The 56,945-nt window shown below is 55.1% G+C and carries 57 protein-coding genes, 1 other RNA gene and 1 pseudogene (1 of these 59 cut by a window edge); 30 read left to right on the forward strand and 29 right to left on the reverse strand.

The window, feature by feature from the left end; all coding sequences use genetic code 11:
• Nucleotides 1-155 precede the first annotated feature (155 nt).
• The gene (gene purL / locus F3I21_RS09770; RefSeq protein ID WP_150058776.1) at nt 156-4,046 is read right to left on the reverse strand and encodes a phosphoribosylformylglycinamidine synthase; all 3,891 of its coding nucleotides are present in this window, start codon (nt 4,044-4,046) and stop codon (nt 156-158) included.
• A 270-nt stretch (nt 4,047-4,316) separates the two neighbouring features.
• Between purL and mltF the strand changes: the two genes are divergently transcribed.
• Nucleotides 4,317-5,774 (forward strand): membrane-bound lytic murein transglycosylase MltF, encoded by a 1,458-nt coding sequence (gene mltF / locus F3I21_RS09775; protein ID WP_150058777.1) that lies wholly within the window; start codon nt 4,317-4,319, stop codon nt 5,772-5,774.
• Here mltF and tadA read toward each other — a convergent pair.
• A complete protein-coding gene (gene tadA / locus F3I21_RS09780) occupies nt 5,771-6,265 on the reverse strand; it encodes a tRNA adenosine(34) deaminase TadA (RefSeq protein WP_071813580.1) in 495 nt (164 codons plus the stop codon). The two genes, mltF and tadA, sit on opposite strands and share 4 nt — an antisense overlap.
• Nucleotides 6,266-6,322: 57 nt before the next feature.
• Nucleotides 6,323-6,961, reverse strand: coding sequence for a phosphatidylglycerophosphatase C (gene yfhb / locus F3I21_RS09785; protein WP_010618503.1), 639 nt, complete (start codon nt 6,959-6,961; stop codon nt 6,323-6,325).
• Nucleotides 6,962-7,177: 216 nt separating this feature from the next.
• Between yfhb and F3I21_RS09790 the strand changes: the two genes are divergently transcribed.
• The 5 genes from F3I21_RS09790 to F3I21_RS09810 all read left to right on the forward strand — a co-directional run bounded on the left by F3I21_RS09790 (nt 7,178) and on the right by F3I21_RS09810 (nt 11,457).
• The gene (locus tag F3I21_RS09790) at nt 7,178-8,017 is read left to right on the forward strand and encodes a MurR/RpiR family transcriptional regulator (protein ID WP_021506531.1); all 840 of its coding nucleotides are present in this window, start codon (nt 7,178-7,180) and stop codon (nt 8,015-8,017) included.
• A gap of 182 nt (nt 8,018-8,199) precedes the next feature.
• Nucleotides 8,200-8,562, forward strand: coding sequence for a GtrA family protein (locus F3I21_RS09795; RefSeq protein WP_058781808.1), 363 nt, complete (start codon nt 8,200-8,202; stop codon nt 8,560-8,562).
• The gene (locus tag F3I21_RS09800) at nt 8,559-9,470 is read left to right on the forward strand and encodes a glycosyltransferase family 2 protein (protein ID WP_021506529.1); all 912 of its coding nucleotides are present in this window, start codon (nt 8,559-8,561) and stop codon (nt 9,468-9,470) included. The genes F3I21_RS09795 and F3I21_RS09800 overlap by 4 nt, the downstream gene beginning before the upstream one ends.
• Nucleotides 9,467-10,888 (forward strand): glucosyltransferase domain-containing protein, encoded by a 1,422-nt coding sequence (locus F3I21_RS09805; RefSeq protein WP_223815652.1) that lies wholly within the window; start codon nt 9,467-9,469, stop codon nt 10,886-10,888. Before F3I21_RS09800 ends, F3I21_RS09805 begins: the two co-directional genes overlap by 4 nt.
• A gap of 320 nt (nt 10,889-11,208) precedes the next feature.
• Nucleotides 11,209-11,457 (forward strand): YfhL family 4Fe-4S dicluster ferredoxin, encoded by a 249-nt coding sequence (locus tag F3I21_RS09810; protein WP_010617759.1) that lies wholly within the window; start codon nt 11,209-11,211, stop codon nt 11,455-11,457.
• Here F3I21_RS09810 and acpS read toward each other — a convergent pair.
• From acpS to rpoE, 11 genes are all read right to left on the reverse strand, one after another.
• Nucleotides 11,454-11,834, reverse strand: a complete 381-nt coding sequence (acpS, locus tag F3I21_RS09815) for a holo-ACP synthase (protein WP_010617758.1) — start codon at nt 11,832-11,834, stop codon at nt 11,454-11,456. The genes F3I21_RS09810 and acpS overlap by 4 nt on opposite strands.
• Nucleotides 11,834-12,565, reverse strand: a complete 732-nt coding sequence (gene pdxJ / locus F3I21_RS09820; RefSeq protein ID WP_132464690.1) for a pyridoxine 5'-phosphate synthase — start codon at nt 12,563-12,565, stop codon at nt 11,834-11,836. The genes acpS and pdxJ overlap by 1 nt, the downstream gene beginning before the upstream one ends.
• A gap of 60 nt (nt 12,566-12,625) precedes the next feature.
• Entirely contained in the window at nt 12,626-13,363 is a 738-nt protein-coding gene (gene recO / locus F3I21_RS09825) for a DNA repair protein RecO (protein ID WP_058775641.1), read from the reverse strand.
• 3 nt (nt 13,364-13,366) lie between these two features.
• A complete protein-coding gene (gene era, locus F3I21_RS09830; RefSeq protein ID WP_058758278.1) occupies nt 13,367-14,269 on the reverse strand; it encodes a GTPase Era in 903 nt (300 codons plus the stop codon).
• A 48-nt stretch (nt 14,270-14,317) separates the two neighbouring features.
• Nucleotides 14,318-14,998, reverse strand: a complete 681-nt coding sequence (gene rnc / locus F3I21_RS09835) for a ribonuclease III (RefSeq protein ID WP_021506523.1) — start codon at nt 14,996-14,998, stop codon at nt 14,318-14,320.
• Between the two features lie 118 nt (nt 14,999-15,116).
• Nucleotides 15,117-16,088: a signal peptidase I gene (gene lepB, locus F3I21_RS09840; protein WP_150058778.1), complete on the reverse strand. Its 972-nt coding sequence runs from the start codon at nt 16,086-16,088 to the stop codon at nt 15,117-15,119.
• A gap of 9 nt (nt 16,089-16,097) precedes the next feature.
• On the reverse strand, nt 16,098-17,897 hold the full coding sequence (gene lepA, locus F3I21_RS09845) for a translation elongation factor 4 (RefSeq protein WP_031279376.1): 1,800 nt from the start codon (nt 17,895-17,897) through the stop codon (nt 16,098-16,100).
• 218 nt (nt 17,898-18,115) lie between these two features.
• Nucleotides 18,116-18,580, reverse strand: coding sequence for a SoxR-reducing system protein RseC (gene rseC, locus F3I21_RS09850; protein WP_150058779.1), 465 nt, complete (start codon nt 18,578-18,580; stop codon nt 18,116-18,118).
• Nucleotides 18,577-19,533, reverse strand: coding sequence for a sigma-E factor regulatory protein RseB (gene rseB / locus F3I21_RS09855; RefSeq protein ID WP_150058780.1), 957 nt, complete (start codon nt 19,531-19,533; stop codon nt 18,577-18,579). Before rseB ends, rseC begins: the two co-directional genes overlap by 4 nt.
• A complete protein-coding gene (gene rseA / locus F3I21_RS09860; protein WP_021506518.1) occupies nt 19,533-20,189 on the reverse strand; it encodes an anti-sigma-E factor RseA in 657 nt (218 codons plus the stop codon). Before rseA ends, rseB begins: the two co-directional genes overlap by 1 nt.
• 27 nt (nt 20,190-20,216) lie before the next feature.
• Complete coding sequence (gene rpoE, locus F3I21_RS09865) at nt 20,217-20,795, reverse strand: RNA polymerase sigma factor RpoE (protein ID WP_010617748.1); 579 nt, start codon at nt 20,793-20,795, stop codon at nt 20,217-20,219.
• Between the two features lie 442 nt (nt 20,796-21,237).
• Here rpoE and nadB point away from each other — a divergent pair, with 442 nt between their 5' ends.
• Nucleotides 21,238-22,845 (forward strand): L-aspartate oxidase, encoded by a 1,608-nt coding sequence (nadB, locus tag F3I21_RS09870; RefSeq protein ID WP_150058805.1) that lies wholly within the window; start codon nt 21,238-21,240, stop codon nt 22,843-22,845.
• Here nadB and F3I21_RS09875 read toward each other — a convergent pair.
• Nucleotides 22,842-23,591, reverse strand: coding sequence for a tRNA1(Val) (adenine(37)-N6)-methyltransferase (locus F3I21_RS09875; protein WP_058770868.1), 750 nt, complete (start codon nt 23,589-23,591; stop codon nt 22,842-22,844). The two genes, nadB and F3I21_RS09875, sit on opposite strands and share 4 nt — an antisense overlap.
• Before the next feature lie 137 nt (nt 23,592-23,728).
• Here F3I21_RS09875 and srmB point away from each other — a divergent pair, with 137 nt between their 5' ends.
• On the forward strand, nt 23,729-25,057 hold the full coding sequence (gene srmB / locus F3I21_RS09880; protein WP_150058781.1) for an ATP-dependent RNA helicase SrmB: 1,329 nt from the start codon (nt 23,729-23,731) through the stop codon (nt 25,055-25,057).
• A gap of 186 nt (nt 25,058-25,243) precedes the next feature.
• Here the strand turns inward: srmB and grcA are convergent, their stop codons facing one another.
• Nucleotides 25,244-25,627, reverse strand: coding sequence for an autonomous glycyl radical cofactor GrcA (grcA, locus tag F3I21_RS09885; RefSeq protein WP_021506514.1), 384 nt, complete (start codon nt 25,625-25,627; stop codon nt 25,244-25,246).
• Between the two features lie 263 nt (nt 25,628-25,890).
• Here grcA and ung point away from each other — a divergent pair, with 263 nt between their 5' ends.
• Nucleotides 25,891-26,568, forward strand: a complete 678-nt coding sequence (gene ung / locus F3I21_RS09890; protein WP_127834787.1) for a uracil-DNA glycosylase — start codon at nt 25,891-25,893, stop codon at nt 26,566-26,568.
• A 45-nt stretch (nt 26,569-26,613) separates the two neighbouring features.
• On the opposite strand, the gene grpE is transcribed toward ung, so the two are convergent.
• Nucleotides 26,614-27,192 (reverse strand): nucleotide exchange factor GrpE, encoded by a 579-nt coding sequence (gene grpE / locus F3I21_RS09895; protein WP_031279366.1) that lies wholly within the window; start codon nt 27,190-27,192, stop codon nt 26,614-26,616.
• Between the two features lie 122 nt (nt 27,193-27,314).
• On the opposite strand from grpE, the gene nadK reads away from it, so the two are divergent.
• The 3 genes from nadK (at nt 27,315) to bamE (ending at nt 30,472) form a co-directional block, all read left to right on the forward strand.
• The gene (gene nadK, locus F3I21_RS09900) at nt 27,315-28,193 is read left to right on the forward strand and encodes an NAD(+) kinase (protein WP_058758272.1); all 879 of its coding nucleotides are present in this window, start codon (nt 27,315-27,317) and stop codon (nt 28,191-28,193) included.
• 85 nt (nt 28,194-28,278) lie between these two features.
• The gene (recN, locus tag F3I21_RS09905; protein WP_150058782.1) at nt 28,279-29,940 is read left to right on the forward strand and encodes a DNA repair protein RecN; all 1,662 of its coding nucleotides are present in this window, start codon (nt 28,279-28,281) and stop codon (nt 29,938-29,940) included.
• Nucleotides 29,941-30,124: 184 nt separating this feature from the next.
• A complete protein-coding gene (bamE, locus tag F3I21_RS09910; RefSeq protein WP_021506509.1) occupies nt 30,125-30,472 on the forward strand; it encodes an outer membrane protein assembly factor BamE in 348 nt (115 codons plus the stop codon).
• A gap of 50 nt (nt 30,473-30,522) precedes the next feature.
• Here the strand turns inward: bamE and F3I21_RS09915 are convergent, their stop codons facing one another.
• Together F3I21_RS09915 and F3I21_RS09920 are read right to left on the reverse strand one after the other, a co-directional pair.
• Nucleotides 30,523-30,813, reverse strand: a complete 291-nt coding sequence (locus F3I21_RS09915) for an RnfH family protein (protein ID WP_021506508.1) — start codon at nt 30,811-30,813, stop codon at nt 30,523-30,525.
• The gene (locus F3I21_RS09920) at nt 30,806-31,240 is read right to left on the reverse strand and encodes a type II toxin-antitoxin system RatA family toxin (RefSeq protein ID WP_021506507.1); all 435 of its coding nucleotides are present in this window, start codon (nt 31,238-31,240) and stop codon (nt 30,806-30,808) included. Before F3I21_RS09920 ends, F3I21_RS09915 begins: the two co-directional genes overlap by 8 nt.
• Before the next feature lie 159 nt (nt 31,241-31,399).
• Here F3I21_RS09920 and smpB point away from each other — a divergent pair, with 159 nt between their 5' ends.
• From smpB to F3I21_RS09950, 6 genes and pseudogenes are all read left to right on the forward strand, one after another.
• Nucleotides 31,400-31,882 (forward strand): SsrA-binding protein SmpB, encoded by a 483-nt coding sequence (smpB, locus tag F3I21_RS09925; RefSeq protein WP_021506506.1) that lies wholly within the window; start codon nt 31,400-31,402, stop codon nt 31,880-31,882.
• 44 nt (nt 31,883-31,926) lie between these two features.
• Nucleotides 31,927-32,291: a transfer-messenger RNA gene (gene ssrA / locus F3I21_RS09930) on the forward strand.
• 189 nt (nt 32,292-32,480) lie between these two features.
• Nucleotides 32,481-33,560, forward strand: a pseudogene (locus tag F3I21_RS09935) (integrase arm-type DNA-binding domain-containing protein); the annotation flags it as partial.
• 115 nt (nt 33,561-33,675) lie between these two features.
• On the forward strand, nt 33,676-34,785 hold the full coding sequence (locus F3I21_RS09940; RefSeq protein WP_150058783.1) for a hypothetical protein: 1,110 nt from the start codon (nt 33,676-33,678) through the stop codon (nt 34,783-34,785).
• The gene (locus tag F3I21_RS09945; protein ID WP_150058784.1) at nt 34,764-35,606 is read left to right on the forward strand and encodes a hypothetical protein; all 843 of its coding nucleotides are present in this window, start codon (nt 34,764-34,766) and stop codon (nt 35,604-35,606) included. The genes F3I21_RS09940 and F3I21_RS09945 overlap by 22 nt, the downstream gene beginning before the upstream one ends.
• A 599-nt stretch (nt 35,607-36,205) precedes the next feature.
• Nucleotides 36,206-36,910: a hypothetical protein gene (locus tag F3I21_RS09950; RefSeq protein ID WP_150058785.1), complete on the forward strand. Its 705-nt coding sequence runs from the start codon at nt 36,206-36,208 to the stop codon at nt 36,908-36,910.
• 562 nt (nt 36,911-37,472) lie between these two features.
• Here F3I21_RS09950 and F3I21_RS09955 read toward each other — a convergent pair.
• From F3I21_RS09955 to F3I21_RS09970, 4 genes are all read right to left on the reverse strand, one after another.
• Nucleotides 37,473-37,772 carry a DUF1493 family protein gene (locus tag F3I21_RS09955; protein ID WP_150058786.1) on the reverse strand — a complete coding sequence of 100 codons (300 nt, stop codon included), beginning with the start codon at nt 37,770-37,772 and terminating at the stop codon, nt 37,473-37,475.
• Nucleotides 37,766-38,224, reverse strand: coding sequence for an STM2901 family protein (locus F3I21_RS09960; protein ID WP_058758258.1), 459 nt, complete (start codon nt 38,222-38,224; stop codon nt 37,766-37,768). The genes F3I21_RS09955 and F3I21_RS09960 overlap by 7 nt, the downstream gene beginning before the upstream one ends.
• Nucleotides 38,225-38,489: 265 nt before the next feature.
• On the reverse strand, nt 38,490-38,918 hold the full coding sequence (locus F3I21_RS09965) for a tautomerase family protein (RefSeq protein ID WP_150058787.1): 429 nt from the start codon (nt 38,916-38,918) through the stop codon (nt 38,490-38,492).
• Nucleotides 38,919-38,986: 68 nt separating this feature from the next.
• Nucleotides 38,987-39,742, reverse strand: coding sequence for an SDR family NAD(P)-dependent oxidoreductase (locus F3I21_RS09970; RefSeq protein WP_150058788.1), 756 nt, complete (start codon nt 39,740-39,742; stop codon nt 38,987-38,989).
• 230 nt (nt 39,743-39,972) lie between these two features.
• Between F3I21_RS09970 and F3I21_RS09975 the strand changes: the two genes are divergently transcribed.
• The 5 genes from F3I21_RS09975 to F3I21_RS09995 all read left to right on the forward strand — a co-directional run bounded on the left by F3I21_RS09975 (nt 39,973) and on the right by F3I21_RS09995 (nt 43,390).
• Nucleotides 39,973-40,884 (forward strand): AraC family transcriptional regulator, encoded by a 912-nt coding sequence (locus tag F3I21_RS09975; RefSeq protein ID WP_150058806.1) that lies wholly within the window; start codon nt 39,973-39,975, stop codon nt 40,882-40,884.
• 284 nt (nt 40,885-41,168) lie between these two features.
• Nucleotides 41,169-41,522 (forward strand): hypothetical protein, encoded by a 354-nt coding sequence (locus tag F3I21_RS09980; RefSeq protein ID WP_021506488.1) that lies wholly within the window; start codon nt 41,169-41,171, stop codon nt 41,520-41,522.
• Between the two features lie 157 nt (nt 41,523-41,679).
• Complete coding sequence (locus tag F3I21_RS09985; RefSeq protein WP_223815653.1) at nt 41,680-42,147, forward strand: hypothetical protein; 468 nt, start codon at nt 41,680-41,682, stop codon at nt 42,145-42,147.
• Nucleotides 42,148-42,338: 191 nt separating this feature from the next.
• The gene (locus F3I21_RS09990; protein ID WP_021506487.1) at nt 42,339-42,524 is read left to right on the forward strand and encodes a YegP family protein; all 186 of its coding nucleotides are present in this window, start codon (nt 42,339-42,341) and stop codon (nt 42,522-42,524) included.
• A 209-nt stretch (nt 42,525-42,733) separates the two neighbouring features.
• Nucleotides 42,734-43,390 (forward strand): epoxyqueuosine reductase QueH, encoded by a 657-nt coding sequence (locus F3I21_RS09995; protein WP_031279356.1) that lies wholly within the window; start codon nt 42,734-42,736, stop codon nt 43,388-43,390.
• A 37-nt stretch (nt 43,391-43,427) separates the two neighbouring features.
• Here F3I21_RS09995 and F3I21_RS10000 read toward each other — a convergent pair whose 3' ends face one another.
• Nucleotides 43,428-44,105: an SDR family oxidoreductase gene (locus F3I21_RS10000; RefSeq protein ID WP_058776469.1), complete on the reverse strand. Its 678-nt coding sequence runs from the start codon at nt 44,103-44,105 to the stop codon at nt 43,428-43,430.
• Nucleotides 44,106-44,264: 159 nt separating this feature from the next.
• Nucleotides 44,265-46,988 carry a magnesium-translocating P-type ATPase gene (mgtA, locus tag F3I21_RS10005; protein WP_150058789.1) on the reverse strand — a complete coding sequence of 908 codons (2,724 nt, stop codon included), beginning with the start codon at nt 46,986-46,988 and terminating at the stop codon, nt 44,265-44,267.
• Between the two features lie 751 nt (nt 46,989-47,739).
• On the opposite strand from mgtA, the gene F3I21_RS10010 reads away from it, so the two are divergent.
• The 6 genes from F3I21_RS10010 (at nt 47,740) to speG (ending at nt 53,330) form a co-directional block, all read left to right on the forward strand.
• Nucleotides 47,740-49,308 (forward strand): ABC transporter substrate-binding protein, encoded by a 1,569-nt coding sequence (locus F3I21_RS10010; protein WP_150058790.1) that lies wholly within the window; start codon nt 47,740-47,742, stop codon nt 49,306-49,308.
• A complete protein-coding gene (locus tag F3I21_RS10015) occupies nt 49,308-50,360 on the forward strand; it encodes an ABC transporter permease (RefSeq protein ID WP_021506482.1) in 1,053 nt (350 codons plus the stop codon). Before F3I21_RS10010 ends, F3I21_RS10015 begins: the two co-directional genes overlap by 1 nt.
• Complete coding sequence (locus F3I21_RS10020) at nt 50,357-51,214, forward strand: ABC transporter permease (protein WP_031279350.1); 858 nt, start codon at nt 50,357-50,359, stop codon at nt 51,212-51,214. The genes F3I21_RS10015 and F3I21_RS10020 overlap by 4 nt, the downstream gene beginning before the upstream one ends.
• The gene (locus F3I21_RS10025; protein ID WP_058781693.1) at nt 51,204-52,037 is read left to right on the forward strand and encodes an ABC transporter ATP-binding protein; all 834 of its coding nucleotides are present in this window, start codon (nt 51,204-51,206) and stop codon (nt 52,035-52,037) included. Before F3I21_RS10020 ends, F3I21_RS10025 begins: the two co-directional genes overlap by 11 nt.
• Nucleotides 52,030-52,695, forward strand: coding sequence for an ABC transporter ATP-binding protein (locus tag F3I21_RS10030; protein ID WP_021506479.1), 666 nt, complete (start codon nt 52,030-52,032; stop codon nt 52,693-52,695). Before F3I21_RS10025 ends, F3I21_RS10030 begins: the two co-directional genes overlap by 8 nt.
• An 89-nt stretch (nt 52,696-52,784) precedes the next feature.
• On the forward strand, nt 52,785-53,330 hold the full coding sequence (speG, locus tag F3I21_RS10035; RefSeq protein WP_021506478.1) for a spermidine N1-acetyltransferase: 546 nt from the start codon (nt 52,785-52,787) through the stop codon (nt 53,328-53,330).
• A 127-nt stretch (nt 53,331-53,457) separates the two neighbouring features.
• On the opposite strand, the gene F3I21_RS10040 is transcribed toward speG, so the two are convergent.
• The 4 genes from F3I21_RS10040 to F3I21_RS10055 form a co-directional block, all read right to left on the reverse strand.
• A complete protein-coding gene (locus F3I21_RS10040; protein ID WP_058758247.1) occupies nt 53,458-53,880 on the reverse strand; it encodes a hypothetical protein in 423 nt (140 codons plus the stop codon).
• A 99-nt stretch (nt 53,881-53,979) separates the two neighbouring features.
• Nucleotides 53,980-54,912, reverse strand: a complete 933-nt coding sequence (mmuM, locus tag F3I21_RS10045; protein WP_150058808.1) for a homocysteine S-methyltransferase — start codon at nt 54,910-54,912, stop codon at nt 53,980-53,982.
• Nucleotides 54,902-56,317, reverse strand: coding sequence for an S-methylmethionine permease (gene mmuP, locus F3I21_RS10050; RefSeq protein ID WP_150058791.1), 1,416 nt, complete (start codon nt 56,315-56,317; stop codon nt 54,902-54,904). Before mmuP ends, mmuM begins: the two co-directional genes overlap by 11 nt.
• A 133-nt stretch (nt 56,318-56,450) precedes the next feature.
• Entirely contained in the window at nt 56,451-56,789 is a 339-nt protein-coding gene (locus F3I21_RS10055; RefSeq protein ID WP_021506475.1) for a DUF2002 family protein, read from the reverse strand.
• A 149-nt stretch (nt 56,790-56,938) separates the two neighbouring features.
• On the opposite strand from F3I21_RS10055, the gene F3I21_RS10060 reads away from it, so the two are divergent.
• Nucleotides 56,939-56,945, forward strand: partial view of a DUF883 family protein gene (locus F3I21_RS10060; protein ID WP_021506474.1) — the start only. Its footprint extends 311 nt past the window's final position; 7 of the gene's 318 nt are visible here — the first part of the coding sequence; its start codon is at nt 56,939-56,941; its stop codon lies beyond the right edge, outside the window.

The following is a 56,945-nucleotide window of genomic DNA, read 5'->3' on the forward strand; positions in this document are numbered from 1 at the left end:
CATGGGATTGTCGTCATTTTCCGACATGTCACAGATGTCAGGGAATCACACCGGATCGACAGCAGTGCCCACGCAACAAAAAATAAAAAAGGCCGCGTTGAGCGGCCTTTGCACGGTGCCCGTGAATGGGCACCGGTAAGAGACAGGATTCAGGTTTAACCCAGCTGCTTGCGCGCGTTGCGGAAAATCCGCATCCACGGGCTGTCTTCGCCCCACTCCGCCGGATGCCACGAATTGCTGACGGTGCGGAACACGCGCTCCGGATGCGGCATCATAATGGTGACGCGCCCGCTTTCGTTAGTCACGGCGGTGATGCCGTTTGGTGAGCCGTTCGGGTTCGCCGGATAGGTCTCGGTGACTTTACCGAAGTTATCGACGAAGCGCAGCGCCACCAGCCCTTTCGCTTCCAGCTCAGCCAGATGCGCACCGTCACGTACTTCAACAAAACCTTCACCGTGCGAGACGGCAATCGGCATGCGAGAACCGACCATGCCGTCCAGCAGCAGTGACGGGCTGGCGGCCACTTCCACCAGGCTGAAGCGTGCTTCAAAGCGCTCGGACTGGTTACGCACAAAGCGCGGCCACAGCTCGCTGCCCGGAATCAGTTCACGCAGATTCGACATCATCTGGCAACCGTTACACACGCCCAGCGCCAGCGTCTGCGGACGATGGAAGAAGTTTTCAAACTCGTCACGCACGCGGCTGTTGAACAGAATCGATTTCGCCCAGCCTTCGCCCGCACCCAGCACGTCGCCGTAGGAGAAGCCGCCACAGGCGACCAGCGCGTGGAACTCCTTCAGACCACGACGGCCCGCCAGCAGATCGCTCATGTGCACATCAACCGCGGTGAAGCCTGCGCGGTGGAAGGCAGCGGCCATCTCAACGTGCGAGTTCACGCCCTGCTCGCGCAGCACCGCAACGCGCGGACGCGCGCCGGTGGCGATCATCGGTGCCGCCACATCCTCTTCCGGACGGAAGGTCAGCTGCACGTTCAGGCCAGGATCGTTATCGTCTTTCTTCGCTTCATGTTCCTGATCGGCACAGGCCGGGTTATCGCGCAGGCGCTGCATCTGCCAGGTGGTTTCAGCCCACCAGGTACGCAGGGTGGTACGGCTTTCGCTGTACACCGCGCTGTAGCCGGAGCGGATAACAAAACGGTCGCCCGGCAGCGCTTTACCGATGACGTGAACATTGCTGCTCAGACCGTGATCGGCAAACACTTTTTCCACAGCCGCGCGGTCGGCAGCGTTAATCTGCAGTACGGCGCCCAGCTCTTCCGTAAACAGTGCTGCCAGCGCATCGCTGCCCAGCGCGGCGATATCCGCCTCAATACCGCAGTGGCCGGTGAAGGCCATCTCAGCCAGCGTGACCAGCAGACCGCCATCCGAGCGGTCGTGGTAAGCCAGCAGTTTCTGCTCGCTGACCAGCGTCTGAATTGCATTGAAGAAGCCGGCCAGCTGCGCGGCATCGCGCACGTCGGCCGGTTTGTCGCCCAGCTGACGATACACCTGTGACAGCGCCGTGGCGCCGAGGGTGTTGGCGCCGTTGCCGAGATCCACCAGCAGCAGCAGGTTGTCGCCTTCCGGCTGCAGCTGTGGCGTCACGGTGCGACGCACATCTTCAACGCGTGCAAAAGCCGTAATGACCAGCGACAGCGGCGAGGTCATTTCGCGCTGTTCAGTGCCCTGCTGCCAGCGGGTTTTCATCGACATGGAGTCTTTACCCACCGGAATGGTGATTCCCAGCGCCGGGCACAGCTCTTCGCCCACCGCTTTTACCGCGGCGTACAGGCCTGCGTCTTCGCCCGGGTGACCGGCTGCAGCCATCCAGTTTGCCGACAGCTTCACGCGCTTCAGTGAACCGATCGCGGTCGCGGCCAGGTTGGTCAGCGCTTCGCCCACCGCCAGGCGACCGGACGCGGCGAAATCCAGCAGCGCTACCGGGGCACGTTCGCCCATGGCAAACGCTTCACCGTGGTAGCTGTCAAGGCTGGCGGTGGTCACGGCGCAGTTCGCCACCGGGATCTGCCACGGCCCGACCATTTGATCGCGCGCCACCATGCCGGTTACGCTGCGGTCACCGATGGTCACCAGGAAGGTTTTTTCCGCCACGGTTGGCAGGTGCAGCACGCGGTTTACCGCATCGGCAATGGTAATGCCGTCCCGCACCAGCGCATCACCTTTCGCCTGCTGGCTGGCCACGTCGCGCGTCATTTTTGGCGTTTTACCCAGCAGCACGTCGAGCGGCATGTCGATCGGTTTGTTATCGAAATGGCTGTCGGCAAGGTTCAGGTGCTGCTCCTCGGTCGCTTCACCAATCACCGCGTACGGCGCACGTTCGCGCTGGCACAGTTCATCGAACAGCGCCAGTTTGTCCGGCGCAACCGCCAGCACATAACGCTCCTGCGACTCGTTACACCACACTTCCAGCGGGCTCATGCCTGGCTCATCGCTGAGGATGTCGCGCAGGTTGAAGTTGCCGCCGCGGCCACCGTCGCTCACCAGCTCCGGCATGGCGTTAGACAGGCCACCGGCACCAACGTCGTGAATAAACAGAATCGGGTTGGCTTCGCCCAGCTGCCAGCAGCGGTCAATCACTTCCTGACAGCGACGCTCCATCTCCGGGTTGTCGCGCTGCACCGAGGCGAAGTCGAGATCGGCATCCGACTGGCCGGACGCCATCGAGGACGCCGCGCCGCCGCCAAGGCCGATATTCATCGCCGGACCGCCCAGCACGATCAGCTTCGCGCCAACCACGATCTCACCCTTCTGCACGTGATCGGCGCGGATGTTACCAATGCCGCCGGCCAGCATGATCGGCTTGTGATAGCCGCGCAGTTCAACGCCGTTGTGGCTGTTGACCTGCTCTTCATAAGTACGGAAATAGCCGTTCAGCGCCGGGCGACCAAATTCGTTGTTAAACGCGGCGCCGCCTAACGGGCCTTCGGTCATGATATCCAGCGCGGTAACAATGCGATCCGGCTTGCCGAAATCCTCTTCCCACGGCTGTTCAAAGCCGGGAATACGCAGGTTGGAAACCGAGAAGCCGACCAGACCCGCTTTCGGCTTCGCGCCACGTCCGGTGGCACCTTCGTCACGGATTTCCCCGCCGGAACCGGTGGCGGCACCTGGCCATGGCGAAATGGCCGTCGGGTGATTGTGGGTTTCCACCTTCATCAGGATATGCGCGGCTTCCTGATGAAACTCGTATTCGCCCTGCTGCGCATCCGCGTAGAAACGCCCGACCTCAGAGCCTTCCATCACCGCGGCATTGTCTTTATATGCCGACAGGACGTGTTCCGGATGCTGCTCAAAGGTGTTTTTAATCATTTTAAACAGCGACTTCGGCTGTTTTTCGCCGTCGATAATCCAGTCGGCGTTAAAAATCTTGTGACGACAGTGCTCGGAGTTCGCCTGAGCGAACATATAGAGCTCGATGTCGTTCGGATTGCGGCCCAGTCTGGTAAAGGCATCGAGCAGGTAATCAATTTCGTCATCGGCCAGCGCCAGGCCGAGCGTGCGGTTAGCCTGTTCCAGCGCCTCGCGCCCTCCGCCCAGCACGTCTACGCTTTTCAGCGGCTGCGGCTCATGATGCGCGAACAGCTGTTCTGCCGCGCTGAGCTCCGTGAACACGGTTTCCATCATGCGGTCGTGCAGCAGGCTGGCCAGCTGCTGCCACTGCGCGTCAGTCAGCTGCGGTGCCTGTACATAGAAGGCCAGACCGCGCTCCAGGCGCAATACCTGTGGCAGGTCGCAGTTGTGGGCGATATCGGTGGCTTTCGATGACCAGGGAGAAATGGTGCCGGGACGCGGCGTCACCAGCAACAGACGCCCTTGTGGCGCATGTTCGGCGAGAGAAGGACCGTATTTCAGCAGACGCTGCAGGCGGGCTTGCTGTTCCGCGCTGAGCGGTGCGCTGACATCGGCGAAATGGACGTACTCGGCGTAAATATCACTCACCGGCAGATGAGCGTCCTGAAAGCGGGTCAGCAGTTTGTTTACACGAAATGCCGACAGAGCGGGCGAACCACGCAGAATTTCCATCATTAAAGATCTCTCGTCTTCGAAGCGCCGGGCGACGCTTCATGGGGCGCAACAGGGAAAACGGGCGGTATTATAGAGAAATGGCACGGGTTACGAAACCGTTTGCGCAGAAAAACTGAGCCTCAGGATTTGCCTGAATTTTGCGCAAATCTTGCTATATAAGTTGCCCTGTTGCGCTTTGTTGCGCAAAATGCCCCTCGCTCTGGGAGTGCAAAACAACATAAATACTGCCTTTAAAAGACAGAGGCCTGTGAGCCATTACGAGACAACTATTTGAAACGCCTGAAATTAAATTATCTGTTTATCGGTCTGATCACCGTGCTGCTTGCGCTGGCGCTGTGGCCGTCCATCCCCTGGTACGGGGGCGGAAAAGACGCGTTATCACAGATCAAATCGCGGGGAGTGTTGCGCATCAGTACCGTCAACTCGCCGCTGACTTACTACACCATCAATAATGTACCAGCCGGTATGGACTACGAGCTGGCGAAGCGTTTCGCCGATTATCTTGGCGTGAAGCTGGAAGTCACGGTGCGGCCCAACCTCGGCGACCTGTTTGACGATCTCGACGACGGCAAAGCCGACCTGCTGGCCGCCGGGCTGATCTACAACAGCGAGCGCCTTAGCCGTTATCAGAGTGGCCCGAGCTACTATTCCGTGTCGCAGCAGCTGGTGTATCGCATCGACAAACCGCGGCCCAAAAACCTTGGTGATCTGAAAGGCCGGCTGATTGTGCAGTCCGGTTCGGCCTATCTGTCAACGTTACGTTCCGCCAAAGCGGACAGCTATCCCGATCTCGACTGGGCCATTTCCACCGATATGGGCCAGAAAGCGCTGCTGGAAGCGGTTGCCGACGGCAAGCTTGACTATACCGTGGGAGATTCGGTGACCATCGGCCTGCTGCAGCGCATCCATCCACAGCTGGCGGTGGCGTTTGATATTACCGATGAAGAGCCGGTGACCTGGTATCTGCCGCGTAACGATGACGATAGCCTGAACGCCGCCATGCTCGACTTCTACAGTCAGATGGGGGAAGAAGGCACCATGGCGCGGCTGGAAGAGAAGTATCTCGGCCACGTCGGCACCTTTGATTATGTCGATACCCGCACCTTCCTGCGGGCGATTGATAACACGCTGCCGGATATCAAGCCGCTGTTTGAGAAGTACGCGTCCAGTATCGACTGGCGCCTTCTGGCGGCGATTTCCTATCAGGAGTCGCACTGGAATCCGCAGGCGACCTCGCCCACCGGCGTGCGCGGCATGATGATGCTGACGCGCAATACCGCTGACAGCCTCGACGTGAACGATCGTCTCGATCCGGAACAGAGCATTCGCGGCGGCAGCGAATACCTGCGGCGCATGATGGAAAAAGTGCCGGAGACCATTCCGGAAGATGAACGCATCTGGTTTGCGCTGGCGGCCTACAACATGGGCTACGCACATATGCTGGATGCACGCCGGCTGACCCAGAAACAGGGCGGCAATCCGGACAGCTGGGCCGACGTTAAGCTGCGCCTGCCGATGCTGAGCCAGAAGCGCTATTACGCGCAGACCACTTATGGCTATGCGCGCGGCCACGAAGCTTATAACTACGTTGAGAACATCCGTAAGTATCAGATCAGCCTGGTAGGCTATCTGCAGGAGCAGGAGAAACGGCTGGCGCAGCAGTCGGCGCTGGAAGCGGAACTCGGTGCCGGTTATCCGGCCGTCGAACCGAAGATTGCGATGAACTAATCGGCGCGCAGCGCCTGCCGCTGTGCGCGCTTCTGTTCCCGGCGCATACGGAAGAAGTCGCTCAGCAGCGTGGCGCACTCCTCGGCCAGCACGCCATGCGCAATCTCGATCTGATGATTCATGCCCGGATGGCCGATCACATCCAGCAGCGAACCGGCGGCACCGGTTTTCTCATCCTTAGCGCCATAGACCAGACGGGTAATCCGGCTGTGCACCATGGCACCGGCACACATCACGCACGGCTCCAGCGTCACGTATAAGGTGGTGTCGAGCAGCCGGTAGTTATCAATCACTTTTCCGCCCTGACGCAGCGCCATAATCTCGGCATGCGCGGTGGGATCGCACTGACTAATCGGCCGGTTCCAGCCCTCGCCAATTACTCGATCACCCTGCACCAGCACCGCACCGACCGGCACTTCGCCCTGCTCCCACGCACGCCGCGCCAGTTCAAGCGCGTGGCGCATCCAGTATTCATCAGTTTGTGGGTTCAACGGGCAACTCCTGCGGATTAACAAGGCGGCGCATTATAGACGGAATCCAGCTGCGATTCACTCCAGCTGTTGCAGTTCACCGCGCGGCGTCACGCGCCAGCGGTGCTGGCAGAAAAACAGCAGCGGATTATCCTGCTTGCTGTCGCTGTAGCCGCTGTACAGCTGTAGCGGCGTACCGATTTTTTCCTCGAGCTGCGCCACTTTTTCATGGCCGAGACAGCGCATGGCTAATACCCGGCCGCCACGGCCCGGTTTCATCTGGCTGGCGATCAGCTTCACGCGCGGCAGAAACGCGGAATCAAAATAGACCTGCTCCACCAGCGACTGCGGCGAGCCGGTAATCAGCCAGACATCGGCGTCTTCGCTACTGAGGTAGTCAGTCAGCCGCTGCTGCACCACCGGAAACGCGGTAACGCGCTCGCGAAACCAGCGGGCAAATTCGGCCTCACGCTGGCGCAGCGTGGCCTCACGATGGCCAAAGGTGATAGCCCACAGCAGCAGGCTCATCGGCCAGCGCGCGGCGCGGCCCTTTATCAGCATACCCATGCCGATGACCGGCAGCAGCGGCACCACCAGCACCAGATTGAGCGGCTGGCGGCGCAACAAATAACGCATAAATGTGCCAAACATGTCCTGCTGATGCAGCGTGCCGTCCAGGTCAAAAAATACCACGCGGCGATGCGAACCCTTTGTCAAACCCGACTCCTTTTTCTAAACGCGGCGATACCTGCTCTACAGTGTAGCCAGCATCGCGCGCCGGGGCGAAAGCTGTCATTTTTAATTCCAGTGGCTACAATGCCATTTGAATAGTTTATTCTCTGCGTCGGCGCGATGTCATCTGACATTCCTGGCCAGACATTTCCTTCCGCGAGCGGCTAAGCTGTGTGCGGGACTATGGATTAAGGATCGGACATGAGTTCATTGCTGCGAATTCGCCAGCTCTACCCACGCCTGGCGCTGAACGAGCGTCGGCTGGCGGATTTTTTGCTGTCGCAGCCTGATCGGGCACGGCATCTGAGTTCACAAAAACTGGCGGAAGAGTCAGGCGTCAGCCAGTCGAGCGTGGTGAAGTTCGCCCAGAAACTGGGTTACAAAGGCTTTCCGGCGCTGAAGCTGGCGCTGAGTGAGTCGCTGGCCGACCGCGATGCCATCACCGTCCACAACCACATTCTGAGTGACGATCCGCTTAAAGTTGTCGGCGAAAAGCTGCTGACGGAAAAAATTTCGGCGATTCGCGCCACGCTGGATATCAACAGCGAAGAGAAACTCACGGAAACGCTGCAGCTGCTGAAGAACGCCAACCGCATTCTGCTGGTCGGCATTGGCGCCTCCGGGCTGGTGGCGAAAGATTTTTCGTGGAAGCTGATGAAGATTGGCATCAACGCCGTCGCCGAGCAGGACATGCACGCGCTGCTGGCCAGTGTTCAGGCGATGGCACCCGGCGATGTGCTGCTGGCAATCTCCTACACCGGCGAACGTCGCGAGATCAACCTCGCGGCGCAGGAAGCGGCGGCGATTGGCGCCGATGTGCTGGCGTTTACCGGCTTTACCCCGAATTCGCTGCAGCAGTGCGCCACGGTCTGCCTGTACACCGTCGCCGAGGAGCAGAGCACGCGCAGCGCGGCCATCTCCTCCACCAGCGCCCAGCTGGCGCTGACCGATCTGCTGTTTATGGCGCTGGTGCAGAACGATCCGGAACGCGCCTCCAGCCATATTCGTCACAGCGAGGAGCTGGTGAAAAAGCTGGTCTGATTGCCCCATGAGCAGGGTATTCCCCACCCTGCCTTAACCCGAAATTGATCATCGGGCGGGGCAATGATTTTGTTGCCTGTCGCTATCCTTGTTTTGGCCCGATTAAACGCATTTTCAGCATCGGGCTTGCAGGATAATTTCCGATGTATATGATCAGGGCAAATTTACTCATCTCTCTCGTCATGCTGAAACTTATTTCCCGTTATGCAGGAATTGGCGTTATCAACACCGCGATTCACTGGACGGTGTTTGCGCTTATTCTCAAGCTATTCGAGTCAGGCCAGGCTATGGCTAACTTTGGAGCATTCTGCGTTGCGGTGACGTTTTCCTTTTTTGCTAATGCCCGCTGGACCTTCTCTTCTGCAGCCACGCCCTTGCGTTACCTGCTTTATGTCAGCTTTATGGGAGGCATGGCGGCGCTGGTTGGCTGGATGGCCGACGCCTGCACGCTTTCCCCGGTGGTTACCCTGATACTCTTTTCCTTTATTAGCCTGGGTTGCGGCTTCATCTACTCTAATTACATCGTTTTCAGGGAAGTAAAATGAAATTGTCTCTCGTCGTGCCCGTCTTCAATGAAGAGGAAACCATTCCGCTCTTTTATCAGGCGGTTCGTCATGAATTAGCCGGCTATCAGGTGGAAATTGTTTTTATCAATGACGGCAGTAGCGATGGCAGCGAAAACATCATCAATGCCCTGGCCATCTCGGATCCGCTGGTCATTGCGCTGTCATTTACCCGCAATTTCGGCAAAGAGCCCGCGTTGTTTGCCGGACTGGAGCATGCCACCGGCGACGCGGTTATCCCGATTGATGTTGATCTGCAGGATCCCATCGCCGTTATCCATCAACTGGTTGAACGCTGGCAAGCGGGTGCCGATGTGGTTCTGGCTAAACGGAAAGATCGCAGCGCCGATGGGCATGTCAAACGTAAAACAGCCGAGTGGTTTTATCACTTTCACAACCAAATCAGCTCGCCGAAAATAGAGGAAAACGTTGGCGATTTTCGTCTGCTGTCGCGCGAGACGGTAGAACATATAAAAAGCCTGCCGGAAAGGAATCTGTTCATGAAGGGCATTTTATCCTGGGTTGGCGGTAAAACAGCGATTGTGGAATATGATCGGGCTGAACGCGTCACAGGGGTGTCGAAATTTAATGGCTGGAAATTGTGGAATCTGGCATTAGAAGGATTAACCAGTTTTTCAACCTTCCCCTTACGCATCTGGAGTTACATCGGCGGTAGCGTCGCGTTACTCTCCTTTCTTTATGGATTCTGGATGATCATCGATAAACTGCTCTGGGGCAATCCGGTGGCGGGTTACCCTTCGTTGCTGGTTTCCATTCTGTTTTTGGGTGGAGTGCAACTTATCGGCATCGGTGTTCTGGGCGAATATATTGGCCGAATCTACATTGAGTCCAAACAAAGACCACGCTACGTTATTAAGAGCAGGAAATGAAAAAAACAGTTTTTGAGCGTCATCCCTCCGCCATGTATCTGATACTGGCCGTCGCTTTACTCATCGGCTACAGCCCGGTTTATTTATCAACATACGGATTTTCCGACGACTGGTTCTATTTATACGCATCCACTACCGATGCATTCAGTATTTTCAAATGGGATATCTTATCGGGCCGACCTTTCTATGGTGCTATACGCTATTTCTTCGCTTTTCTGATTGATGACGTGCAGGATCTGACCTGGCTCCGTGCACTCTCATTATTAAGCCTGATTTTACTTGGTGGATATCTCATCCGCTTTCTGGAACGCCGCAATATTTTCGACAGTGCGGTGCAGCGTCTGGCCTTTGCGTCGCTGATTTGTCTGCTGCCTTCATTCCAGGTTTTTGTTGGCTGGACAGTCTGCTTTCCTTATGTGCTATCAGTGCTGCTGGCGGGTATCAGTTATTCGACGCTGGCCGCCAACAAAGGCCTGATCCGCGTGCTCCTGTCAGCTATTTGCCTGACGCTTTCCTTTGCGATTTACCAACCTGCAGCCATGAGCTTTTTATTTTTTGCATGGCTCGATCTGGGCATGACCCGGAATAATTATCAGCGCAGCGCGGTGATCAAGCTGATGTTGATGCTGGGATTTGGCATGGTGATGGCGCTGGTACTGGCGAAAGTTCTGCCGCTCGTGCTGTTTAATGAAGTACTGGCCAGAACCAATATCACCTTAGCGCCGCTGAAAAAAATCACCTGGTTTATCGCTGAGCCGCTCAGAAATGCGCTGTGCAACTTTGATACCGGGCGCTCGATTGTCAGCATTATCATCTCCTGCTCCCTGATCATCGTGGGCATTGTGAAGGCACCCGATTTCAAACCGCGTAAAGCTTTTCTGTTCCTGTTTTTCCTGGTCGCGGCGGGCATTCCTAATCTTTTGGTGAGTGAAGACTGGGCAGCCTATCGCACGGTTATCGCGCTGTCGTTAATTACTACCTCAGCCTTCATTGCTGGCTTATTCGTGATCTTTAATAAGCTGAAGATAACCACGTCTGCCAGTATCGTTTGCCTCGTTATTGCAGTGCTCTCATGCATGCTGAATATTCAGAAGGGCTTTTCTACGCCTCAGCAGCGCGAGTATCAGTTGTTAAGCAGCGCAATCACCGGGAACGTGCCTGCAGAATATTCTGGCCAGCTTTATTATCGTATCGATAGCGACAACTTACCTGCTGTCGCAAAATCCAAAAAATACGATGAGTTCGGTTCGCTTTCGCTGGGTATGCCATGGACCTTTGCCGGTATGGCCGACGCGATTAAAAAAGAGCACGCGATGAAGTTTTCCTTGCCAAAGGCGCCCGTTATCTACGGCAGCGATCAATGTCCAGGTGATTGTCTGACGCTGGATGCCACCCACGTGCTGGCACCGGTAAAATAAAGGCCAGCGCCGCCACTATTTCGCTAACCGCGCAACGGCTCTGCTTACCGTTGCGTGGTTTTCTGGCTATGGCGCGACATCAGATCGGCTGGTAGCAGCCACGTTCTGCTGGCGGCTGAATACTACGCTAAGTCATTTTTTGAACGCCACTCGTCGTGATAATATGCGTGCCGCTCAGGGGCTCGCCCCGCTGGTTTACGCCTGCATCGATTGAAAAAAAAATCACACTGCAAAGCGCTATTTCAGCAGGCGTTTTACCCCGGAGAGCGGAACTAACCATGAAACATGCAATGAAAACAAGCAACTGATGAGCTTATGCAATGGCACTGATAATCACTGAGCGCTGCATTAACTGCGACATGTGCGAGCCTGAGTGCCCGAACCAGGCGATTAGCATGGGTGAATCGATCTATCAGATCGACGCTGACCGCTGCACTGAATGCGTGGGTCATTATGATGAGCCGACCTGTCAGAGCGTCTGCCCGATTGATAACACTATTCTTTCAGACCCACAGCACGTGGAAAGTCGCGACGCGCTGTGGGAGAAATTTGTGCTGCTGCACGCTTAATCTTCGATAATCACCGTGGCGCAGGCATAGTGGCGCTCGTCGGCCAGCGTGACGTGCACATGCTGCACGCCCAGCTGGCTGGCAATCACTTTGGCCTGTTCAAAGAAGCGCAGGCCAGGCTTCCCCAGCGCATCGTTGTACACTTCAAACTGATTGAACGCTAAGCCGCCGCGAATGCCGGTGCCGAAGGCTTTTGCCGCCGCCTCTTTCACCGCAAAACGTTTGGCCAGGAAGCGCACCGGCTGCTGATGCGCCTGATACTGCTGCCACTCAGCTTCGCTCAGCACGCGGCGCGCCAGACGATCGCCGGAGCGTTCAATCACCCCGGCGATACGCTCGATCTCGACGATATCGCTGCCCAGCCCCAGAATGGCCATTAGCGGCGCGCTTCCCGCATCAGCGCCTTCATGTCGCTGACCGCCGCTGCAAGACCGCTGAACAGCGCACGACCGATAATCGCGTGACCAATGTTCAGCTCATGCATTTCCGGCAGCGCAGCAATCGGCTGGACGTTGTGATACGTCAGACCGTGGCCAGCATTGACCTTCAGGCCGCGGCTGGCGGCAAAGGTCGCAGCGCTGGCGATACGCGCCAGCTCGGCTTCGCGTGCCAGCCCTTCCGCTGCTTCAGCATAGGCGCCAGTATGGATTTCAATGTAAGGCGCACCGCTGGCGACCGCCGCTTCAATCTGGCGCTGATCGGCATCGATAAACAGCGACACCAGAATGCCCGCCTCGCTCAGCTGTTTGACTGCTGCGTTGACTTTATCCTGCTGACCGGCCACATCAAGACCGCCTTCCGTCGTCACTTCCTGACGCTTTTCCGGCACCAGGCAGACAAAATGCGGTTTGATGTCGCAGGCGATGCCCACCATTTCGTCGGTGACCGCCATCTCAAGATTCATGCGGGTATGAATGGTGTCGCGCAGGATCCGTACGTCGCGATCGGTGATGTGACGGCGATCTTCACGCAGGTGCACGGTAATGCCGTCTGCGCCCGCCTGCTCCGCGACAAACGCGGCCTGTACCGGATCAGGATAGTTTGTGCCACGTGCGTTACGTACGGTGGCGATGTGATCGATGTTGACCCCTAACAGCAACTCAGCCATGACAATCCTTAAATGTGTTCAGTATGTTTGCAGTGTAACGCGCGGAGCCTGTCAGGTGCATCACCCGCGCTCGTCGTTTGCCACGTTCGGTCGTTTTTTCGGCACAAACTGACGGAACAGCTCCTGGCTCTTCAGCGGCTTACCGCCCAGATAAGGTTTCAGCGCCATGCGCGTGAAGCGTTTGGCGGCACGCAGCGTATCAGCATCGGGAAATTCGCGCTCCCACAGCGCACGCAGCTGGCGGCCGGTGAAACTGCGCTGATTGACCACCAGACTGGCGATAAAGCCTTTCTCTTCGCGATAACTGTAGGTCATGCTGTCGTCAACCGCCTCGCCGCTGCCGGCGCAGTGCAGAAAGTCGACGCCGTAGCCAAGGTGGCCAAGCAGAGCCAGCTCAAAACGGCGCAGCGCTGGCTCGGGCGAACCATTGGCCGCCGCCAGCGTCTGGATACAGGAGAGATAATCGAAGAACAGTTCGGAGAAGGGAATTTCCTGCTCCAGCACCCGCGACAGCAGCTCGTTAACATACAGGCCACAGTAGAGCGTGATGCCGCTGAGCGGCAGCGCCAGCGACACCGCTTCGGCGTTACGCAGAGTTTTGACTTCGCCACGACCGCCCCAGCGCACCAGTAGCGGTGTGAAGGGTTGCAGTGCGCCTTTCAGCTGGGAACGGCGCGAGCGAGCGCCTTTAGCAAGGACGCGGACGCGTCCCTGACTTTCGCTGAACAGGTCGAGCAGCAGGCTGGTTTCGCTGTAAGGGCGACTATGCAGCACAAAGGCGCGTTGCCAGCCTTCCATCAATTAGTCGTCTGTATAACCCAGGCTGCGCAGCGCACGTTCGTCGTCCGCCCAGCCCGATTTCACTTTGACCCACAGCTCGAGATGAACTTTCGCCTCGAACATCTCTTCCATGTCTTTACGCGCTTCGATACCGATGGTTTTGATTTTGGCACCTTTGTTGCCAATCACCATCTTCTTCTGCCCTTCGCGTTCGACCAGAATCAAACCGTTGATGTCATAGCCGCCGCGCTCGTTAGAGACGAACTGCTCGATCTCCACGGTAACCGAATACGGTAACTCGGCGCCGAGGAAGCGCATCAGTTTTTCACGGATGATTTCTGAGGCCATGAAACGCTGCGAGCGATCGGTGATGTAGTCTTCCGGGAAGTGGTGATCCGACAGCGGCAGGCGCTTGCGGGCGATCTCAGCAATGGCATCCACGTTTTTACCGGTTTCCGCGGAGATCGGCACGATCTCGAGGAAGTTCATCTGCTGGCTGAGGAACTGCAGGTGCGGCAGCAGGATGCTTTTATCCTGGATGTTGTCGACTTTGTTTACCGCCAGCACCACCGGCACTTTGCCGTCACGCAGCTTGTTCAGCACCATCTCATCATCAGGCGTCCAGCGCGTGCCTTCCACCACAAAAATTACCAGCTCAACGTCACCGATGGAGCTGCTGGCAGCACGGTTCATCAGGCGGTTGATCGCCCGCTTCTCTTCCATATGCAGGCCGGGTGTATCCACGTAGATCGCCTGATAAGCGCCTTCGGTATGAATACCCATGATGCGGTGGCGCGTGGTTTGCGGCTTGCGCGAGGTGATCGACACCTTCTGCCCCAGTAGCTGGTTCAGTAAGGTGGATTTGCCGACGTTAGGCCGGCCGACAATCGCGATAAAGCCGCTGTATGTTTCGAGTTCGCTCATTCGGGTCCTGATTGGGCAGCCTCACTACTGAGGCTGCGAAATGACAATTTATTCGAGGCCGAGCTTGATTAACGCCTGTTCGGCGGCGGCCTGCTCTGCTTTACGGCGGCTGGAGCCCACGCCCACCACCGGTTCAGCCATCCCACTCACCTGACAGTGAATGGTGAATTCCTGATCGTGCGCTTCGCCACGTACCTGTACCACCAGATAAGACGGCAGCGGCAGATGACGGCCCTGCAGATACTCCTGCAGGCGCGTTTTCGGATCTTTTTGCTTATCGCCCGGGCTGATCTGCTCAAGGCGATTCTGATACCAGTCGAGAATCAGCTTCTCGACCGTCTGAATGTTGCTGTCGAGGAAGATGCCACCAATCAGCGCTTCCACGGTATCCGCGAGGATGGATTCCCGGCGGAACCCGCCGCTTTTCAGCTCGCCCGGCCCCAGACGCAGACATTCGCCCAGCTCAAACTCGCGCGCCATTTCGGCCAGCGTGTTGCCGCGTACCAGCGTGGCACGCATGCGGCTCATGTCGCCTTCGTCCACGCGCGGGAAGCGGTGATACAGCGCGTTGGCAATCACATAGCTGAGAATAGAATCGCCAAGAAATTCAAGACGCTCGTTATGTTTGCTGCTGGCGCTGCGGTGAGTCAGAGCCTGCTGCAGTAATTCCGGATGAGTAAAAGTGTAGCCCAGTTTGCGCTGCAGCTTGTTAATGAGGATGGGGTTCATGCGATTCCAGTTGTTCTGTGCGTCTGTGACTCTGCATACCAAACAGGGCTGAAGGTCCAGCACGTTCTGTTTGGTGTGCAGTGGCTCCCTGACTCGCAGGAAGCCAACCGTTTTTAAATCAGTGAATACCGCCAATGCGACTCAGTCGCACGCCGGTCGGCCACTGTCCTTCCTGTTTCTCAAAGCTCATCCAGATAGCAACCGCTTTGCCGACCAGATTCTTCTCGGGCACAAAGCCCCAGTAGCGGCTGTCGGCGCTGTTATCACGGTTATCGCCCATCATGAAGTATTGCCCCTGCGGCACAATCCACGTGGCCTGCGGCTGACCCGGCTGCTGATAATACATGCTCGCCTGGCTCTGCGCTTCGTTCACCAGCAGGATATCGTGCGTGACGTTGCCCAGCGTCTCTTTGCGCGTGCCAAGACGCAGGCCGCCCCGCAGCGTTTCGCCCTGCGGCACCTGGTAGAAACCGTTGCCGGTTTCGTTACCATCAAAGCCGCTGAAGGTCTGGATGAAATCGCTCGGCTCAATGTTGGTATAGGTCACCGGCAGCGCCGTGTCACACTTGCCCGTACCGCAGCCTGGGTTGATGGTCAGCGTTTTGCTGTAAGGATCAAACACCACTTTGTCGCCCGGCAGACCGATCACGCGCTTGATGTAATCCACGCTCGGATCTTTCGGGTATTTGAACACCGCGACATCTCCGCGCTGCGGATGGCCGGTCGGGATCAACGTGGTTTGCGTGATTGGATCTTTGATGCCGTAAGCAAATTTCTCCACCAGGATGAAGTCGCCAATCAGCAGCGTCGGCATCATCGAGCCAGAAGGAATCTGAAACGGTTCGAAGATAAACGAGCGCACGATCAGTACCACCGCCAGCACCGGGAACACCGACGCTGAGGTTTCAACCCAGCCCGGCTGCGCGGCCACTTTGGCCAGCGTTTTGCTGTCGAGCGAATTACCTGCCTGAGCCTGTGCCGCCGCCTGCTTTGCCCGGCGTGCCGGGGCCCACTTAAAGCGATCGATACACCAGATGATGCCGGTTAACAGAGTGGCAATCACCAGAATCAGGGCGAACATGTTAGCCATTAAAGTTCCTTATTTGCTGTCTTTACCGACATGCAGAATGGCAAGGAATGCTTCCTGCGGCAGCTCAACGTTGCCGACCTGCTTCATTCGCTTCTTACCTTCTTTCTGCTTCTGCAACAGCTTTTTCTTACGGCTGACGTCACCGCCATAGCATTTCGCCAGGACGTTTTTACGCAGCTGTTTCACTGTTGAGCGAGCGATAATGTGGTTGCCGATTGCAGCCTGAATCGCAATATCGAACTGCTGGCGCGGGATCAGATCTTTCATCTTCTCCACCAGCTCGCGGCCACGATACTGTGAGTTATCACGGTGCGTAATCAGCGCCAGCGCATCAACGCGTTCTGAGTTAATCAGGACGTCGACGCGCACCATGTCAGAGGTCTGGAAACGTTTGAAGTTATAGTCCAGCGACGCATAGCCGCGCGACGTGGATTTCAGACGGTCGAAGAAGTCGAGTACCACTTCTGCCATCGGAATCTCATAGGTCAGCGCAACCTGTTTGCCGTGGTAAACCATGTTAGTCTGCACTCCGCGTTTTTCGATACACAGCGTAATGACGTTGCCCAGAAACTCCTGCGGCAGCAGCATATGACACTCAGCGATCGGTTCGCGCAGTTCAGCAATATTATTCAGCGGCGGCAGCTTCGATGGGCTGTCGACGTACACCACTTCTCCGTCAGTGGTTTCCACTTCGTACACAACCGTTGGCGCGGTGGTGATCAGGTCGAGATCGTATTCACGCTCCAGACGCTCCTGGATGATCTCCATGTGCAGCAGGCCGAGGAAGCCACAGCGGAAGCCAAAGCCCAGCGCGGTGGAGCTCTCTGGCTCATAGAACAGCGAGGCGTCGTTCAGGCTCAGCTTGCCTAAGGCATCACGGAAAGCTTCGTAGTCGTCGGAGCTTACCGGGAACAGACCGGCATACACCTGCGGCTTCACTTTTTTGAAGCCCGGCAGCGCTTTATCCGCAGGGTTGCGCTGCAGCGTCAGGGTATCGCCAACCGGCGCGCCGAGGATGTCTTTTATGGCGCACACCAGCCAGCCTACCTCGCCACACTTCAGCTCGGTACGGTCAATTTGTTTTGGCGTGAAAATGCCGAGGCGGTCAGCGTTGTACACCTGGCCGGTACTCATTACCTTGACTTTATCGCCTTTGCGCAGCGTGCCGTTTTTAATACGGATCAGCGAGACCACACCGAGGTAGTTATCAAACCATGAGTCGATGATCAGCGCCTGCAGCGGGCCTTCCGGATCGCCTTCCGGCGGCGGAATATCCCGCACCAGACGCTCCAGCACGTCCGGTACGCCGACGCCGGTTTTCGCCGAGCAACGCACCGCATCCGCGGCGTCAATGCCGACGATATCTTCAATCTCTTCCGCCACGCGCTCCGGGTCGGCCGCAGGCAGGTCGATCTTGTTCAGTACCGGTACCACTTCCAGATCCATTTCCATGGCGGTGTAGCAGTTCGCCAGGGTCTGCGCTTCAACGCCCTGACCTGCATCAACCACCAGCAATGCCCCTTCACAGGCCGCCAGCGAGCGGGAAACTTCATAAGAGAAGTCAACATGGCCTGGGGTGTCGATAAAATTGAGCTGGTAAGTTTCACCGTTTGGCGCGTGGTAATCGAGCGTAACGCTCTGCGCTTTAATGGTGATGCCGCGCTCGCGCTCCAGATCCATCGAATCCAGAACCTGCGCCGCCATCTCACGATCGCTCAGGCCACCGCAAATCTGAATCAAACGGTCAGAGAGCGTTGATTTGCCGTGGTCAATGTGAGCGATAATGGAGAAATTTCGTATGTGCTTCATTTATATGAATATCTTCACGTAGAAAATCAGTTGAAAACGTGAGCACAGACACATTCAGGCAAGTGAGCTTTACCCGGAACCCTGTCAGCCTCATTAATGACGACGCATATTACACTGTTAACGCCGCGCGTTAAAGAATGGAACTGCGGGGAATCGCAACAGAATTCAGCGATTAAGACGAAATGAAAAGGCCGCGCAATACGCGGCCTGAACGGGGATCAACTATGGTTTTCCACCCGTAGCGCATCAGGCGGGAGCGCAACGCTGAGAATCACCGGCTGGAACGCTTCGCGATCGCCAAACCGGCTGGAAACCCCTTTGGCAACAATAAAGCCGCCAACGCCACCCAGCAGCGCACCGCAGGCCGCCGCCAGGTCGCTGTGGAACAGCATCTGGAACAGGCCCGCGACCAGGAACAGACCAAACAGCGGTGTCATATACACCAGCAGCGCAGAACCGAGCAGGCTGCTTTCACGAATGCCCAGCTCAATGCGCTGGCCCGGCTGCAGCGGCTCCGGACTGGCGATGGTCATCACATGGGCGTTTTTTGGTCCCAGCTGGTTGAGCGCATGGCTGCCGCAGCCTTTGCGCGCTGAACAACTGTTGCAGGAGGTTTTCGCTTCCGAATGCAGAGTAGCGATGCCCTCTTTCCATGCCACTACAGTGGCCCATTCTCTCATCATTTTGTAGCACCTGAATCTATGCTGTCCGCGATACGTTTGGCGGTGGTCGGCGGCAATTCGCCCACCACGGTAATTTCACGATTATCGCGCACTTCGGTCTGCACCGTACGACGCCCAGTGCGCAATGACTGTGGCGAACTGCTTTTATCGGCAGGCGTGATGTTGATAGCGAAACTGAACAGGCCATCGCTGTACAGACGGGATTCTACGGTTTTGTTCATCGCCGGAATATCACGCCGGCTTTGCGAAATCAGCTTCATGCCGGCCGGCAACCAGCCCGGCTGCCAGCTGAGTTGCACTTTGTCGCCCGCCGGTAACGACAGCGACGGCGGCAGATTGGCTTTTTCCAGCCCCTGCATCAGATTGCGCACGCCTTCATCGACGGCAAAACTGATGACGCGGAACTGCTCCAGCGTCTCACCGTCGCGATCCAGCAAATCAATCCGCAGCGGCAACTTGGTATCGACGTCCAGCCACACCACGTAGCTATAACGCGTGCCGTCACGCGACACGATGCGCACCACTTCGCACATCTGATCGGCCATGCGGGAACGCCCTACCGGAATAAAATCGTAGGCATCGCCGAGGCGCGAGAAGTCAGCAAACATCAGCGCCGGCAGCGCATCAATAATGTGGTTACCCGGCAGCGAGAACGGATCGAGACCCGGTTCGAAATAGCTGATGTCGTTACCGCGCTGGATCACTTCACGACGCGGTCCGTCCATCTGTAATACCTGGGCGAATACGCGATTGTCGATAACCGCATGGCGGTAACGCAGGGATTCAATGCCCAGACGTGAGACATTGATATAGGCGAATTCGTAGTTGAGGTTCTGGCTGGCCTGCTCCATCTGCTGTAACAACGCCCCGGACGCAGATGTCTGCGCCGGGGCGGTAGATGACCAAAGCAGGCTGCCTGCCAGCAGGCTAACGGCACACCAAAGCTGCTTCATTACTGCTGTTGAGTTCCTAACGACTGAGTTCCGGGAACGTTAGCCTGCGCCTGTTGCGGCGCATTGCTTTCAAACTGCACCTGATCGGCATGCAGACGGCGTTGCAGTTCGTAATCCTGCAGCATGGCATTCACGCGGCGACGCTGCTCCTGCACCTGCTGATTTGAGCTGTTGGTGTCAAAAGCATCAGACGGCACGCCCAGGCTGACCGGTGACGCTTTACCCATCATCGGTAAGGTATTAAAGGCTGGTGCATCCGAGGTTTCCGTCGCACTACCCGCTGGTGAGCTGTTGTAGTGCTGCACACCGACGATCACCGCCAGCGACACACAGGCCGCCACACCAATCTGCGTGACCTGAGCAACCCAGCCGCCACCGCGACGCCAGAACGGCATTTTCTGCCAGCGCGACGGCTCCGGCTGTGCTTCCGGGATCAACGAAGTCACTTTGCGCACCGGCTCGTTTTCGATGGCGGCAGCAACGCGTGCGGAGATATCAAAATGCAGCACTTCGCCCACATCGCCCCGCAGGGTGTCGCGGATCAGATGGTAGCTCTCCCAGCTTTTTTGTAGATCTGCATCCTTCGATAACGACGCCAGCAGCTCGTTATCTAAAGTTTCACCATCCATTAAAGCGGAAAGTTTTTCTTTCTGCATGTTTTGGTACCCTTCCAGTAGCCGTTATCACTGACGTTGGATAAGCGGTTGAACTTTATTATCAATGGCTTCCCGGGCCCGGAAGATACGTGAACGTACGGTACCTACCGGACAATCCATGATGGCGGCGATCTCTTCGTAACTCAGGCCATCCAGTTCCCGCAGGGTGATGGCCATACGCAGATCTTCAGGCAACGCCTCAATCGTCCGAAAAACAATTTGTTTCAGTTCGTCTGACAACATTAAGTTCTCAGGGTTCGAAATTTCTTTTAGCGCACCCGCACTTTCGAAATTTTCCGCGTCAATCGCGTCCACATCGCTGGACGGCGGCCGGCGCCCCTGAGCCACCAGATAATTCTTCGCGGTGTTGACCGCAATGCGGTACAGCCACGTGTAAAAGGCGCTATCACCCCGGAACGACTCCAGTGCGCGATACGCTTTAATGAAAGATTCCTGAACCACATCAGGCACATCGCCTGACGGGACATAACGTGAAACCAGGCTCGCCACTTTATGCTGGTATCGGATCACCAGTAAATTAAATGACTTTTGATCTCCTTTCTGAACCCGCTCAACGAGAACCTGATCCGTTAACTGCTCGCTCATCCGAGGTAATGTCTCCCCAAATCTCTTTTATGCGTAAGTGAACTGCCAGCACATCTCATTTATTGTGAGCAAGCATGCGCTTAGAGTCCCGTTCTGGCCTGAAGTTCACCACGACCTGATATTTTCTGTACCGGTGCCCTGACATCATTGTTGTTGATGGTCTTTCAGTGTAGCGATTTACCGCACTGGTGGTGTCGTTGGCGGCACCGATAATCGCTGGCAGAGTACCCTATGACGCCGCATTTTTCACCTTTATTCCCTGAATTTTCAGCGTGTTTGGTATAAAAAACACTAATCGCTTATTTTCAGACATAACTTACTGAAATCGCATTACAATCTGATTATTGCGTCGAATTTTCCCGCGTTTTTTGTTCAAAATACTTCACACCAGCGGCGTCCGGGCTTATGCTCGTGTGACCTTTTGTTTAGTAAATTAAACATCATGAACCCCATTCCCGATCATAGCTGTGATGTACTGATTGTTGGCAGCGGCGCGGCCGGTTTATCTCTGGCGCTGCGGCTGGCACCGCATTATCAGGTAACGGTGCTGAGTAAAGCGCAGATTAACGAAGGCTCCACGCTGTATGCACAGGGCGGGATTGCGGCGGTGTTTGATGAAAACGACAGCATTGAATCACACGTCGAAGATACGCTGATTGCCGGTGCAGGCCTGTGCGATCGCGAGACGGTGAATTTTATCGCCAGCAATGCGCGCCCGTGCGTACAGTGGCTGATCGATAACGGCGTGGCGTTTGATCGCGAGCCACAGGATAACGGCAATGCGCGCTATCACCTGACGCGCGAAGGCGGTCACAGCCATCGCCGTATTTTACACAGCGCCGACGCCACCGGGCGCGCGGTCGAAACCTTGCTGGTCAGCCAGGCGCTCAGCCATCCCAATATTCGCGTTGTTGAGCGTGCCAACGCGGTGGATTTAATCCTCTCCGATAAAATTGGCCTGCCCGGAACGCGGCGCGTGGTGGGCGCGTGGATCTGGAATCGCAATCGCGAACAGGTTGAAACCTGCCGCGCCCGCAGCGTGGTGCTGGCCACCGGCGGTGCGGCGAAGGTATATCAGTACACCACTAATCCGGATGTCGCGTCCGGCGACGGCATCGCGATGGCGTGGCGCGCCGGCTGCCGGGTGGCTAATCTGGAGTTCAATCAGTTTCACCCTACCTGCCTGTTTCATCCGCAGGCGCAAAACTTTTTGCTGACCGAAGCGCTGCGCGGCGAAGGTGCCTGGCTATTGCGCCCGGACGGTTCGCGCTTTATGCCGGATTTCGATGCGCGTGCCGAACTGGCACCGCGCGATATCGTGGCGCGCGCGATCGATCACGAAATGAAGCGCTTGGGCGTCGACTGCATGTATCTCGACATCAGCCATCAGCCGGCCAGCTTTGTGCGTGCCCACTTTCCGATGATTTATGACAAGCTGCTGACGTTTGGCCTCGATCTGACACAGCAGCCGATTCCGATTGTGCCCGCCGCGCATTACACCTGCGGCGGTGTGATGGTGGATCAGCATGGTCGCACCGATGTCGACGGGCTGTATGCGATTGGTGAGGTCAGCTACACCGGCCTGCACGGCGCTAACCGCATGGCATCAAACTCGCTGCTGGAGTGTCTGGTGTATGGCTGGTCGGCGGCCGAAGATATTGTGCGCCGTCTGCCGCAGATGCGCGCCGTCGATCACCTGCCGGCGTGGGATGAAAGCCGCGTCGACGATGCCGATGAACGGGTGGTGATTCAGCACAACTGGCATGAGCTGCGGCTGTTAATGTGGGACTACATGGGCATCGTGCGTACCACCAAGCGGCTGGAGCGCGCTCTGCGCCGCATTACGCTGCTACAGCAGGAGATTGATGAATACTATGCGCATTTTCGCCTCTCCAACAATCTGCTGGAGCTGCGCAATCTGGTACAGGTGGCAGAGCTGATGGTGCGCTGTGCGCTGGCGCGCAAAGAGAGCCGCGGGCTGCACTTCACCCGCGACTATCCGCATATGCTGCCCGAGGCACAGCCAACGGTGCTGCAGCCGGTAGCCTAGCGGAACAGATAGAAATCGGTTACCAGGCTCAGCCAGTCCGCCGAATAGCTTTTATCTTCATCACGAATGGCGAGACGCTCCTGCACGAGTTCGCCTGCGGCAGGTGAAAAGCCCAGCACCAGCCGGTTCGGCGGTCGCTGCGCGTAAGGTGCCACATCATAGCGATAACGCAGATGCCAGCCTTCGGCGCGCGCCAGTGCAATCAGGTTTTCGCCAGCATCCGCGGGCAGCACCACGCAAAACAGCCCCTCTTCTTCAATCAGCTGTGCCGCACAGCGCAGCAGGGTGGGATGATCAAGCGTTGCCGTGCTGCGCGCGGTATCGCGCTCGACGCTGGCCGAGGCCATGCCCGGCGTGAAAAACGGCGGATTGCTGACAATCAGCGAGTAGCGTTTTTCTGCCTGCTCACTCCAGCTGACGATGTCCTGCGCATGCACCGCGATGCGATGCGCCCACGGCGACGCGGCGACGTTCTCCTGCGCCTGCGCGGCGGCGCTGCGCTCCAGTTCGACGGCATCAATACTGACGTCATCCGGCGTGCGCTGCGCCAGCATCAGCGCAATCAGGCCGCTGCCGCAGCCAATATCCAGTATGCGCCGTACGCCTGCCACCGGCGCCCAGGCACCGAGCAGCACCCCATCGGTGCCGACCTTCATGGCACAGCGATCGTGCGCGACAAAAAATTGCTTAAACGTGAACCCATCTTTTCTTAACATCGCCCGCGCTGGCGGTTGCGGCTGAGACATGCTTAACGACCATTGAATTTGCTCCTGCCGGAAGTGTAACGTGGTCGCGAAGTGAATTCACCTTCACCTGTGCAACACAAACAGATGAAGATTGTGGCTGAACTGTCTATAATCAGCGCCCCAAACTGAGGTAGACCATGACCGTAACCACATTCTCCGAACTCGAACTCGACGAAAGCCTGCTGGAAGCCCTGCAGGATAAAGGCTTCACGCGCCCGACTGCCATTCAGGCTGAGGCCATTCCTGCCGCGCTGGAAGGCCGTGACGTTCTGGGTTCGGCACCAACCGGAACGGGGAAAACCGCAGCCTACCTGCTGCCCGCTTTACAGCACCTGCTCGATTTCCCGCGTAAAAAATCAGGGCCGCCGCGCATTCTGATCCTCACGCCGACGCGTGAACTGGCGATGCAGGTTGCCGACCAGGCGCGCGAGCTGGCCAAACATACCCATCTCGATATCGCCACCATCACCGGCGGCGTGGCCTATATGAACCACGCGGAAGTGTTCAGTGAAAATCAGGACATCGTGGTCGCGACCACCGGCCGCCTGCTGCAATACATCAAAGAAGAGAACTTTGACTGCCGCGCGGTAGAAACGCTGATTCTGGACGAAGCCGACCGCATGCTGGATATGGGCTTTGCGCAGGATATCGAGACCATTGCCGGTGAAACGCGCTGGCGCAAACAGACGCTGCTGTTCTCGGCCACGCTGGAAGGCGACAACATCAAAGATTTCGCCGAGCGTCTGCTGAACGATCCGGTAGCGATTGAAGCCGATCCAAGCAAAAGCGAGCGCAAGAAGATTCAGCAGTGGTATTACCGCGCCGACAACCTTGAGCACAAAACCAAACTGCTGGTGCATCTGCTGAAGCAGCCGGAAGTGAAGCGCGCCATTGTGTTCGTGCGTAAACGTGAGCGCCTGCATGAGCTGGTGACCTGGATGCACGAAGCTGGCCTGCGCAGCAGCTACCTCGAAGGCGAAATGGTGCAGGCTAACCGTAACGAAGCGATCAAACGCCTGAATGACGGTCGCGTTAACGTGTTGGTCGCGACCGATGTCGCCGCGCGCGGTATCGACATTGATAACGTCACCCACGTCATCAACTATGACTTACCGCGCACCGCCGATGTTTATCTGCACCGCATTGGCCGTACCGGCCGCGCCGGACGCAAAGGTACCGCGATCTCGCTGGTAGAGGCACATGACCATCCGCTGCTGGGTAAAATCAGCCGCTACGTCAACGAGCCACTGAAATCGCGCGTAATCGATGAGCTGCGTCCGGAAACGCGTGCACCGAGTGCTAAAGTCACCGGTAAACCGTCGAAAAAGGCGCTTGAGAAGCGCAAAGAGAAGAAAGCGAAAGAAGAAGAGAAACCGCGCGTGAAGAAACGTCACCGTGATACTAAAAATATCGGTAAACGCCGCAAGCCAAGCGGCAGCAGCACACCGGAGAGTATTGCGGAATAAAACAGCATCGCGGCAATTAAATCGCCTCCCTGAGGCGATTTTTTGCTTTCTGGCCTGCTGAAATCGCACTTTCGCGGCGTAAAATCCCTCAGTCTGCCCTCTTCGCTCTTCAGGAAATAAAAAAAGCCGCGCCAGTAAGCACCGGCGCGGCCTGTATTGCCGTGTGCGTTTTCGTCAGCCGATCAATTACAGGCTTTCGGTAAAAGTACGGGTGATAACGTCACGCTGCTGTTCTGGCGTCAGCGCGTTAAAGCGCACCGCATAGCCCGACACGCGAATGGTCAGCTGCGGATATTTTTCCGGATGCTTCACCGCATCTTCCAGCGTTTCACGGCGCAGCACGTTTACGTTGAGGTGCTGACCGCCTTCCACGCGCACCTGCGGTTTCTGCTCCAGTGGAATTTCACGGTAAGCAATCTCGCCAAGGTCGCTGACTGCAACAACCTGATCTTCCGTGAAATCGCCTTTTGCGCACAGGCAGCGGGCTTCGGCTTTCTCATTGTCCAGCAGCCAGAACGAGTTCAGCAGCTGCGGATTTTGTGCCTGAGTAATTTGAATACCGGTAATCATAGAGGCCTCCAGGGCTTAGCGCTGCGGCAGGAGCACAGCGCGGTTCTTCGGGTTATGTGATGCTCTGGTATATCACCGCGCTGACCGGCTCGTTTTGACCTGTATCAATTTCGTCCGGCCAGAATTTTTGCTTATAATCTAATAAATTGATTTATAACAACTTTTATCATTAACTTTTTCTGCAATTGTTCAACTTATTTTTACCCTTCTGCTGCCCCGCCGGACACGCTAAGCTAAAGGCATCAATTTGCAGGGAGTCAATGATGGCTGAGAAGCTGACCTGGCACGATGTGCTGGCTGAAGAGAAAGAAAAACCTTACTTCGTGGAAACGCTCAAAGCGGTAGCCGAAGAGCGTGCGGCGGGCGTGACGGTCTATCCGCCGCAAAAGGACGTCTTCAACGCGTTCCGTCTCACCGAGCTGGGCGATATTAAAGTGGTGATCCTCGGCCAGGATCCGTACCACGGCCCGAATCAGGCGCATGGCCTGGCGTTTTCGGTATTGCCGGGCGTGGCCATTCCGCCGTCGCTGCTGAATATGTACAAAGAGCTGGAACAGGACATTCCTGGCTTTCAGCGTCCGCAGCACGGCTTTCTTGAAAGCTGGGCGAAACAGGGTGTGCTGCTGCTGAATACGGTGTTAACCGTGGAAGCCGGCAAAGCGCATTCGCACGCGCGTTTCGGCTGGGAAACCTTTACCGATAACGTGATCAGCGCCATCAACTCCCATCGCGAAGGGGTGATTTTCCTGCTGTGGGGATCGCACGCGCAGAAGAAAGGCAGCATCATTGATGCGCAGCGTCATCACGTATTAAAAGCACCGCATCCTTCGCCGCTTTCGGCGCATCGCGGCTTTTTTGGCTGTCAGCATTTTTCCAAAGCCAATGCGCTGCTGAGCCAGGCCGGCCAGACGCCCATTGACTGGACGCCGGTGCTGCCCTGAAAACACAAACGGCCGCATCAGCGGCCGTTGTTACACGGGAGCGGCTTAGCCTTTGGCTTTTGATACCGCAACCATCGCCGGACGCAGCAGGCGACCGTTGAGGGTGTAACCGCGCTGCATCACCATCAGCACGTGGTTTGGCGCCACTTCTTCAGACTCCATCATCGACATCGCCTGATGCACATCCGGGTTGAACGGCACATTAGTTTCGCCCACCACTTCCACGCCGAACTTGCGCACCGCACCCAGCAGTGATTTCAGCGTCAGCTCGATGCCTTCAATCATCGAAGCCAGCTCGGTGTTCTCTTTATCCGCCACTTCCAGCGCGCGCTCCAGGCTATCAATCACCGGCAGCAGTTCGTTGGCAAACTTTTCCAGCGCAAACTTGTGCGCTTTTTCCACGTCCATTTCGGCGCGGCGACGGATGTTTTCAATCTCAGCCTGCGCGCGCAGCTGGGCGTCACGCACGCCACCCTGCGCCTGCGCTAATTCCGCTTCCAGCTGGGCGATACGCTCATCACGCGGATCCACCTCAGTTGCTGTCTCCGCTTCCGGCTGCTGTTGTTCCTGTTGAATTTCGTCTGAGACTTGCTCGTTTGGGGTGTTCTGTTCTTTACTACTCATGAATTTCTCCGCGTTTTGCACATTCATCTCGCTGGTTGGCTTATTATGGGGATCAGTTTGACGGTTTCAAGTGAACCCATCACATTGCCTGGCCGTTTTGGCTTATGAGGAACACCCGCTAAATGAACAAACACTTTAACTGCATTGGGATCGTCGGTCATCCGCGCCATCCCACTGCGTTAACCACCCATGAAATGCTCTGGCGCTGGCTGACTGACAAAGGCTATGACGTGATCGTGGAACAGCAAATCGCCCGCGAGCTTAATCTGCAGGATGTGCGTACCGGCAGCCTGGCGGACATCGGCCAGTATGCCGATCTGGCGGTGGTGGTCGGCGGCGATGGCAATATGCTGGGCGCCGCGCGCGTGCTGGCTCGTTACGACATCAAGGTGATTGGCATCAACCGCGGCAATCTCGGCTTCCTCACGGACCTCGATCCGGATAACGCGCAGCAGCAGCTGGATGACGTGCTGCAGGGCGATTATTTCGTGGAAAGCCGCTTTTTGCTGGAAGCGCAGGTATGCAAAGAAGAGTGTTCGCCGCGCATCGGCAGCGCCATCAATGAAGTGGTGCTGCATCCGGGCAAAGTGGCGCACATGATTGAATTTGAAGTCTATATCGACGAAGTGTTCGCCTTTTCCCAGCGCTCGGACGGGCTGATTATTTCCACGCCAACCGGTTCAACTGCCTATTCGCTGTCGGCGGGCGGGCCGATATTAACGCCGTCACTCGATGCGATTGCGCTGGTGCCGATGTTCCCGCACACGCTGTCGGCGCGTCCGCTGGTGATCAACAGTAGCAGCACCATTCGCCTGCGTTTTTCCTCGCTGCGCAGCGACCTGGAGATCAGCTGTGACAGCCAGATCGCCCTGCCGATTCAGGAAGGGGAAGATGTGCTGATTCGCCGCAGCGCCAATCACCTCAATTTAATTCATCCCAAAAATTATAATTATTTTAATACCTTAAGCTCAAAACTCGGATGGTCAAAAAAATTATTCTGAAAAGGCCTGCCGGCTACTTTACTGGATAAAAAACCAGTTTATACTGTATGAAAAACCATATCTGTTTTTACATACAGGTGATTGTATGCTGGCACAACTGACCATCAGTAATTTTGCAATCGTTCGTGAACTGGAGATCGACTTTCATCGTGGCATGACAGCGATCACCGGCGAAACCGGCGCAGGAAAATCCATCGCGATTGATGCGCTGGGCCTGTGCCTTGGCGGCCGTGCTGAAGCAGACATGGTGCGTCAGGGGGCCAGCCGCGCAGATATCTGCGCGCGCTTCCAGCTGAAAGCGTCACCCTCAGCCCAGCGCTGGCTGGCGGAGAACCAGCTCGACGACGGCAACGAATGTCTGTTGCGCCGCGTGATCAGTGCCGATGGCCGCTCACGTGGCTTTATCAACGGCACGTCCGTACCGCTGTCGCAGCTGCGCGAGCTCGGCCAGTTACTGATTCAAATCCACGGTCAGCATGCACATCAGCTGCTGCTTAAAACCGATCACCAGAAACACCTGCTGGATGCCTACGCCGCGCACGATGATCGGCTGGCGGAGATGCGTCAGCACTATCAGCGCTGGCACCACAGCTGCCGCGCGCTGGCACAGCATCAGCAGCTGTCGCAGGAGCGTGAAGCCCGCCGCGAACTGCTGCAGTATCAGCTGAAAGAACTCAACGAGTTTGCGCCGCAGCCAGGTGAGTTTGAGCAGATTGATGAAGAGTACAAGCGCCTGGCGAACAGCGGTCAGCTGCTGTCCACCAGCCAGCAGGCGCTGCAAATTCTTGCCGACAGCGATGACACCAACCTGCAAAGCCTGCTCTACAGCGCGCGTAATATGCTGAGTGAGCTGGTCTCGCTGGACGATAAAGTTAGCGGCGTATTTAACCTGCTGGAAGAAGCCGCGATTCAGTTAAGTGAAGCCAGCGATGAGCTGCGCCACTACTGTGAACGGCTCGACCTCGATCCTAATCGCCTGTACGAGCTGGAGCAGCGTCTGTCGCGGCAGATTGCGCTGGCGCGTAAGCACCATGTTTCACCGGAAGCGCTGCCGGTGCTGTATCAGCAGCTGCTGGATGAAGCGGAACAGCTGTCGCAGCAGGAGAGCGATCAGGAAAGCCTGCAGAGCGACGTCGTGGCTCATCATCAGGCCGCGCTGGCCTGTGCTGAAGCCCTGCATCAGCAACGCGTCACCTCGGCGCAGGAGCTGAGCCAGCTGATTACGCAAAGCATGCGCACACTCGCCATGCCGCACGGTGAATTTGCCATTATCCTGGAATTTAATGCCGATCAGCTGACGGCCGAAGGTGCCAGCCGTATTGATTTCCGTGTCACCACCAACCCGGGCCAGCCGCTGCAGCCGCTGGGTAAAGTGGCCTCAGGGGGTGAACTGTCACGTATTGCGCTGGCGATTCAGGTGATCACCGCACAGAAAATGGAAACTCCGGCGATGATTTTCGATGAGGTAGACGTCGGCATCAGCGGTCCGACGGCCGCTGTCGTTGGCCAGATGCTGCGCCAGCTGGGCGAATCGACTCAGGTGATGTGCGTGACTCACCTGCCGCAGGTGGCGGGCTGTGGTCATCAGCACTTCTTCGTCAGCAAAGAGACCGACGGTGCGATGACCGAAACCCACATGCAGCCGCTGGATAAGCGTGCGCGTCTGCAGGAACTGGCGCGCCTGCTCGGCGGCAGCGAAGTCACACGCAACACGCTGGCGAACGCAAAAGAACTTTTAGCAGCCTGACACCGCACTTTTTGGCGGCCTGGTGGTCATATGCTTACTCTGTAGAGGTTTCCAATAGCTCAAAGGTTTATTATCATCGGCAGTCATATCGCCATAATAAAGCCTGCCGTATGCAGAGTTCAGAATTTGATGGCAACAAAACTGCCTGATGAAAGGCGTTTGGCCCCAGAAAAGGAATGTATAGATGCGCTGTAAAACGCTGACTGCCGCGGCAGTGGTAATGTTGATGATGACCGCCGGATGTTCCACCCTTGAGCGCGTTGTGTATCGTCCGGATATCAATCAGGGGAATTACCTGGTCGCCAACGACGTTTCGAAGATTCACACCGGCATGACGCAGCAGCAGGTTGCCTACACGCTCGGTACGCCGATGATGCACGACCCGTTTGGCAGTAACGTCTGGTATTACGTGTTCCGTCAGGAGCCAGGTCATGAGAGCGTGAAGCAGCAGACGCTGACGCTGACCTTCGACAGCAACGGTACGCTGACGAACATCGACAACAAACCGCGCCTCACCGGCACTGAAGACTGAGTGACCCGCAACAAAAAAGGCGCCTGAGCGCCTTTTTTAATGCCTGTAATTTACTTTTTCGTTGCCGCGCGCTCTGCCCGCTGCCGGCGCATCTCTTTTGGATCGGCAATCAGCGGGCGATAAATCTCGACCCGATCGCCATCCTGCAGCGTATCGCTCAGCTTGACCGGACGGCTGAAAATGCCGACCTTATTGCTGCTTAGATCGATATCTTTGCGCAGCGTCAGCAGCCCGGATGCCTGAATCGCCTGCTCAACCGTGGCGCCCTCTTCCAGGCTAACCTCACGCAGATACTGTTTATCCGGTAGCGCGTACACCACTTCAACGCTGATGTCAGCCACGGTAAACCTCTTTGGCGCGCTGGGTAAACGCCTGCACCATGCTGTTGGCCAGCTCTTTGAAGATGCGTCCAAATGCCATCTCGACCAGCATATTGGTGAACTCAAAGTCGAGGCTGAGCTCAACCTTGCAGGCATCGTCGCCGAGCGAGATAAATTTCCAGCCACCGGTCAGCTTGCGGAACGGCCCATCGACCAGCTGCATATGAATGCTCTGGTTATCGGTCAGGGTGTTACGCGTGGTAAAGGTTTTACTGATGCCGGCTTTGGAGACATCCACCGCGGCGGTCATCTGGTTACCGCTGTTATCCAGCACGCGGCTGCCGGTACAGCCCGGAAGAAATTCAGGATAAGCATCCACATCATTCACGAGCCGGTACATCTGCTCAGCGCTATACGGGACCAGCGCTGAACGGCTAATCTGGGCCATAATGGTTCCTGTTGGTCACAAAACCGTTGAATTATACCATTTTAAGCTACTAAACAAAAATTCACGCCTTTGCCAGCTGTGCTAAAATAGTGTGTTTTTTACCGCCCCGCAGGACAGGGGATGCGCCCACAGACTGAGTGATGTAGACTACGCCGCACTATGACAAAGAAAAAAGCTCACAAACCCGGTTCAGCCACTATTGCCCTCAACAAACGCGCTCGCCATGAATACTTCATTGAAGAGGAGTTCGAGGCCGGCATGGCGTTGCAAGGATGGGAAGTCAAATCACTGCGCGCCGGTAAAGCCAACATCAGCGACAGCTATATTTTGCTGCGCGATGGCGAAGCCTATCTGTTCGGTTCCACTTTTCAGCCGCTGGCGGTGGCATCAAGCCACGTGGTGTGCGATCCCACGCGCAACCGCAAGCTGCTGTTGAACCAGCGTGAACTGGACTCCCTGTACGGTCGTGTTAACCGCGAAGGTTACACCGTGGTTGCGCTGTCGCTGTACTGGAAAAACGCCTGGGCCAAACTAAAGATTGGTGTGGCACGCGGTAAGAAAGAACACGACAAGCGCGCGGACATTAAAGATCGCGAGTGGAAGATGGACAAAGCACGAATTATGAAGAATGCCAGCCGTTAAGCGCTGGAATCTTTTATAATTTTTTGCTAGAGTAAGAAGTTCTTGGGGCTGATTCTGGATTCGACGGGATTCGCGAAACCCAAGGTGCATGCCGAGGTGCGGTAGGCCTCGCTAAAAAACCGCAAAAAAATAGTCGCAAACGACGAAAACTACGCTTTAGCAGCTTAATAACCTGCTTAGAGCCCTCTCTCCCTAGCCTCCGCTCTTAGGACGGGGATCAAGAGAGGTCAAACCTAAAAGAGATCGCGTGGATGCCCTGCCTGGGGTTGAAGCGTTAAAACTAATCAGGCTAGTTTGTTAGTGGCGTGTCTGTCCGCAGCTGGCAAGCGAATGTAAAGACCAGACTAAGCATGTAGTACCGAGGATGTAGGAATTTCGGACGCGGGTTCAACTCCCGCCAGCTCCACCAAAATTCTCCATCGGTGATTACCAGAGTCATCCGATGAAGTCCTAAGAGCCCGCACGGCGCAAGCCCTGCGGGCTTTTTTGTGTCTGTAATCTTCCGAAACGATCCGCCTGAATCCAGAGATAATTGGTACACGCTATAATGTGGGCCAAAACGTGTACCAGTTATGGACGGAAATCAGTCCGGCCATGGATGCCCATTCTCACAAATAACGAAATTTTCAAAGCTAAGCCTCAAGAGAAAGACTTCACGCTGCATGATGGTGACTGCCTTTTCATGCTCGTCAAAACATCCGGTAAGAAGCTGTGGCGTTTTCGCTACCAGCGACCAAATAGCAGCAGTCGCACAAATCTTAGTCTTGGCTCTTACCCTGCCTTAACGCTCGCTGTCGCACGCCAAATGCGTGGCCAATATCTTTCGATGCTTGCGCAAGGAATCGCACCGCAGAAGCAGTAAGAGGAAGTTAGTGAGCAGCGACAAATAGAACTGGATAGCATTTTTCGGTTGTGGCCGGGAGATGGTTCCTGCTTAAAAGCAAAAGCGTTACTGAGGATTATGCGAAGGATATTTGGCGATCGCTAGAGAAAGACAATTTCCCAATGATTGGTGAAATGCTATACAGGCATCAAGGCTAGAACGATCATTCAAGGATTGGAGCCGATAAAAGCTCGCGGGGGCTCTTGAAACGGTGCGCCAGTTAGTACAGCGCATCAACGAGATCATGATCCATTCCGTCCACTGCTCTGATAGATGCGAATCCTACTTCTAGCGTCGATATGGCTTTTGAGAGACTCAAAAAAGAGAATATGCCAACGCTACGACCGGAAGACCTGACCAAACTGATGCATTCTTTAGTTATATCAAACTTGTCGTTTTCAAGTCGCAGTCTGTGAGTGGCAACTCCTAATCCTCATACGTCCTTCTTAGGGTTCAAGTGCTTGTTGGTAAGAGATCGCTCTTAATGAAAAGCTCTGGACAATCCCAGCCTAACGCATGAAGGTAAGCGTGAGCATATCGTGCCTCTATCCCCTCAGGCATTAGAGATTCTGGAAGTGATGAAACCAATCAGTGCGCATCGTGAACATGTTTTTCCGAGTAGAAATGATCCAGAGCAACCTATTAATAGTCAGACCGGTAATGCCGCTTTGAAACGGTTGAGTTATACTAGAATAGTAGTTGTTCATGGTTTACGCGCAATCGCGAGCACGGCTATGAATGAAGCTTTTTAATGCTGATGTCATTGAAGCAGCATTAACCCTTACGTATAATAATTAGACTAGACGACTCTAAAATCGAAAAATCATTTAACTCTCCGCAAACATTTAGTGAGATAGTGGAGGGAATAATTTTAAATACGAAAATAAACTAATGAAGGACCATTATTATTATGAATGCATTAGATACAGACAATATCAGCACAGCATTTAATTCAATCTTGCGAGCTGACTATATTTCACTCGATAACATTAAGGAACTATCTCTCCTTGAGGATTATTTCATTGATTACTTTGGGATATTAAACGGCTTACTCCAAAAACAAGACAATTTTATATCTGGTCGTCGTGGAACAGGAAAGACAACAAATCTTCTTCGTGGTTATTATGAGTGCTTAAAATCTATATCACCAGAGCTAAAAGGAACAACCTCTTTACTCGGCACAAAAAAAGTCCTTCCCATTTTTATCGACCTGAGTACATGCATTGATATCTTTGACTCAACTAGTGACCTAGAGTTAATAGAAATTCATTTTATTAGACAAATAATTGACTCTTTAAAAAAACAGCTAGCGTTGATGTACAATGAAAAACATCTTATTCTTTTTAAAAAAGAAAACCCAGCGTTAGATGACCTTGACTATATAGAGAAGATACTTGTTGAAGGTATAACAATCAGCTCGAGCCGAAAAGTAGAAGAAAATAACCAACAAAAACAAAAAACTGATTCAACCCTTTCAGCAAAGGCCGATTATACCAAGGCAGAGATAAGTGCAGGCATCACAGACTCAGTTGAAAAATCGACTAATAGTAGCCACACAAAAATAAAAGGCCTGAATGTTCAGGATTTCTTGAATAAGATTAGCCACATAAAAAACAAAGCAAAGCTTGATGCTATTTACATCTTTTTAGATGAATATTCAGACCTTAATCCTGAATCACAAAAAAAATTCAGCTCTTTATTGAAATCATTTTTAGGTTCAAGAATCGGTATGTTTTTTAAAGTCGGCGTAATAACTGATCGGTACGACTTTGGTCAAAAAATAATTATTGGAAGAGATATTTTCGCCATCCCTCTTGACTTCAATGAATACGTTGAAAGATTTGATGGGGCAATTGCTGGCATTAATAAAATGCAAGTTTTCGTAGAGCAATTAATCAATAAAAGAATTGAAAAGTTTTGTCCAAATTTAAAATTTAGCGATATATTCAAGGGAAATAGAGAGGATATTTTCTATCGAATAACTCGAAAACCCTTGGTGTGTCCCGGACTATTGGAATAATACTTCAAAATGCTTTCATTCAAGCCAGAGCCAATTCGCAAGACCATAAAATTGGTTTGTCGGAAATAAACTATGGTATTACATGTGCAAGGAAAACATATCAAAAACAATTTACTGGAAGTTCTAAAAAGGGCTTGATACCACCATTTAATATGGATATTTGGAATTCAATAATAGAAAAGGCTTTACAAGAAAAAAATAAATTTCCAGACAGAGCAGCAAGTCATTTGATGATCGATCCTTCTAGGAGAGATTATCTCAATGTATTATGTGAAAATTTCATGCTGCACTTTATATCCGAGAACGTAGTTTCTAAGCATGGCGGAAGCTATAACCTTTATGCCATTGATTATGACGTTTGCTTAGAAAACAACATTAAATACGCCAATAAAAAAGATGATTACACTCCGATAAGATTTATTTATGACGAAGTTCTAGCTAAGTACGACCCATACTTTGTCAAGACAAAACGCAAAAGTTACAAATGCCCTGCCTGCAATAAAATATATGATGAAGCTGAACTAATCAAAGTAAAAATAAAAAGATGCTTCGAAGATGATGAAAAACTCATTGAAATTATTCATCAGGATGCTCCAGTAACTCATGGAAACTTCGCTGAGGTTGAAATTAAAATATTGGGTCTAATAACTCAATTAACTTTTGATGAGGCTATGACAGCCCGTGAAATAGCCGATGCAGTTGGTTGTACAAGACAGAAAATTTCTGCTTGGGGAGGCCGGGTATTAGAAAGAGAAGGACATATCCGCATTGACAAAAATAGAAAACCACATCGATACTATGCGAGTGATCTTGATGAATAACCCTCAGAATAAGAGGAAGGAGTTATCCTAACAGTCCAGATTATAAGTTTATATTTGCGCGCGATGCTATTCCCGCCACGCCAACCCGCATTATGAAACTACATAATGTGGGCACTCTGGGCCCTAGATGATCTGAGTGAGGTAAAACGATGCATAATTTTGCTTGCAAAGCCATACATTCATATTCTTTACAATGCGGCCGGCCAGAAAAAGGCTTCGGATACCAGCCCCAATATTAGATACAACCTTCAGTTAGTAATGTCGGTTTGTGACCATGCCTCGAAATTCTATTTCTGTATGGAGCAGGATTTCGGAGCAGGGTCAGAGGGCTAAAAGATTGAAACTATGCAAATAAATAGCTAAGGTTGCGAACAAAAGATAATGGATCATTCATTTAATTAATAATCTTATGGCTCGATACACAGTAACAAGGCGCATCTGTCCAGTGATATCAACTACCATAAGACTATTTTAATAGATTTAAGACTATTTTTATCACTACCGGACACATCTTATTTTAGCGAAATAACATTTAGTAGTGTTGAACAAAAATCCACCATTTAATATCCAATTATTTTTATATATGAAAAGGAGAAGACATGCATTCAAGATCTTTAATTTATCAATGGTTATACACTCGTTGGAGAAAGTGCTTAGAGTTCATAGCTTGGTTAGCTATTAGCCTTTTCCTTTATACTGGTCATGTATACATTAGCTTTATTTCAATCTTTTTTATAAGCATTTTCATGATACGCCCCATATTACCAGACATAATTAAAATAGCCAAAAATACATTTATCATCAAGTTTTATAATGTTGTTCTGTGGTTTGTATCATACACAATTTCACTTAAATTGATTAGTTATCAAACTGGAGCATTAGAGGAACACTTAAAGTTTTCCCCAGCAGCATTAGCTTTTCCCTTATCACTCATACTCGTATTTTCAATCATTATTATCTTGTGTTTTCTTATGCTTACTCTTCTACAAATACTATCTTTAAGCTCTATTTTTATAACATCAAATGTTAAGAATAAAATAATTAAGTCAAAATTTTATTTTTTTGCAATGCGTTCATTTTACATTATACCCATAACCTTACCCGTTGTTTTTTCAATTGCCTATGCATCAGGTCCATTTTTCAAAATAGCTTTGCTTGCAGATTCTACTTTTGTGTCAGACTGCGGCGAGAAGAAAAAAGATAAAATGTACCTTCGGCTTGATTCTCACTCTTGTCTAGTGTCGACATTAGATACAGACATTTTCAGTTCCAATCCTGAATTAATAGAAGTAGATTCAAAATAGGTTTTGAAACGGCTTCTTGGCTTTTGCTTATATTAAGCAGCTTGGGCAGTTCGAATTCATTCTATAAAAACCCATGTAGTAACATGTGTTTGATTTTATAGCAGCAGGAGGAATATTCTTAGATGTAAATATTATCTTAATTTTACCATCACATGGTATCAAGAAAATTCGCTTGTGGAACACAGCGGACCAATGACAATAGCAGCATCAAATAACTATACATTACGCATAGTGGCTCAGGTCGCTTTCTGTCATCTTGACTGAGGTGAGCACCACAAGTGCACACTAGAGTACATCTCACCTCGAACCATTAACTATCTAACAAATTGAAATTTCCAGATAAAAACCAAAGGCGTATTGCGCCACCTATTCATACTCAGCCAGCTTAAAAGCGGTCTTTACATCTGAAGGCCATTTGCAAACTGCGCATTGACTCTCCGAAATAATTTCATCTCGGCCGCCCCCTTCCTCCTCGCATCCGCGATTTAACGTTAAGTTAATAGGCAATACGAAACATTGTGAGTCTAAAGCTCATATCAATGAAGCCACTTCGGATGGTCCATTAACTATCCAGCCAGCTTCCGGCTTCAGCAGAATCGATCAGGAGTTGAACAGTAAGTGGCTTATGCGCTTCGCTGAAATCATCTGGAAAGTATCGCTGAAAATTAATTGATTTGGGATCAATGCCAAACCTTTCAGAATACCTTTCAAGTAGCTCATAGGCATCAAGAGGATCCATACGAAAATCTTTATTCAAATCAGTAGAATGCTTTAAAGGATAACGTCGAAAGGTAAGAAGGCTTCTACCATTGTACTCGGCCAGAAGTGAATAAACTGCCTGCTCAATATCCTGCCTTACCATATCTTATCTTCCTCTGTAACAATGCGATTGTAACGTACCATAGACTGATAACCTATTTGCGCCACATCGCCCGCCAGGATCACCCAGCCAATCACAGGAATAGCACGCCCTACAAACGTCGAAAGCTTTGATGTCATTATTCTTTTAACTTCAAACGGATTTGCGGGATTTTGAATCCAGGTAGGTAAGCGGAAAGGGAGCCGAATATCCCTAAGCAGTTTCCTTGAATACTTTGAGGCATAACTTGTGCCGGGCGTAGCACTACCCAGCTTGCCTCTGACGGTGATAGTGTTCTGACCGCTATAAATTGCTGCTGCCGCCAGAACATCCTTCGCGCCAGTGAAATGTTCTGCGGTTACGTCTACCATAATCCAGAAGAATAATTCCCCCGCACTGAGATTTGTTAGCCCACCATAAAAGTACGTTCCATTTAGCTGTTCGGTGGTATCCATTACCTTCTCCTTTCGCTTTATACGAGTCAAATCTTAAACCCAGGGCCGGGCAATTACCATTCCTGTTTCATTCTATTCCTTACCTTCTTATGCTCTGCCGAATGTCAACTCAGCCAGCTTAGCTGAGGTAATCACATCTGATATTGATGTACATCTTTCCTTTAGCATGCGTAAGTAACATCAGACATACTCAATAGCCGCAACACTGTAATCTTCACACCATTCCCTGATAGCTTTCCTGCCACCCCTATCAAAAACATTTCATTCAAATCGCCGCAGCGTTTTCATCACTGGCGCGAAGCGCTGCCAAATCGGCCTGCTGACCAAATATGCCCCAGTTTACTTCTTCGATTTCCTGTATCACCACATAGACAGGAGCGACAGAAGTGCCTGACGGACGACGATCCAGAATCGCGGTTGCTCCCTTAATCAGCTTCTTCTTTGCATCCTCATCCAGGCCACCTTTGATGACATATATCTGAAGGGACACAACCGGCAACCATGCGGGTTTTTCTCCCATAAAGACGGCATCAGAAGAGTATTCGGCAAAGTAGGTCCATACCGTACTACGAACCAGAGGGGAGTCTGGCAGCGCCTCGCAATCAAGTCCTAACTGCGTCAGAGCTCTGGCAACCTGTTGACGCTCAGCCGCATCGAAAGTGCCTGCTGGCGCATGAATGATCATTTTAGGCATCAAATACCTCTTATTGCATCAGGGGAACAGGATGGATTCCGCACCGGGCGGAATCCATCGTGGAGCAACTAAATTGACTGCCCACCGGAGACTTCAATACGCTGACCGGTGACCCAGCCGTTGTCCGGTCCCAGCAGGCTGGCAATCATCGGACCGATGTCATCAGGCAGGCCCACGCGACCCAGCGCGGTCATGCCAGCAAACGCCTGGTTGTAATCGGGGATGTCACGCACCGCGCCACCCAGGAAGTCGGTCTCAATCGCTCCCGGGGCCACGGTATTCACGGTGATGCCGCGGCTGCCCAGTTCTTTCGCCATATACACGGAGAGTATTTCAACGGCGCCCTTGGCAGCCGAGTAGGCCGAGAAACCCGGGAACGACACGCGGGTCAGTCCCGAGGAGAAGTTGACGATGCGTCCGCCATCGACCAGCAGCGGCAGCAGCGACTGCGTCAGAAAAAACACCCCTTTGACGTGTACGTTAAATAACGCGTCAAACTGCTCTTCCGTGGTTGCGCTAAAGTCGGCCATTTCCCCATGCCCGGCGTTGTTGATCAGATGGTCGAACGTGTCGCGTCCCCAGTCACCTTTCAGGATATTGCCCACGGCGGCGACGAAACCCGGGAAGGACGATACGTTGCTGGTGTCCAGTTGCAGCGCAACTGCCTTACGGCCAAGCGCCTGAATTTCATTCACCACGGCATCCGCCGCTTCTTTACCCGTACGATAAGTCACGATGACATCACCACCATGGCGGGCAATGCTCAGTGCGGTATTACGGCCAAGACCCCGGCTGGCGCCAGTAACAAGAGAAAGGGTTGTCATGAAATATCTCCTCAATAGTGGGAGAGTGATTCTAACAATCGACAAACTTCCAGGGTTGCCCAATAATTTTTAATTATTGCCTGATTATTTTTATATTTTTATTCGATGCCGTATTTACTAGAATGGTCGCATCTGAAATTTTTTATTAATTGCCTGATAATATGAAAAAGCGTGATCACTCGTATGAGGAACGCTCTGCAGGAGACAATGAATTTGACTCTGCCGGGAGGATGGCGGCTTTGCTGCAGGCGGCACGACACTACGCTGATGAACACCACAACGGAGCGGGCGTTGCTGCAACGCCAGTGGATGGGGTGTTCATTCTGCGCGAGACCGCGCCTACCGCGTTGCAATTCGCTATCACTAAGCCGTTGATTGCAATGGTGCTGCAAGGCAGTAAACGCGTGACCATGGGCAGCGATCGTTTTGATTTTGGCGCGGGGGAATCCCTGCTGATCACCATGGACGTGCCAACCGTGAGTCAGGTTATCAGCGCCAGTGCCGACACCCCTTATTATTCTCTGGTCGTGGAACTGGATGCGGCGGTGATTAGCGAACTGATGGCAAACATGGTCGGACTGGAGGCTGCCACGGATTTGCCCGTAAGCATTGATCAGATCGAAGAAGATGTGGCAGAAGCCGCTTTGCGCCTGCTGAACATGCTCAGCAGACCGCGCGCGCTCGCTGTGCTGGGCAGCCAGTTGGTGCGGGAGTTACATTACTGGCTATTGTCAGGACGACACGGCAGCGCGCTGCGCGCCCTCGGCAGCACTGACAGCCATGCCCGGCGGATTGCGCGGGCAGTCGCGATCATTCGGGCCAATTATGCACAACCGCTGCGCATGAAAACCCTCGCTGACGCCGCCGGTATGAGCCTCTCGGTATTTCATACGCATTTCCGCCATGTCACCACGCTCACCCCGCTGCAATTCCAGAAACAACTGCGCCTGCTTGAAGCGCGGAGACTAATGCTGACGGAAGGGACAGCGATCGGTATTGCTGCTAACGCGGTGGGATATGAGAGCGTGACGCAGTTTACTCGTGAATACTCACGGCTGTTTGGTTCACCGCCAGCCCGGAATATTCGGGAAACCCGCGCACTCGAGCGTTCAGTCCTGTCCGGTGAGCCTATGAGGCAATAAATTATTCGAGTCTGTCGCTGCCGGGACGTATATTCCGGCAGATGACGAACCCAGCCGATTGCATCTGCTCACCCGAACGACGCCGACGCTGACTGCTTTACCTTCAATCAACCGTTACGATCGACAGCTCGCGAAAGCGTCTCTCCCTGCTGCGCATTTATGCCAGAAACGCCCACAGAAACGGTACGATTCACTTACAGTTTATTCCTAATGCCCTGCGTTGCGCTCTGTGCCACTCTTAACTACGCTCATAACACTTATGATGCTTAATGAGGGAATATATTATGAAAAAGACGATTATTGCGTTATCCGCCATTCTTCTGACTTCTACGGCGTTTGCCGCCACACACGCAACCGATGAAACCGTCGCTGACGCCAAAGCGGGCGCCAATACGGCGAAAGAGAAACTGCATCAGGCGCAGCATCAGGGTGAAGAGCAGCAGCTCAAAGCCAAACATGCTGCCGAAGGTAAAAGCGATAGCCTGACCAGCAAAGCGAGCGAAAACTCGCAGAAAGCCTGGAACAGCACCAAAGAAGGTACTGAAAAAGGTTGGGACGCCACCAAAGAAGGCGCGCAGAAAGGCTGGAACAAAACCAAAGAAGGTGCCAGCGATCTGAAGAAGAAAGTCTCTGAGTAATTTCTTCTGATGTAGATAGCGATTGCTCTGCATTCATTTGATTAAAAAACGCCTGGTGCACTGCATCAGGCGTTTTTTACATCATAAGCATATTAATCCGCAGCGAACTTAGTTAAATTTCATTCGCAGGAGCTGCTCTCGCGGCATAGCAAATGGGATGGATTTGGCGCTGATGCAAATAGTTAATGATGTATCTTTGGTTGAGGTGCAACACGCAACGGACCGCGAACAGGCGAAATCAGAGGTATTACTCAGTGGTAGTTCTACCGGCATAATCATCCCCGGAAAAATCCTTGAGGCAGCAGTCAAAGTTACTGATAACCGCTATGTGCTGTTTGTCACGGATGATGTGCTCTACGAGGAATCACTGACTATTGTGCTAATTGATTCCTCTCAGGGCATTCAGGAAATTGTCACTATTGGCAATGAGTATAACTCCGGCACATTTGAGCAATTGCATATCAGTGACCATTCACTTCAGTTTCGTTTTATCGGTGATTATATCTGGGGCCTGAAACTGGAAGAATCACCGAAATTCCAGCTGCCATTTTTCAGCGATCCGAAAGGTGTCTCCCGCAGTAAAGCATTTACCCGATTCATGAACATCACGGCTTTACCCGCGTGATAGACACGAACTCATTACCCCATAAGGCCGCAATGCGGCCTTTTTTGTGCCTGCCAGCAACCGGATTAATACAAAACGCTGCGATCCCGCTCCTGGATTCGGGCAAATTCCTAATCAGCGATTGATTAATAAGCAGGCTGCGCGAATAGTAAGCGAACCGGCCATCGGGTGCCGGCACAAGGAGAAAGCACATGGGATATTACGTACTGAGAAAAAGTGATACAGCATTGTCGCAGAAATACTGGTTTGTGCTTAAAGCCAGCAACGGCGAAACCATCGCCACCAGCGAGATGTACAGCTCAAAACAGGCGGCGGAAAACGGCATCCGCTCGGTGCAGCAGAACGGTGCGTCGACCACCATTCACGATGAGACCTGACCTCGCGCAGCCTGCGCAGTGATGCGCGAAGGTGGGTCATTGACCCTGCAAGCGGCGCAATGTATTACGCGATCAATCGCGCCGCTAAGCATCTCCGGCAAGCGGGTACCACGCAGTACCACAGTCCCCCTAAAACGCCACCGGCGCTTTGCATCGGACGGCCTTTGCCCCTACACTTGCCGCATCGCCCTTAACCATTAATTAACTTTATGTCCGATACATTTCAACGCCAGCCGCTGCCCTTGCCCAATGGCCATAATAAAGTGCTGCTGCACTCCTGCTGCGCTCCCTGCTCGGGAGAAGTGATGGAAGCGATGCTGGCTTCCGGCATCGATTACACCATCTTCTTCTACAACCCGAACATTCATCCGCTGAAAGAGTACGAGCTGCGCAAAGAGGAGAACATCCGCTTTGCCGAGCAGTTTGGCGTGCCTTTTGTTGATGCCGATTACGACAAAGACAATTGGTTCGAGCGTGCGCGTGGCATGGAGTGGGAGCCGGAGCGCGGCGTGCGCTGCACCATGTGTTTCGACATGCGCTTCGAGCGCACCGCGCTGTACGCGCATGAACACGGCTTTCCGGTGATCACCAGTTCACTTGGCATTTCGCGCTGGAAGAATATGCAGCAAATCAACGACTGCGGCGTGCGCGCGGCGGCGCGCTATCCGGATATGCTGTACTGGGAGTTTAACTGGCGTAAAGGTGGCGGTTCGTCGCGCATGATTGAGATCAGCAAGCGCGAGCGCTTCTATCAGCAGGAGTATTGCGGCTGCATCTATTCGCTGCGCGATACCAACCGCCACCGCGTGGCGAGCGGTCGCGAACGTATCGAAATCGGCGTGCAGTACTATTCGCCGGACGAGTAAGAAAAAAACCTGCTGGCGCTAACCAGCAGGTTAATCATTACCAGTTCAGCAGCTGGCCGCGGTAATCCACGTAGTGGTGGCCGCCACGCCCGCTAAACTGCTGCAGCTGCGTGACCATGCCCTGCGCACTCTCGGTGACGCTGATATCCGCGCCCTCACCGCCCATGTCGGTTTTTACCCAGCCCGGATGCAGTGACAGCAATGTGCTGCCCTGCTGGTGCATCTGCGTCGCCAGCGCGCGGCTCAGCATATTCAGCGCCGCTTTGCTGGCTGAGTAGAACGGCATCGCCGCGTCACGGTTCTCGTTGAGGCTGGCGAGACGCGACGTTGTCAGGCCCAGCACGCTCTGTTTATCGCGCAGCAGCGGCAGCAGGCTCTCCGCCAGGCGCACCGGCGCCACCGCATTGGTAAAGAACAGCTCGCTGAGCTGCGCATCGTCCACGTCGCGCAGCTGCGATGCGTGCGGACCGAGAATCCCGGCGTTAATCAGGATGCAATCAAAGGGTGCGTCGCCGAGCTGCCGGACCAGCGCGTCACGCTGCGCGCCATCGGTGATATCCAGCGCCAGCCACTGCAGCTGCGGATGCTGAAACGAAACCGCCGTGGAACGGTAGGTGGCGGTCACCTGCCAGCCCGCCTGCAGCAGTTGCTGCACCACGGCCAGGCCAATGCCTTTTGACGCCCCAATAATCAATGCTCGCTGTTGTTGGCTCATCTGTCTCTCGCTGGTTGGTGTGCCACGAAAAAGGGCAGGATACCCTGCCCTGTTGTCCTTACCGGAACACTAACGTTAGCACGACGATGACCACCATAATTATCAGCAGGTGGCACACCGTTTTATCCAGGTTGCGTTGCTTCATCGCGCCTCCTGCACTCAGAACCACTGGCCAAAGCGCTTGATGTACAGCGTTTTCATGCCCTGCGCCACCAGGCAGTAGCCGAGCAGCGTGGCCAGCAGCCACGGGAAATAGCTCCATGGCAGCGGCACCAGGCCGACCATCGCGCCGAGCGGCGAGAACGGCAGCAGAATGCCGGCAATCATTACGCAGGCGGTGGTCAGCAGCACCGGCAGCGCCGCGCGGCTCTGGATAAACGGAATCTTGCGCGTGCGCAGCATGTGCACCACCAGCGTCTGCGACAGCAGCCCTTCCACAAACCAGCCGGACTGGAACAGCGACTGCATCGCTGGGGTATTCGCCGCGAACACGTACCACATTAGCGCAAAGGTGGTGATGTCAAAAATTGACGACGTTGGCCCAATCCACAGCATAAAGCGTTTGATGTTGCGCGCGTCCCATTTGCGTGGTTTGCGCAGGAACTCGCGATCCATTTTGTCCCACGGCAGCGCCAGCTGTGACAGATCGTACATCAGGTTCTGAATCAGCAGGTGAATCGCCAGCATCGGCAGGAACGGAATGAACGCGCTCGCCACCAGCACCGAGAACACATTGCCGAAGTTGGAACTGGCGGTCATGTTCAGGTACTTGATGATGTTGCCAAACGTCTCGCGCCCCTTCATCACGCCCTCTTCCAGCACCATTAAATTCTTTTCCAGCAGGATGATGTCAGAAGACTCTTTGGCGATGTCCGCCGCGCTGTCGACCGAGATCCCCACATCGGCGTCACGCAGCGCCGGCGCATCATTGATGCCGTCACCGAGAAAACCCACCGTGTGGCCCTGCTGCTGCAGCGCACGCAGAATGCGTGACTTCTGCAGCGGCGTCAGTTTGGCAAACACCGAGCTGCGCGCCGCGGCCTGCGCCAGCTGCTCATCGCTCATCGCAGCAATCGCCTCGCCGGTGAGGATCTCGCCACAGTCGATGCCCACCTGCTGGCAGATGCGCGCCGTCACTACCGGATTATCGCCGGTCAGCACTTTGACCGTTACGCCGTTCTCGTTAAGCGCGGTAATCGCCTTCGCCGCGCTTTCCTTCGGCGGATCGAGGAAGGTCAGCAGCCCTTCAATGGTCAGTCCCTGCTCATCCGCGACGCTGAGCGCCTGTTGCAGGCCCGGCTCCGCCAGCGCGCGGCTGGCCACCAGCAGTACGCGGAAGCCCTGCTGATTGTACTGATGCGCCAGCGCCAGCAGCTCCGCGCGACGGGTTTCATTGAGCGGCTGAATCAGTTTGCCTTCGCGTTCGGCGCTGGCAATGCTCAGCATCTCCTCGACCGCGCCCTTACAGATCAGCATCTGCTGGTTGAGGCGGCGGTCACGCACCACCACTGAAACGCGCCGACGCACAAAATCAAACGGCAGCTCATCCACTTTGCTGTAGTAGTCGCTCATGTCCGCGCTGATGCGTCCTTTGCCGTAGCGCAGGATGGCGCGATCCATCAGGTTAGGCGTGCCGCTCTGGTAATGGCTGTTGAGCCAGCTCAGCATCAGGACGCGCGAGTTCTCTACCCCGGCACAGTCGAGATGATGCTCCAGGATGATGTTGTCCTGCGTCAGCGTGCCGGTTTTGTCGGTACACAGAATGTCCATGGCGCCGAGGTTCTGGATCGCGTTCAGGCGTTTGACGATCACCTTACGGCGCGACATGGCAATCGCCCCTTTGGCCAGATTCGAGCTGACAATCATCGGCAGCATTTCCGGCGTCAGCCCCACCGCCACCGCCAGCGCGAACAGCGAAGCATCCAGCCAGTCGCCTTTGGTCAGGCCGTTAATCAGCAGCACCACCGGCACCATCACCAGCATGAAACGAATCAGCAGCCAGCTGACGCTGTTCACGCCGCGATCGAAAGCGGTTTGTGTGCGGTTACCAACAATCGATTTCGCCAGGCTGCCGAAGTAAGTTTCCCCGCCGGTCGCCACCACCACCGCTTTGGCGCTGCCGCTGGAGACGTTAGTGCCCATCAGACATACGCTGCCCAGTTCCAGCAACGATGCATCTTTATCGCTGGCGCTGGCCTGTTTGCTGGCCACGTGGCCGGTAACGTCATATTTCTCCACCGGCAGCGATTCGCCGGTCAGAATCGCCTGGCTGATAAACAGATCGCGTGAGTCGAGCAGCCGCACATCGGCTGGCACCAAATCGCCCGCAGAGAGATAAATGATGTCGCCGGGCACCAGGCTGGTGATGTCCACTTCCTGTTTCTGCGGCGCCTGCTGTACCGATTCCCGGCGCAGCACGGTGGCGGTGGTGCGCACCATCGATTTCAGCGCCTGTGCCGCTTTGTTGGTGCGAAACTCCTGCCAGAAGCGCAGCAAACCGCTGAGCGTTACCATCGTCACAATGATGATGACACCGGTCAGATCGGTCTCCTCGCCATGGCGCAGCGGCATCCAGTAGTCGGTGAAAAAGCTCACCAGCGCCAGCGCCAGCAGCACATAGATGAACGGATTATTGAAAGCCTGAATCAGCTGCACCAGCGCCGGTGGCGCTTTATCATGCTCCACCTGATTGCGACCATAAATCTGCAGCCGCGCTTCCGCTTCGCGTTCGACCAGCCCCAGCGCATCGCTGCGCAGGCGCAGCAGCGTTTCGTCGGCGGTAAAAGCGGCTTCGTCTTCAATCAGATAGCGTGCGGTTTTCTGACGTGCCGGACGCACGGTGTTCCAGGCTTTTTTTTCCTGGTTGAGTTTCATGTCAGTCATGATGACACTCCTCGTTTATTTTTTTACGGCAATAACGATCCCTGCGCGCCAGGCGCACAAGTCGAAAACATTAATTGTCACGGCGTGACCGGATTAAATTAAAAATAACCTGTCGGGAATTTCCATATTACCTCCCGGAAATAATGGGCGAAGAAAGTCGCTCGCTGAATAACGAGTGAAATAACATAATCCTGGATAACGCTGCGCGCAGCAGCAGCCTGAAGCGGCTTAACGCGCAGGGAAGCTCAGCACGCTGAAGATCAGCGCGCGTATCGAGGCGGAGGAAAAAGTGCGTTTAAAATCATGTGCATGATGCTATTCCCACGGGCATCAGCCCGCTGTGGTGTCATTATCAGGGAACAATCATCAGAAACAGGTGAGGATTGCTGCCCGCCATGTTGGCAAGCAGCGACAAAAGAATTCGCGCGTCAGCTTGCCTTGTATTGCCATCGATAAGGGTGACTGTCCAACTGAATTCTCCTGCGTGAAGTTGCGGCTATTATAGGAGGGCGAAAAGCGAAGTAAAGTTAATTATTCCGGGGTTCAGGTTGATTTAATTTTCGTTGCGATTTGGTTGATAAAGCGCGCGGGAATAAGGTGCGTCAGATTAATCCGACCGCGTTACGCCCTCTTGCTTATAACTGAAGCGCACCGCTTAGAACCTTACGGCATATGCATAGCCATAAATTGACTATTCTTCACTGTAGCGCTCTCGTAAACTCGCGTTACTTTTTTAAGGCAAGGAAACAACATGAAAAAAATTATTCCCTCACTGCTGGCGCTGTCGCTGGTAGCCGCCTTCTCTGCGCAGGCCGCCACGCCGAAAGATACGCTGGTGATTGCGCAGTCTACGGATGATGCGGACAGCTTTGATCCGGCCCAGGGCTTTGAACTGACCACGGTGCAAGCGTTCACTAACATTTATCAGCGCCTGGTGCAGTCCGATCCGGCCAATCCGACCGATCTCAAGCCAACGCTGGCGACGTCGTGGCAGCCGGGCAGCGATAACCGCAGCCTGACGTTTGCGCTGCGCAAAGACGCGAAATTCGCCAGCGGTAACCCGCTGCGCCCGGAAGATGTCATTTTCTCGCTGGGCCGCGTGGTGAAACTCAACCTCGATCCGTCCTTTATTCTGACCCAGCTCGGCTGGAACAAAGACAACGTCGACAGCTTCCTGAAAAAGGTCGATGAAGACCACGTACAGATTAGCTGGAGCGCCAACGTCAGCCCGGCCTACGTGCTGAGCCTGCTGTCCGCGCCGGTCTCCTCGATCGTTGATGAAAAAACCGCGCAGGCCAACGCCAAAAACGGTGATTTCGGCCACGCGTGGCTCGGCACCCACTCGGCCGGCAGCGGCCCGTTCCAGATTCGCAAAGTGGTGCTGCATGAAGCGATACTGCTCAGCGCCAACCCGACCTCACCGGCCGGTGCACCGAAGCTGAAAAACATTCTGATCAAAAACGTGCCGGAGCCGGCAGCGCGCCGTCTGCTGCTGGAACAGGGCGATGTCGATATCGCGCGTAACCTCGGTGCTGACCAGATCGCTGCGCTGAAGGGCAAAGCCGGCGTGAAGACCGAAGCGATTCCGATGGCGTCGCTCTACTACATTCAGTTCAACGTCGGCGCCAGTCCAGTACTGAAGAACCCGGCGCTGTGGGAAGCGGCACGTTACCTGTTCGACTATAAAGGTATCGCCAATGACCTGCTGAAAGGCCAGTTTGAAGTGCACCAGACCTTCCTGCCGAAGGGTTTCCTCGGTGCGCTGAACGACACGCCTTACAGCTACGATCCGGAGAAAGCCAAAGCGATTCTGCAGAAGGCCGGCCTGACCAACGTCAGCTTTAAGCTCTCCACCAGCAATCAGCCGCCGTACCTTGATATCGCGCAGGCACTGCAGGGCAGCTTCGCCAAAGGCGGCGTGAAGGTGGAAGTGCAGCCGGGCTTGAGCTCAGAAGTCTCCACCCGCGTGAAGGCGCATCAGTATGAAGCTACGCTCAACGCCTGGGGCGCGGATTACTTCGACCCGAACACCAACGCCGCGTCCTTCGCATACAACCCGGAAGATGGCAGCAAAACCATTGCTTATCGTTCAGACTGGCACATCCCGGAGCTGAGCAAACAGACGCTGGCGGCGACGGCCGAAGCCGACAGCAACAAGCGCGTTGCGCTTTATCAGGCGATGCAGCGCGAAGTGCTGAAGAACTCGCCGTACGTGATTGGCCTGCAGGCGCGTAACCTGATTGCGCTGCGCGACAATCTGCAGGGCTATGTGCAGGGGATCAACCCGGACATGGTGTATTACGCGCAGGTTTCGAAGTAATGGCAGCGTCAGCGTCATCGGCCGGGTTCGCCCGGCCACTCTGGCAGCGCTTCAGCCGCCTCGTCACCAGCCTGCTGTCGCTGCTGGTGACGCTGGTGGGTTTGTTAGCGTTTACTTTCATGCTGTCGCACCTGTCGCCAGTCGACCCGGTGCAGCAAATCGCCGGCGATCACGCCAGCGAAGCCACCTATGCTCAGGTGCGTCACGACCTTGGGCTGGATCAGCCGGTACTGGTACAGTTCTGGCGTTATATCAGCCATCTGGCGCAGGGCAATCTCGGCCTGTCGCACCTGACCAATCAGCCGGTCAGCGCCGACCTGATGCGCACCTTCCCCGCCACGCTTGAGCTGGCGACCTGTTCGATGATTTTCGCTGCGGTGTTCGGCGTGACGCTCGCGCTGCTGGCGGCGTGGAAACCGGGCAGCGTCATCGATAACGTGGCGCGCTTTATCTCGCTGCTGGGCTACTCGGTGCCGGTGTTCTGGCTCGGCCTGCTGGGCCTGCTGCTGTTCTACGCCGTGCTGCACTGGTCCGCCGGTCCGGGCCAGCTGGATGATATCTGGATTTATACCCTCGAACCGAAGACCGGCTTTGTACTGATTGATAGCTGGCTCTCCGGCGATGCGGAAATGTTCCGTAACGCGATTGCCCATCTGTGGCTGCCGGTGGTGATTCTCGGCCTGCTGGCGATGGCAGGCATTACGCGCCTGCTGCGCGCGGCACTGCTGGAAGAGAGCAGCAAAGAGTATGTGGTGCTGGCGCGCGCCAAAGGCGCTGGACGGGCGCGCATTCTGCTGCGTCATATTTTCCCCAACGTGCTGGGCACGCTGATCACCGTTATCGCCCTCTCCTACGCTACGCTGCTGGAAGGGTCCGTGCTGACGGAAACCGTATTCGCCTGGCCGGGCGTCGGTCGCTATATGACCAACGCGCTGTTTTCCGCGGATGTTCCGGCGATTCTCGGCGCTACGTTGCTGATTGGCAGCTGCTTTATCCTGCTCAATGCCGTGGCCGACGCCCTCACCTGGTTAACCGATCCGAGAACCCGATGACTCAACAACTTCATGAACTGGAAACCGTGCGCCCGCGCCGGCGCCGGGCGCGTATCACTTCGCTGACCATCGGCCTGACGCTGGTGATCGTGCTGGTGGCCATGGCGCTGCTGGCGCCGCTGCTGGCGCCGTTTGATCCTAACGCGCAGGTGATTGAACAGCGTCTGCTGGCACCGTCGGCGCTGCACTGGTTCGGCACCGACGGCTTCGGGCGCGATTTATTGTCGCGCGTGATTTACGGCGCACGTCCGACGCTGCTGCTGGTGTCGCTGATACTGGTGCTGACCATCCCGGTTGGCCTGTTAGTCGGCATCACCGCCGGCTACGTCGGCGGCTGGACCGAACGCGTGCTGATGCGCATCACCGATATTTTTCTGTCGCTGCCCAACCTGGTGATTGCGCTGGCGCTGGTGGCAATGCTGGGTCCGGGCCTGATGAACGGCGCACTGGCGCTGGCGCTCACCAGCTGGCCGCCGTTTGCCCGGCAGGCACGCGCGGAAACCCTGGCATTGCGCCGCAGCGATTACCTCGCCGCCGCGCGCATGCAGGGTATTACTGGCCTGCGCCTGATGTTTGGCCACATTCTGCCGCTCTGCCTGCCGACCGCCGTGGTGCGTGCCGCGCTGAGCCTCGGCGGGATTATTCTTTCTGCCGCCGGGCTGGGCTTCCTCGGTATGGGCGTGCAGCCGCCAACCGCCGAATGGGGCTCGATGGTAGCAGAAGGCAGTAAAGTGATTTTCGACCAATGGTGGGTGGCGGCAGCGCCCGGCGCAGCCATTCTGTTCGCCAGCCTGGCGTTTAACCTGACAGGCGACGGCCTGCGTGACCGACTGGATACCCGCCATGCCAAATGATCTGTTAATTGATGCGCAGGGGCTGACGATTCGCAGCCACGACGCGCTGCTGGTGGATAACATCAGCTTTACCCTTGGCCGCGAACGCGTGGCTCTGGTCGGTGAATCCGGCTCGGGCAAATCCCTGACCGCGCGTGCGCTGATGGGCCTGCTGTCGCCCGCGCTGCAGCTGCAGGCTGACCGGCTGCAGGTGGCGGGCGCAGACGCCCTGCACCTGCGCGAGCGCGACTGGATTGGCCTGCGCGGCGGCAAAGTGGCGATGGTCATGCAGGATCCGAAATACGCGCTCAACCCGACGCGCACCATTGGCTGGCAGGTTGAAGAGCCGCTGGTGCTGCACCGCAAGCTGAGCCGCGCCGAGCGTAAAGAGAAAGTGTGCGAGATGCTGGACGCGGTGGGCCTGCCCGATCCGCGCCAGCTGATGAAGCGCTATCCGCATCAGCTCTCCGGCGGCATGGGCCAGCGCGTGATGCTGGCGATCGCGCTGATTACCGATCCCGATCTGCTGATTGCCGATGAGCCCACCTCGGCGCTCGATCACGCCATGCGCGATCAGGTGCTGGCGCTGATTCGTCGTCTGGTGGAGCAGCGCAATATGGGCCTGCTGCTGATCAGTCACGATCTGCAACAGGTTTCCGAGCACTGTCAGCGGGTGATGGTGATGTACAAAGGCCGCCTGCTGGACACGCTGCCGGCGGCGCAGCTGTCAGACGCCAGCCATCCTTATACCCGCACGCTGTGGGCCTGCCGTCCGGGTAAAGCCACGCACGGCGAACGCCTGCCGGTGCTGGATCGCGCGGCGCTGGAGAAAATGCATGATTGAATTAGCCAACCTGAGCGTCTCGCACAAACAGGGTTATGAACTGCGCACCGTGGTGCACGATGTGAACCTGCAGGTGGCGGCCGGCGAGTGCTTCGGCCTGGTAGGGCCTTCCGGCTGCGGTAAATCGTCGCTGCTGTGGGTAATGGCCGGACTGAATCCGCACTGGCGCGGTCAGATGACGCTGGCAAACACCGCCGTACAGCCGGGCAAACCCTTTACCGGCCAGCTGCGGCGTGATGTGCAGATGGTGTTTCAGGATCCCTACGCTTCGCTGCATCCGCGCCACCGGCTGCGCCGCACGCTGGCGGAACCGCTTAAGCTGCTGCGACGCGATAACATCGACGATCGCATCAACGCGGGCTTCCGCCATGTCGGGCTGGATCCGGCGCTGGCGGATCGCTATCCGCATCAGCTGTCCGGCGGACAGCGTCAGCGCGTGGCCATCGTGCGCGCCCTGCTGCTGGAGCCTAAGATCCTGCTGCTGGATGAGCCGACGTCGGCGCTGGATATGTCGGTGCAGGCCGAGATCCTGAATCTGCTTAACGATCTCAAACAGAATGATGGCCTGACCATGGTGCTGGTCAGCCACGATCCTGACGTGATCGATCATATGTGCGATCGCGCCGCGCGCATGGCGCAGGGCCGGATTGTTGGTTAGCATGGCATGAGCGCAACGCGGCGCGGTTTATCCCGAAGGCAGATTGCGCCGCTGCCCAACAGCCATTCAGTCATCTAAAGGAACACCGTATGACGGTAAAATTACGTCCGCTGGAGCGGGAAGATCTGCACTTTGTCCATCAGCTGGATAACAATGCCAGCGTAATGCGCTACTGGTTTGAAGAGCCGTACGAAGCGTTTGTGGAGCTTTCTGACCTGTATGATAAGCACATCCACGATCAGACCGAGCGGCGCTTTGTGGTGGAACACGACGGGCAAAAAGCCGGGCTGGTGGAGCTGGTGGAGATCAACCACGTGCATCGCCGGGCGGAGTTTCAGATCATCATCGACCCGGCGCATCAGGGCAAGGGCTTAGCCAGCAGAGCGGCAAAGCTGGCGATGGATTACGGCTTTTCGGTGCTCAATCTCTACAAGCTGTATCTGATTGTCGATCAGGAGAACGAGAAGGCGATTCATATCTACACCAAGCTCGGTTTCGAGGTGGAAGGCGTGCTGAAGCACGAGTTTTTCATTAACGGCGAGTACCGCAACACTATCCGCATGTGCATTTTTCAGCAGCAGTACCTGGCGCAGCATAAATCCGGTAATGCGATGGTGAAACCTACCGCGCAATAAGTCAGTGCCCGTCATGAAACGGTGCGCCTGAAGGCGCACCCTACGAAAAACGGTGAAACGCACCACGTGAGTGTGGTTCAGGTCTGTAGGGTCGCCATTCATGGCGACCAGGCATCATGACAGCGCGTTATCCGCCGCGCGCGCCGACCACGTTGAGATGCGGCTGCGGGTGCGCTGGCTTCAGGTCATACATACCGCCATAAAACGGATCGACCACCAGCCAGCCGGGGAAACCGAGCAGCGGAATATTGCCCAGCACGTACCACAGGTTGGCGCTGGCTTCGATGGGCAGCGTCAGCGGCACGTAGCCCGGACTCTCCAGCATCACCTGATAATGTTTCTTACCGAAATAGGTGCCATTGGATTTCGCCAGATCCACCGTCTGCGGCGTATAGCCCTGCGCCACCGCGCGGCCGGTTTCATCCTGCACGGTGAAACGCGCGCCCTGCGGCACAGAGTCAATTTTTACCGGTTGCGTTTCGGTGCCGACAATGGTGGCACAGCCGCTCAGCAGCAGCGCACAGGCGGGAAGAAGATGTCGCAGGTTCATAGCAGGTCCGCTTCAGAATCAGAAAGGACAGTCTAAACTGCCCTCTCTGCCTTTTCACCCGCCTCAATCGCGCTATCAGTGGCGCTTTTCTGCGCTTTATTACGGTTGACAACAGGCGGCAATCGCCGCGATATCCTGTGGCGTGGTGCGACAGCAGCCGCCTATCAGCCGTGCGCCCGCCTGTTGCCATTCGGGGAATTTATCGTGCAGCGTGCAGCCAGACGGCGCCGAGTGCCAGCTTTTGCTGACCGCATCATACTGCTCGCCGGAGTTAGGATAGACCAGCAGCGGCTTGTCCGTCAGCGTCTGTAGTGTTTGCAGCGCCGGCGTCACGCTCTCCAGCGCTACGCAGTTGAGGCCGACAGCGACCACCTGCGGCGCGGCATTGATGACTTCCGCCACCTTGCTCAGCGGCGTGCCGTCACTCAGGTGTTGCGCATCGCGCAGCGTGAAGGAGAACCACGCGCTGCTGTGCGGGAACTCCGCCAGCAGGCTAATCAGCGCCTGAATTTCACCAAACGACGGCAGCGTTTCACACGCCAGCAAATCCACGCCCGCCTCCAGCAGCGCCGCCACGCGCGGACGGTGGAAATCCTTCATTTCAGCAGCCGGTAAGGCGTAGTCGCCGCGATATTCCGCGCCGTTGGCCAGATAAGCGCCATAAGGACCGACCGATCCGGCCACCAGCAGCGGTGCCTCGCTGCCAGAAGCAACACGGTAATCGTCGCGCGCGCGCTGGGCCAGCGTCACGCTCTGGCGAATCAGCGCGCTGGCCTGGCCGCTATCCAGTCCGCGGGCGGCGAAGCCCAGCGGCGTCGCCTGATAGCTGGCGGTGATCGCCACATTAGCGCCGGCAGCAAAATAGTCATAGTGCACCTGATAAATCAGCTCGGGATTTTCCATCAGCACTTTGGCCGACCACAGCGTATCGGCCAGATTGCAGCCTCGCGCTTCCAGCTCTGTCGCCAGCGCGCCATCCAGAATCAGGGTATCAGTGTGAGTCAGGGCCGCAGCGATGGGGTTACGCGACATCATCGGTCTCCTTAGCGTTGAAAGCGTGTTGGCGTTTTTGCGTCAGATAATAAGCAGCGTAGCAGAACAGTACAAAAGGAATGCCGCACCATAGCGCGATGCGCTGTGACGGGTCAAAGGCCAGCCCGATGCACGCCAGCAGACACAGGGTAAATCCGAGGATCGGCACCAGCGGATAGAACGGCGCGCGGTACGCCAGCTGCTGCGGCGCATTGCCCGCCTGCAGATAGCGACGACGGAACATGTAGTGTGAGGCGCAAATGCTCAGCCACACCGCCACCACGGCAAAGCCGGAAATCGCTGACAGTGCCACAAACACCGTATCCGGGGCGATCACGCTGGAAAACAGCGCCAGCAGGCCGCCGAGCATACTCACGGTGATGGCCAGCTGCGGAATGCCGCGCCGGTTGACCCGGGCAAAGCAGCGCGGCAGCGTGTTTTCATTGGCCAGCGACCACAGCATCCGTCCCGAGGCGTACAGTCCGGAATTCGCCGCTGACAGGATCGCGGTGAGGATCACGAAGTTGAAAATATCCGCCGCGTACGGGATGCCGATCTTTTCGAACACCAGTACGAACGGACTTTTAACGATGCCCGCCTGCTCCATCGGGATCAGCGCGGCCAGCACAAACACCGTGCCGATAAAGAAGATGATCAGGCGCGCCACGGTGGTGCGAATCGCCAGCGGCAGCGCTTTCTGCGGCTGCTCGGTTTCACCCGCCGCAATGCCGATCAGCTCGGTCCCGGAGAAGGCAAAATTCACCGCCACCATGGTCATCAGAATCGGCAGCGTACCGTGCGGCAGCCAGCCGGAAGCCGTCAGGTTATGTAATCCCGGCGCCGCGCTGCCGTCTTTCATCGGGATGAACCCCAGCATCGCCGCCGCGCCCAGCACGATAAAGGCAATGATGGTGATCACTTTGATGATGGAGAACCAGAACTCTCCTTCGGCAAAGAAGCGCGTCGAGATACTATTCAGCAGATAGATGGCGACACAGAACACCAGGCACCACAGCCACACCGGCACCGTCGGGAACCAGTACTGCATGCAGAAACCGGCGGCGGTGAGGCTGGAGCCGAGCGCCACCGTCCAGGTGAGCCAGTAGAGCCAGGCCACGGTGTAACCGGTCGCCGGACTGAGGTAGCGCGCGGCGTAGACGTGAAACGCGCCGGTTTCCGGCATCGCTACCGCCAGCTCGCCAAGACACACCATCACCAGCCATACCACCAGCGCACCAATCAGATAGGCCAGCAGCGTGCCCGCTGCGCCGGTGGTGGAGATGATGTAGCCGGTGTTGAAAAACAGCCCGGTACCAATCACGCCGCCGAGCGACAGCATCACCAGATGCCGCACCTTCATGCTGCGCTTGAAGTTTGCCTGCGAAGGCGTCGGTTCAGTTTGCATTCTTTATATCCATATGGACGTCTAAACTTCTATATGGACACAGAGTTATACGCATCCGCGCGGCAATTTGCAACGTGGGAAAGGGTAAGGATTGGGAAAGCGTGTGCGGCCCCGCCGCGACGGGGCACACCAGTCAGGCGCCGAAGACGCCCTGCAGATAACGCTCAAGCGCCATGCGCGAGCTAAAACCGTGGGGAATACCGTAGTGTTCCTGCGAATCCCCCATCAGGTAGAGAGGGAACTGCGTGTAGTGGTCGCAGGTTTTCATCTCTGATGCGGGTTCAGCGAAGTGCTGACTTTTTTCTTTCAGGGTGGGATGAATGATCAACGCTGTGCGCCCCATGCGGGCTTCGCGATTCACATAGACATAGTTTTCGCCACGGCGATAACCATAAGTTTTGGGTGTCAGGACGTCCATTTCGAATCCTGCTTTTTCCAGTACGCGCGCTACCTCATCCGGACGTAAATACATGCTTGCTCCTCTCTTCTCACAGCCCCGCAACCTTACATCAGCACGACAGCACAGGACATTCGGAATTTCCCTAAAGCCTGGCACACGGCTGCGTTTAGTCACGTTTCGTCTACACTTAGTATTACGTTTTAAGTCAAAGGGAGCGAAAAATGTTTA

It is taken from the genome of Pantoea sp. B_9 (assembly GCF_008632015.1).
GTDB classification, from domain to species: Bacteria; Pseudomonadota; Gammaproteobacteria; order Enterobacterales; family Enterobacteriaceae; genus Pantoea; species Pantoea dispersa.

Coding starts and splice junctions, on each gene's coding strand:
- purL (WP_150058776.1), bottom strand. CDS start 4,046: ATGATGGAAATTCTGCGTGGTTCGCCCGCTCTGTCGGCATTTCGTGTA.
- F3I21_RS09790 (WP_021506531.1), top strand. CDS start 7,178: ATGAGTTCATTGCTGCGAATTCGCCAGCTCTACCCACGCCTGGCGCTG.
- F3I21_RS09795 (WP_058781808.1), top strand. CDS start 8,200: ATGCTGAAACTTATTTCCCGTTATGCAGGAATTGGCGTTATCAACACC.
- F3I21_RS09800 (WP_021506529.1), top strand. CDS start 8,559: ATGAAATTGTCTCTCGTCGTGCCCGTCTTCAATGAAGAGGAAACCATT.
- F3I21_RS09805 (WP_223815652.1), top strand. CDS start 9,467: ATGAAAAAAACAGTTTTTGAGCGTCATCCCTCCGCCATGTATCTGATA.
- F3I21_RS09810 (WP_010617759.1), top strand. CDS start 11,209: ATGGCACTGATAATCACTGAGCGCTGCATTAACTGCGACATGTGCGAG.
- acpS (WP_010617758.1), bottom strand. CDS start 11,834: ATGGCCATTCTGGGGCTGGGCAGCGATATCGTCGAGATCGAGCGTATC.
- pdxJ (WP_132464690.1), bottom strand. CDS start 12,565: ATGGCTGAGTTGCTGTTAGGGGTCAACATCGATCACATCGCCACCGTA.
- recO (WP_058775641.1), bottom strand. CDS start 13,363: ATGGAAGGCTGGCAACGCGCCTTTGTGCTGCATAGTCGCCCTTACAGC.
- era (WP_058758278.1), bottom strand. CDS start 14,269: ATGAGCGAACTCGAAACATACAGCGGCTTTATCGCGATTGTCGGCCGG.
- rnc (WP_021506523.1), bottom strand. CDS start 14,998: ATGAACCCCATCCTCATTAACAAGCTGCAGCGCAAACTGGGCTACACT.
- lepB (WP_150058778.1), bottom strand. CDS start 16,088: ATGGCTAACATGTTCGCCCTGATTCTGGTGATTGCCACTCTGTTAACC.
- lepA (WP_031279376.1), bottom strand. CDS start 17,897: ATGAAGCACATACGAAATTTCTCCATTATCGCTCACATTGACCACGGC.
- rseC (WP_150058779.1), bottom strand. CDS start 18,580: ATGATGAGAGAATGGGCCACTGTAGTGGCATGGAAAGAGGGCATCGCT.
- rseB (WP_150058780.1), bottom strand. CDS start 19,533: ATGAAGCAGCTTTGGTGTGCCGTTAGCCTGCTGGCAGGCAGCCTGCTT.
- rseA (WP_021506518.1), bottom strand. CDS start 20,189: ATGCAGAAAGAAAAACTTTCCGCTTTAATGGATGGTGAAACTTTAGAT.
- rpoE (WP_010617748.1), bottom strand. CDS start 20,795: ATGAGCGAGCAGTTAACGGATCAGGTTCTCGTTGAGCGGGTTCAGAAA.
- nadB (WP_150058805.1), top strand. CDS start 21,238: ATGAACCCCATTCCCGATCATAGCTGTGATGTACTGATTGTTGGCAGC.
- F3I21_RS09875 (WP_058770868.1), bottom strand. CDS start 23,591: ATGTCTCAGCCGCAACCGCCAGCGCGGGCGATGTTAAGAAAAGATGGG.
- srmB (WP_150058781.1), top strand. CDS start 23,729: ATGACCGTAACCACATTCTCCGAACTCGAACTCGACGAAAGCCTGCTG.
- grcA (WP_021506514.1), bottom strand. CDS start 25,627: ATGATTACCGGTATTCAAATTACTCAGGCACAAAATCCGCAGCTGCTG.
- ung (WP_127834787.1), top strand. CDS start 25,891: ATGGCTGAGAAGCTGACCTGGCACGATGTGCTGGCTGAAGAGAAAGAA.
- grpE (WP_031279366.1), bottom strand. CDS start 27,192: ATGAGTAGTAAAGAACAGAACACCCCAAACGAGCAAGTCTCAGACGAA.
- nadK (WP_058758272.1), top strand. CDS start 27,315: ATGAACAAACACTTTAACTGCATTGGGATCGTCGGTCATCCGCGCCAT.
- recN (WP_150058782.1), top strand. CDS start 28,279: ATGCTGGCACAACTGACCATCAGTAATTTTGCAATCGTTCGTGAACTG.
- bamE (WP_021506509.1), top strand. CDS start 30,125: ATGCGCTGTAAAACGCTGACTGCCGCGGCAGTGGTAATGTTGATGATG.
- F3I21_RS09920 (WP_021506507.1), bottom strand. CDS start 31,240: ATGGCCCAGATTAGCCGTTCAGCGCTGGTCCCGTATAGCGCTGAGCAG.
- smpB (WP_021506506.1), top strand. CDS start 31,400: ATGACAAAGAAAAAAGCTCACAAACCCGGTTCAGCCACTATTGCCCTC.
- F3I21_RS09940 (WP_150058783.1), top strand. CDS start 33,676: ATGAATGCATTAGATACAGACAATATCAGCACAGCATTTAATTCAATC.
- F3I21_RS09950 (WP_150058785.1), top strand. CDS start 36,206: ATGCATTCAAGATCTTTAATTTATCAATGGTTATACACTCGTTGGAGA.
- F3I21_RS09955 (WP_150058786.1), bottom strand. CDS start 37,772: ATGGTAAGGCAGGATATTGAGCAGGCAGTTTATTCACTTCTGGCCGAG.
- F3I21_RS09960 (WP_058758258.1), bottom strand. CDS start 38,224: ATGGATACCACCGAACAGCTAAATGGAACGTACTTTTATGGTGGGCTA.
- F3I21_RS09965 (WP_150058787.1), bottom strand. CDS start 38,918: ATGCCTAAAATGATCATTCATGCGCCAGCAGGCACTTTCGATGCGGCT.
- F3I21_RS09970 (WP_150058788.1), bottom strand. CDS start 39,742: ATGACAACCCTTTCTCTTGTTACTGGCGCCAGCCGGGGTCTTGGCCGT.
- F3I21_RS09975 (WP_150058806.1), top strand. CDS start 39,973: ATGGCGGCTTTGCTGCAGGCGGCACGACACTACGCTGATGAACACCAC.
- F3I21_RS09980 (WP_021506488.1), top strand. CDS start 41,169: ATGAAAAAGACGATTATTGCGTTATCCGCCATTCTTCTGACTTCTACG.
- F3I21_RS09985 (WP_223815653.1), top strand. CDS start 41,680: ATGGATTTGGCGCTGATGCAAATAGTTAATGATGTATCTTTGGTTGAG.
- F3I21_RS09990 (WP_021506487.1), top strand. CDS start 42,339: ATGGGATATTACGTACTGAGAAAAAGTGATACAGCATTGTCGCAGAAA.
- F3I21_RS09995 (WP_031279356.1), top strand. CDS start 42,734: ATGTCCGATACATTTCAACGCCAGCCGCTGCCCTTGCCCAATGGCCAT.
- F3I21_RS10000 (WP_058776469.1), bottom strand. CDS start 44,105: ATGAGCCAACAACAGCGAGCATTGATTATTGGGGCGTCAAAAGGCATT.
- mgtA (WP_150058789.1), bottom strand. CDS start 46,988: ATGACTGACATGAAACTCAACCAGGAAAAAAAAGCCTGGAACACCGTG.
- F3I21_RS10010 (WP_150058790.1), top strand. CDS start 47,740: ATGAAAAAAATTATTCCCTCACTGCTGGCGCTGTCGCTGGTAGCCGCC.
- F3I21_RS10015 (WP_021506482.1), top strand. CDS start 49,308: ATGGCAGCGTCAGCGTCATCGGCCGGGTTCGCCCGGCCACTCTGGCAG.
- F3I21_RS10020 (WP_031279350.1), top strand. CDS start 50,357: ATGACTCAACAACTTCATGAACTGGAAACCGTGCGCCCGCGCCGGCGC.
- F3I21_RS10025 (WP_058781693.1), top strand. CDS start 51,204: ATGCCAAATGATCTGTTAATTGATGCGCAGGGGCTGACGATTCGCAGC.
- F3I21_RS10030 (WP_021506479.1), top strand. CDS start 52,030: ATGATTGAATTAGCCAACCTGAGCGTCTCGCACAAACAGGGTTATGAA.
- speG (WP_021506478.1), top strand. CDS start 52,785: ATGACGGTAAAATTACGTCCGCTGGAGCGGGAAGATCTGCACTTTGTC.
- F3I21_RS10040 (WP_058758247.1), bottom strand. CDS start 53,880: ATGAACCTGCGACATCTTCTTCCCGCCTGTGCGCTGCTGCTGAGCGGC.
- mmuM (WP_150058808.1), bottom strand. CDS start 54,912: ATGTCGCGTAACCCCATCGCTGCGGCCCTGACTCACACTGATACCCTG.
- mmuP (WP_150058791.1), bottom strand. CDS start 56,317: ATGCAAACTGAACCGACGCCTTCGCAGGCAAACTTCAAGCGCAGCATG.
- F3I21_RS10055 (WP_021506475.1), bottom strand. CDS start 56,789: ATGTATTTACGTCCGGATGAGGTAGCGCGCGTACTGGAAAAAGCAGGA.